Genomic DNA, 48,795 nt, shown 5'->3' with positions numbered 1-48,795 from the left:
TTATCCGCAGCTCAGGTTATCCTAGTCTCAGGTAGAGTAACTTGACTCTCCCGTTAAGGGGAGACAGTACACTCGTTTCTCAGTCATGTGATAAGGAAACGACGATGAAAAAAATACTGCTACTAAACGGCAACCCCAAAACTAAAAGCTTGTGCCACGCTATCACTACAAGCTATGAGCAAGCGGCAAGCACCCAACATCAAGTACGCAGAATGGATCTGAGTGAGATGCACTTTGAAATCAATTTGATGTATGGCTATGAAGCAAGCCAACGATTAGAGCCATGCCTCAAGCAATTCCAAGAGAACTTATTGTGGGCGCAGCACATTGTGATAGTAAGCCCAATTTGGTGGTTGGCGTTACCAGCCAAGCTCAAAGGGCTAATAGATAGAGCATTACTTCCAGGCTTTGCTTTTAAATACAGTGAGGCCGGCACTGAAATTGAAAAGCTTCTAGCGCATAAAACCGCAAGAGTCATTCTCACCTCAGACACGCCGCAAACTTATTTGCAAGAAGTTGCTGCTGGGCTTATGGCTCAGCTAGAACATGGGACATTGGGATTTTGTGGTATAGAGCCAACTCAACATACGCTATTTGGCCCTGCGCACTTAGCCACTCCTGAGGTAATTGATAACTGGCTGAGTGAAGTGACAAGTCTAGCCGTGTGGGGTGAGTGAATAAAAACACACAAATTCTATTGCTAAGCTTATTTTAAATCAAAATTTGCAATGCCGAATGTTGCTATCTTTTACAGCAAGATGGCAACTTGGGCGGAGTGTATGCGAATTTGGAGTTTATTACTTTTTGCGTTTCCATTATTGGGAGCTGCAAATGAGCCAATTCTGCCACTTGAGCCAGCAATAGGGCTAGATGCCGACAAAGTCAGCTTGGGCAGAACACTTTTTTTTGATAAGCGACTTTCTCGAGGAAATCAGGTTAGCTGTGCGTCATGCCATCAACTTCCCAGTCATGGCGCAGATGTAAAGCCCCTTTCCAGTGGTGTTAATGGTGCACTTGGTGAGCTAAAAACTCCGACCGTTTACAATGCAGTTTTTAATATCCGTCAAGCGTGGGATGGCCGTGCGCAATCGCTTTATGATCAAATCGACTCACCCATCTTAAACCCCAAAGAGCATGATATGACTTGGCCAGAAGTCATTGCTAAGTTAAATCAAGATAAAGCACTGGCTGCGCAATTTACTAAAGTGTACTCGCAGGGAGTAACGAAGCACACGGTAAAAGATGCAATAGCGGCTTTTGAAGGGTCGTTAATCACAGTTAATGCGCCGTTTGACTTATGGCTTAAGGATAGCAGGATAAAGCTGCCTGAGTCGGCTATTGCCGGTTATGAGCTATTTAAACGGTATGGTTGTATTAGTTGTCATCAAGGGCGCAATGTTGGTGGCAATATGTTTGCCAAAATGGGCGCCTTTGGTGATTATTTTGGCGATAGAAACACGCCAATTCAAAAAGCGGATTATGGCCGTTATAACGTTACTGGCAATGAGCAAGATCGCTTTGTGTTCAAAGTACCGAGCTTGCGACTTGCTAGCAAACAAGCGTACTTTTTTCACGATGGTAGTCATAGCAGCCTAGAGGCCGCTGTTTCGACCATGGCCAAATACCAACTTGGCCGCAATATCTCAGACTCCGATATTAACAAGCTAGTTGCCTTTATTGACAGCCTAGCAGGACATCACCACGAAATGGATTTGGAAAATCACGAATGAAGAATAAGGCCTTCATTGGTGTGCAAGCATTATTGCTGTGCGCGCCAATTGCGCTGTTTGCGTACTTTTACTCGCAACAAGAGCTCAGTAGTCAAACACACCAATCACGAGTTACCCTGCTCTTTGAAGCCAAAAGTATTGATGCCAAACTAGATGCCGCGGTGTTACAAATGCTTAGTGCACAGCTCAATCAATATGATGAGTTAGCGCAATTAGCGCATGCCATTGACGCTTTGAATACACCCGAGCGGGATGCATTATTTGCAGACGCCACACCCGACATTCGCCAGCAATTTGATGCCTATCGTCAGCTACTCAGCAATAAAGTATTGCAAGTCGAATCCATTAAAACTGCGGCTGCAAATATTAAAAATAGCCTGCTTTATCTCCCCGAGTTACTAATCGAGCTGGAGCAGAGTGAGCCCGAACTGGCAACCCACGCCAATAGAATGCTTGCGAATTTAATGTTGGGTCAGCTCTACGAATTTGTCGCAGAGCCTTTACTGACCACCAACTCTGAAAGTAGCTTAGAGCAGCTTATCTATCAGCATTTTAATGTTGCCCTTGCTAACAGTGCAGAATTAAAAAAGGCAAAACAACGCTTTTTGTCTTTGCCGAGTGACCAAGCTTTTTCAGCACTTTACGCGGCATATAGCCAGCACCACAGTGAAACCATAGAAAAAACCAAGCATCAAAGTGAATTACTCTTACTGCTGACCATTGTGCTATTTTTGCTCTTGATTGTGTTTGCAAACCGACTTTATGTGGCCAAAAATAAAATTCTAAGCACCAGCCAAACTTTGTCCGATGCCGTTGCGCGTTTAACCGAAGGCTTTGCTCTTTTTAGTCGCAGCGGCAATTTGCTGCTCTGTAACAGTGCTTGGCGTAATCATTTCGCAATTACTGATAGTGAGAAAATGCCACGCAAACTAGAAGAGTGGCAGCGGCAGTTTGGAGAAATTTTTAACTCCGACGCCAATTTGCATCAAACCGAATCTGGCGCTTGGTTACAGGTAAAACAAACGAACACACATAATAATGGCCAAGTGTTTGTGAGTGTTAATGTCTCTCTTTTTAAACAAGCGGAAGAAGAGCTTCGCAAGTGGGGCCATGCTATTGAGCAAAGCCCCTCTTCTATTGTGATCACTGACCCTCGTGCTCGCATTGAATACGTTAACCCTAAGTTTGAACAAGTTACTGGGTATTCACTTGAGGATGTGAAAGGACAAACACCCAAAGTACTAGGCTCCAAACAAGGATTTACCGACTACAAAGCGCTGTGGCAAACCATCAAACAAGGCAAAGTCTGGCGTGGTGAGTTTTACAATCGCCGTAAGTCTGGAGATTACTATTGGGAGTATGCGTCTATTTCCCCGATTAAAAACCAACAAGGGGAAATCATTAACTTTATTGCGATCAAAGAAGATATCACTGCACAAAAAAGCGCAAGTGCACAGCTTAAAACCGCAGCGGCGGTATTTAATGCAACGCAAGAAGGGATCATGACCACCAACGCAAAACTTGAGATCACCGCGGTCAATCCTGCTTTCACCAAAATTACTGGATACGAAGAACATGAAGTGCTTGGTCAACGACCTAATATTTTAAGTTCAGGTAAGCATGACAAACATTTTTATGAACAGATGTGGAGTACCCTCAACTCGCACGGACAGTGGGCGAGTGAGATCTGGAACAAGCGTAAAGACGGTACTTTATATCCAGAGTGGCTAGCAATCAGTGTCGTGCATGATGACAAAGGGCTTGTGCAGCAATACGTTGCCATATTGTCTGATATGACCGAGCGCAAAGCGCAAGAAGAGCAGATTGAATATCAAGCCTATTACGATGTGTTGACCGGACTGCCGAATAGAACGTTATTACTTGAGCGCATTGAGCAAGATATTAAACGCATGAGCCGTACTCATCATCAAAGTGCAGTGTTATTTATTGATTTAGATAGGTTTAAGCGTGTCAATGATACCATGGGTCACGAGGCCGGAGATGCCTTACTTATCTCCGTAGCTAAGCGCTTAAACGGCCTGCTGCGTAAACGCGATACCTTGAGCCGCTTTGGTGGAGATGAGTTTGTATTATTATTGAGCCAAATTGCGCATCCGGATCATGCTGCTCAAGTAGCCGATAAAATTGTCAAAGCACTGAGCGAACCATTTGTGATCAACGGCTTTGAGGTATTTACTGGGGCAAGCATTGGGATCGCGATTTTACCAAGTGATGCAAAAGATCAAAAAGAGCTATTACGACTTGCCGATTTAGCCATGTATAAAGCAAAAGAGGCGGGGCGCAATCAGTATCATTTCTTTGCTCAAGAAATGCAGCAGCAGGTGAATCGGCGAGTTGAACTGGAGCAGCTGCTCCGAGCTGCGCTTGAACATCAGCGCTTAACCGTACATTACCAACCGATTGTCGATACGGTGTCGGGTAAATTATATGGTGTCGAGGCGCTCATGCGCTGGCCTATTGATTTCGGCCAGTATATTTCTCCTGCTGAATTTATTCCGGTCGCTGAAGAAAGCGGCCTTATTGCTCCTCTTGGTGAGTGGTTACTTGCTAAGGCATGTAATGATATTCGCAGGTTAAATAAAGCGCTCGGCATGAATTGTTATTTGACGGTAAATGTCTCGAGTCAGCAGTATCGACTCGGCTTTAACGCCACTATCATTAAACAAATCATGCAGCAATCAGGCTTTTTTCCAGAGAACCTAACGCTTGAAATCACAGAAAGCATCTTACTTGAAGATGATAAAGCCGTAACCGCTTGGTTGCAAAGCCTGCGGGCAACGGGGGTCAACTTAGCAATCGACGATTTTGGCACTGGATACTCTTCGCTTAGCTATCTTAAACGCTTCCCCATCAATATATTAAAGATCGACCGAGGTTTTATTCAAGATATAGATCAAAACCAAGATGCTGCCGTTTTGGTCAACGCGATTTTGTCGATGGCGGAGAGTTTGTCGCTCAAAGTGATAGCCGAAGGCGTAGAACAACAAGGACAACTAGATTGCTTAAAAGGCTTGGGCTGTCAGTATGTGCAAGGGTACTTTTATGCCAAACCAATGGCGATTGAGGAATTAATCGATTGGGTTGAGCAATTTGCCATTGCATCGGAGCGAGCATCTCCTAAGTTGTGGTTGGATTGAGGTGTGTGGCAGTTAAATTGCAGTATGGGGTGTTGTGATCCAATGAGAGCTGATATCTGGGCCCGTGAATGGGTTTCCAATCAAATAGAAAACCGTCCTAAATGAGTTGGCAAAGCTGTTTCGCTTTGCCAACTACTCAACGCAAAATGGCAGTGAGTAAAATTAAGATCTGTAAAAGTAGGCAAAGTACATTAGTAACAATGATTGCCATTCGCTGAAATCTCAGCCCATACATCAGCCAGAAACTAAACACCATTACATACCCGATTAAAAACGTAAAGGACAAGTTGGTTGGGCCTTGGCGCTCAAGCTCGCTAAGTAGCTGGCCGAATAATGCGATAAAACCGATACCGCCGAAGAACACTCCGGCGAAATCCCAGTAGGTATCTTTCGTTTGATAAAAGCCTGCCAGCCATGTTTTCATTCGCTTACTTCCTCTGATAAGTAGATATCCTGATAGTGATTGATACGGGCAACAATATGGTCATGGTGAATAGTGCAAAAACGGTTAACCACGACTACGTCACAGCCTGCGCTAAGTGCGGATCTTACCCCTTGATCTGAGTCTTCAAATGCAAGGCATTTAGAGGTTGCAACTCATAGTCGTTTGGCCGCCAATAAAAATGGCTCAGGGTGAGGCTTACCTTGCCCAACATCATCTGCGGTAATTAATATTTCAGGAATAGGTAAACCTGCCGTGGTGAGTCGTGCAATTGCATTGTGACGATTTGCAGAAGTTGCAACGGCCCACTTGCGTTGCTGTGCTTTTATTTCGCTTAAAAACGATTTAGCTCCAGGAATGGCTGTGACGGTATGAGCAAGGTCGGCTTCTGCTTGTTCCAACAGCTCGACTTCATGCTGGCAATCTAAATGCGGAGTAAATTGCTCTATAAAGTCTTTGAAACGTGCACCTCTGCCCGTAGTTAATACCATTTCTAAATCGACATGATGTTTCTCACACCAAGGCGCGACGGCCTGTCGTACTGCAACTTCAGAATCTACAAGTGTGCCATCCATATCGAATATCAATCCCTGATAATGGTTCAGGTTGAGTGAATTAAGTGCCATTTTTACTCCTTATGATAATGTTTCATGCATAAACAGGCGTTTATTTATATTAAACCGGCTTTATCATGCATGTATGTGCAAATAATACGCTTGTATCTCGATCTTTTTCAAGTAAAATTACGCAAAAACATGCAGGAACATGCAATGCTATTGGCAGAACGTCATCAATTCATTCTCGATCAGCTTAATTTACAAGGGCGGATCACCTCAGTGTCCTTGGCGCAAACGCTTGATGTGAGCGAAGACACAATCCGTCGGGATTTAAACAAACTGGCTGAGCTTAAGCTCCTGCGGCGTGTTCATGGTGGCGCTTTAGCGCTGCAGGATAATACTCCTGACTATATCGAGCGTTTAGATAAACCCGATACCAGTAAAATTCGTTATATTGAACCTGCCTTAGCGATGCTCGTGCCTGGACAAACGATAGTGATTGATTCTGGCGAGACGTGCCGTTATTTGGCACAACACTTACCTAAAAATATGCCGTTGACTGTGGTTACGGGTTGTCCACTGATCGCCAAAGAGTTGGCTTATCATTCGCTGGTGGATGTGATTTTATTGGGCGGCCCGATGTTTAAACCAGCAATGCGGGTGGTAGGCATGACGGCGATCGAAATGGTGAAACGGATCCGTTTTGATATTGTTTTTATGGGGATTTGCTCGTTCCATATTCACCACGGTTTTAGTGCAAGCTATATTGAAGAAGCGGAGATCCTCTCTGCGACTATTCGTCAAAGCGATCACACTGTGATTATGGGACCGAGTAATAAACTAGATAAAGTCGCTACTTATCAGATTGTTACTGCTCACGAAATTGACACAATTATTACCGATGAAGAAATCAATCCAAGCTTAAAAAAGCAGATTGAGTCGCTAGAGATAGTGCTTACTTTGGTCTAGGTTAGTACGGAGCCACTTGATTGCTTGAGTAGCCTACTTACGGTTGAACTAAGCAACCGCTCATTTAAGGCTTTAATAAGGCAAAAATGTGATTGTTGTAGAAACGCTCATTTTTGAATATAGCGCGTTTTAACACCGCCTCTTGCTCAAAACCTGACTTCTCTAGTAGCCTCATTGATGCATGATTGTCGTCAAATACTGCGGCAAAGATCCGTTCAATATTGGTCTTGTTAAATACCTCTGAGGTAATGTGCAAAATGGCTTTATGAGTAATTCCTTTACGCCAATGACTTTTTGCGAGCCAATAGCCTATTTCACCAGAGCGCTGATATTCAAACTCGCCAGGATTAACACCTATACAGCCGATAAGCTGCTGACCATCGCATATCGCTCGAATATGGCCGTGTTTACTTCCCTCATTTATCCACCATATTGCATCTTGCTCGGTGTAAGGTTGCGGAATTTTTGTTGATAAATACCGAACAACATCAGGATCGTTCAAAATCGCGACTATATTGGCGACATCATTGGCTCGGAATGGTCTTAGCTTGAACATTGAACTCCCTTTAAATCGATTTTAGCTTATATTCATCAATAAGTTACCATTCCCTTTCGAGGTATACAATGTGTGCATTGTGTAGAGAAAAGCAAGCTGGGGCTGGTTGTCGCCATTTGATGTTATTTTGCGTATTTTAATTTCATTGTGTCTGGAGAAATCGCTGCTGTTGAAGGGCAAGAAAGCGGCGTGATGCGTGATGATGCGCACAGGCCGGATAATCAAATTTCATCTGGCCGTTTTGGTAATGTGTTCGAATTCTCTGATAATTTTATCACAAGAATACATATTTACGTTGATCCAGACTTCTCAAGCCAAGATAATGCTAGAATTTCAATATTATCGCGTTAATGTTGACCGTTTTGATAAAGAAAAGGATAGCTGAACTATGGTTTTCTCTGACAGTGAAAAAAACACCTTACTAGCCCTCAAAGGAGTCGGCCCAACAGTGATAAAGCGTTTTGAAGAAATCGGTATTTGCAGTTTGAGCCAGCTTGCGACTTATGAAGTTGAAGAAATTGCAGAGCGAGTCGCTTCAATGTTACGAACAACTTGTTGGAAAAACAGCCCACAGGCTAAAGCTGCGATCCAAGCTGCAATCACAAAAGCGCGTGAGACCAGCTAATGTGTAAAGCCCCTTTACAAAAAGGGTTTACACAATGAAGTTCACTAGCTTAAACCCAAGCCATTAAGCATATTTTCTGGGCTTACTTGACGGTTTATTAAGCAACAGTTTCTACAAAGTTGAGATCAAAACGTCCGTCTGGATCTTCTACTTTGATAAGCTCGTTAAGCGGTTTATTTTTTAGCGCCTTATTTTCAGCAAAGATGTCTAGTAATATTGGTTTTACTTCGTTTCCGCATAGTGCCTCGGCGAGCGCTTCATGAGATAGCTTGAACAACAGATCCATATTCTCATTTTCATCTTCAGTGAGCTCTAGATCCTCCCAACTCTCAAAAATATCTCTTAACTTAGCGACTTCTGGGCAGTCCTCTTCAAAGTCAGATAAAATAATAAATTCATCTGAGGCAACGTTTTTATGCTGTTCAAAATGACTTTCCGGCAGGCTGTAGATATTCCAATTTACATCGTAATGCCAAAACTCAACAGATAATAACATATGCGAGTAGGCGCTTTGATTTACATAAAACTGTAGTTCGTTGATGCGCTTTTTAATAAGTGTAATTAAAACATTTTCATAGGCTTCAATAAGCGTATTTTTATCAAACATAATGTATCCTGACTGCGGTCTTAAATGCTAAGACTACGATCTCCTAAATATGATGTGCTGGCTATATGCCACTCTACTACGTATACGCGAACCTATGCTACCGCACTAAAAGCGATTTATCCAAAACACGCTAATTTAACCATCTGTTTACTAAAAACGCCAGCTTAACGGCAGCAAATATAGTTTAAGTCTAACGCAAGCATGAAGATCAGAATAAATTTGCTATTTCGTTATGGAGCCACTGGACGATAGGTCCTTTACTTTGGTCTCTACGTTGTACTATACCCATTTCGACAATTAGAGGGTTAGGAATATGCTCGGTTGACAGCTCGACGAGTTCGCCCATATACCACGGCGTGTTGACAACATGCTCAGGTACCAACGCCCAACCAACCCCTCTAATCACTAAACCCATGATGTAATAGTAACTATCGATATGCCAGTGACTTGTAGATATGGCTTGTGACTGAGTATTTCCAATACGATCACGTATTACAAGCTGTCGATGCAGATTTAACTCCTCAATACTCGGGGCTGGGTGTTGTGCAAGCGGATGATGAGGGGAGCAGACCAAGACTTGTTTAAAACTGCTAATTGAGGTGAAATCCAGCGATTCTGGTAATGGTTTCTGGTGAAATAAAATGCCTATCTCAGCCCTTTCTGCACTCACCCATTGCGCAATATCGTCTTGGGAGCCGTTGATAATAGCTAATTTTAATAGCGGAAATTGCTGAGCTAGTCGTTCAAACAAAGACTCAAATGCGATGATGGGTACAGCTTCATCCATAGCAACGGTGAGAGACACCTCTTCACCATAATTAAGTGAATTGGCTCTTGATTGCAGTCGCTGACATTGCATAAGCACCGCTTCGGCTTCTTTAAACAGATCGAGACCAGCTTGATTTAACACTGGTAGTCTGGCTGAGCGGTCAAAGAGTGCAAAACCTAGATCAGCTTCCAGATTGGCAATTGAGGTGCTGACACGAGATTGCGCTTTTCCCAAATGCCTTGCCGCAGCTGAAAATGACCCCAGCCTTACTGCGGTGACAAAGGCTTCAAGTTGATCGAGTGTCCAATGCATAATGATTAACCTATCCGAATTTCGGATGGATACTAACTTTGACCAATCTCAGTTGCAAGGATAATAACCACTTTTCACGCTTAAGGATTTCATCATGTTGTTAGATTCAACGAGCAAAGCACAAACTGAGGACGCTAATGTTACCCGCACTTTTTGGCGCTACACCATCCCTGCCGTTGTCGCAATGATGGTCAATGGATTGTACCAAATCGTCGATGGTATTTTTATTGGTCACTACCTTGGTGCTCAGGGGTTGGCCGCTGTAAACCTTGCTTGGCCCATTATAGGGATCATTATCGGTTTTGGTGTTCTAGTGGGGATGGGATCTGGTAGTTTGCTATCGATTTATCGTGGTGCTGACGACAATACAAACACGCAGCAATTGATAAGCACCAGCTTTTGGCTTATCGCCATGTTGACTGTGTTTGTAATAACTATCCTTGTATTATTCGGACCGACACTACTGGAGATACAAGGTGCTTCAGGTGAACTTTTACACTCCAGTTTAGACTACTTACAGATATTGAACTGGGGGCCGGGGTCACAATCGCAGCAGGTGCATTACCATTGCTACTAAGAAACAATGGTAAACCGGAAATTGCAACGGCTGTGCTAATTGTAGGGGCGCTCTGCAACATAGTACTCGATTATTTTATGATTGTAGAATTACGTTGGCAACTACTCGGCGCTGCACTTGCTACGCTAATTTCACAAGGGATAGTTGCACTTGGCGCGCTTTACTTTTTACTCAACTCTTGTGGAGAAAATAAGCCGAGAGGAGCACTTAACCTCTCTCTAATCTTCGAAATATTTAAGCAAGGCGCTGCAGGGTTGGTAATGTTCTTGTATTTTGGCTTTATCATTGCGTTACATAACAAGCAGTTGCTGATATTTGCCAGTGAAGTTGAGGTGGCGGCTTTCGCTGTGGTTGGTTACCTTGGCGTTATTTACTATTTTATTGCAGAAGGTGTGGCCAGTGGTGTCCAGCCGCCCATCAGTTATTATTTTGGAGCTGGCCTTTACCAGCGCATTCGCATTATGTTTAAGCTAGCGCTCAAAGTGAGCTTGGGTTTTGGTGTGGTGATGGTAACGGTGTTTTATCTATTTCCAACGTATGTACTTGGGCTCTTTAGTGAGGATTTGGCTTTGCTCAACGCAGCCGAGCGCGGTTTGCAGCTACATCTATCCACGTTATTCTTGGATGGCTTTATATTTCTTACCTCAATGTACTTTGTTGCGGTTGGCAAAGGCGGTAAAGCCTTGGCTATTTCACTTGGAAACATGTTGGTGCAATTGCCGTTTTTATACGTATTACCTTTGTGGTTTGGTGTTGATGGGGTGTGGCTTGCGGTACCTATTTCAAACATCACGTTAACTGTTATTATCATCCCTCTGCTTTGGCGTGATTTATATCAGTTAAAGCGTGCAGATATGGAAGCTACGTCAGGTGATAAGCAGTGCGCTTAATACTGAGGCGCTTATTTTAAGCGCCTTCTTGGCGTTATCTTTGCCGTACGTAGTAATTTTTTACCACGCAATCTAAATATCTCACAGCATTCACATGTTTAAATTTAAGCGGCTCATTTAGTGTTCCGAATAAAGGTGTTCCACCACCTAAAATAGTTGGAATAGTTGTGATTATTAGCTCATCAATGAGATCTTGTTGTAGAAAGCTTTGTATGGTTTTTCCGCCATCAATGTAAAGGGTTTTAAAGCCCTGCTGAGCCAGTTGTTCGACGATATCTGTCAGTTCACCTCGTACAAGCGATACCTTATCCGCAAAGACTTTTGGTACCTCTTTAAGTGTATTACTCAATACAAAAACAGGTTTGTTGTATGGCCATTCGCAATCAAACCCTTGGATTGTCTCAAAGGTATTTCGCCCCATAATGATGGCATCTACACGGGCCATAAAATCGGCGAACCCCAAGTCTAAACCTTCAGGGTTAGGTAATTCGTGTAGCCAGTCTAAGCGGTTATTTTTATCCGTGATAAAGCCGTCGAGGCTTGCCCCAATATAGACGATGTTTGCCATTTTATACTCCGGTTGAACCCTATACCATTTCAAGATAAAATAAATTCTACATTGTAGAATTTATTTTATCTTAGCGAGAGTAAACAATGAGTGTCAAGGATAAAAAGCGTGGCCGACCGCTAGCGGAAGATGAAGCACTAAGTCAGGAGCGGATCATACAAGCAGCCAAATTGCAGATGAAGGAAAGTAGAAAAGTGCCTAGTATTCGAGCGTTGGCGAGCAGCCTACATGTCGATGCGATGGCAATTTATCATTACTTTAAAAACAAGCAGGCTTTGCTCGAAGCTTTGACCTGCTCTTTAGTCGATGAAATCTATGAACCTAGCTGCGCTGAAAAGTGGCAAACAGAACTACAAAAGCTCAGTGCAAGTTATTTACAGCTACTCGATGACTATCCAGGGTTGTTAACTGTGCTGCTGTCAATGGACTCAGTAGGTCCAGCTCAAGTATTTCAAACTCGATTTGAAGAAGTGACTCAAACGCTTGAATTACAGGGACAGGCACAACAAGATGCGATTTGCTTACTGGTTGATTATTTACATGGGGTAGCACTCGCTATGGAGTGTAACCCAGATAGAGAAGCGTTAAATGTCTCGATGACAAGCGGTGCAATTGCACTAATTTGTAAAGCGATTGAGGCTTAAGTGTCATTGCGTTGTGGCGTTGTAAAGGGGCATTACAACACATAGAGGCGAAGTACCTGTTAGGGGCGCTTGAGATAACGGTTAGGAGTGACGCCAATTATTTCTTTAAAATCTCTAATAAGGTGGGACTGATCGGTATAGTTCAACTGAGCAACAATATCAGCCATTGTAGTCGCATCAGATTCAAGCATTGCAAGCGCTTGGTGCAGGCGATACTTTCGAATTAGCCATTTAGGACTAAAACCTATGTAGTGTTGGCAAAGCCTTTGTATTTTTCGTATTGGCATGTCGCAGTGTTTAGCAAGTTGCTCAACCGTAAAAATATCGCTGTGATCTTGCAAGGTGTTGAGAATATATTCAGCCATAGCAGCACCTGTGCTTTGAGGGAGTGTAAACGACATTAAAAATTGTGATAGCACTTTTACCCGCTCTGCATCGTCACTTGCCGTCGTTAATGAAGCAACAAGTGAGCTCGACGGTACATCGCAAAGAGACTCCAAAGAAAAGGTTTTGTCTATACATGTCAAAGGGGTGATATCAAATTGCTCCACTAGGGCACCGACCCTAAATTTAACCCCCAAGATCTGTCCTTTTCCGCGCATCGTGTAATCGTATACTTTGCTTACAGGGCCAATAATTTTTATTTCATCGGTACTTTGCAGCAAATGAAAGTTAGGATCTGGTAGGTTTCGTTGTGTATGGGTTTTATTATCCGGCAAACACCAGTCGACAAACCAAAACTGATCTATAAGACCTACTAACTCTGTAGATGGGAAATACCGTCTGAGTTGGTAATTTGGAGCGCTTTGTTGTTGATGGAGTATACCGTTAATTTGGCTATGGTTAGATTTCATCGCTGCCTTGTTATGGATAAAGCTCTTCGCTTGTTGTCGCGTTTTTACAATACCAATTTTAAATGGCGTGCTAGATTTAAAACAAGCGGCATAAAACTGCAGAGCAAGGTCAAACTCTTCTACTATAAAATTAAGGGAAATGGGATGCAACTAACTGGTGTGTATGAAATTATCAATTGGCAAGAAACTACAGAAAAACAATTTGATGATGGCGCTAAACTTTCCAAAGCCATGGTGAGCCTCTGTTATAAAGGTGAAATAGAGGGTAACAGTGAAGTTTACTATCAGCTTCATTACACCGAAGCAGGAGATGTTGAATTTAATGGCTTTGAGGCTGTAACAGGTTGTTTTTCTGGACAACAAGGTAAAATTGTATTGATGCACAGCGGCCGTTTTAAGCACGGGAAAGCACAGAGCAATTTTACCGTGGTACAGAGCGACGTTGACAATATTGCTGTGGGTGACAAAGGATCATTTGAGTCAACTGAAGGCAAAAAAGCAAACTATCAAATAACACATAACTGATAGCTTTAATATTATCGCGTTAGGCCAAGTAGCGGTGTCTTCTCATGTCTAGCGTGTACAGCGCATCAACTAACTCTGCAAAGTGACTAATGACGACATCTGCTTGTTCTGCGTAATGAGGTTTGTCATTGGGGGCAAACAAGCATGACGGCATATTGGCGTTATGTGCCGCCTCTATATCGTAGAGGTAATCACCAACATAAACACATTGATAAGGTGGCACTTGCCACGTCTGAGCAACCTGCAGCAGCGCGGCAGGGTCTGGTTTGGCTGGCGCATCGTCCCTCGTTAAAATCAATGGGATTGGCAACCCCGCTGTTTTAAGCTTCAATCGCGCCGCTTTTGCAAAGTTTCGGGTCACGACGGCTAGCGGAATTCCCATTCTCGAAAGTTGTGCAATACACTCCTTAACTCCAGGAATAACATCACAGTGCTGTGCATCACACAACTCATGTTGGTGGACGATGTTCATAGCTTCTTCACGCATGTAAGGTGAAGGTAATGCACTGATAAAACTGAGTAAGTCTTGTCCCACTGGACAGCCTATTTGCGCCCGAATAAGTGAAAAATCGAGTTCAGATGTCACTAGGGTGCCATCTAGGTCAAAAATGATGCCTTTAACCGGTATCCTATCCATTTTTAATATCCTTTGGTTTCGCATATGTACTGCGTAGCCCTACTTAAAGGTAGGTACGTAATTGAAGTTTGTAAAGATCAAGGCGATGGAGTTTTGCTTTTGCGAGATAAGTGGCTCACCGATGAAAACAGTGGGCCACTTTTTAAGCCTGACGAGTACTTTATGCAAGTTTGCGTAGTAGCCCTTGCGTGTTTTGTTTCATGGTGTTCGCCACCATAAAGTAACCAATCACGGCAACGAACGCTGCGCCTGTGGCTGGCCCTAACAGCCAAATATAAGGGTGAAAGCGACCATCCACATCAAACGTTTGGACTTGGATCACAAAAAGTGCAATATCGCTGACCACAGCAGCTACCAGCCCTGCCAATCCGCCAAGTAATAAAAACTCATAAAGCGTGGCGAGCTTTATTAAACGACCTTTAGCACCGAGGGTACGTAAAATAACGATTTCCTGCATACGTTCGGCGAGGCTCGCCTGAACCTGAGAAATTAGTACCAAAGAGCCACTGATAAGTACAATACTCAGCACAAAACTAATCGCCAATGAGACTTGAGAAATCATCGACTGTGCCTGTTTAAGCTGGCTTTGAATGTCTATCATGCTGATTGTTGGATACGCTTTCAAGAATTGACTAATCACCTTAGTATCGGTTGTTTCAATCTTCGCGGCAGTAAAGTAAGTCACTGGGAATTGGCCGGCGATTTTATCGTTAAATATCATGACAAAATTAGGCTTCAGCGACCCCCAGTTGACACTACGTAAACTCGTCACTTTGGCTTCAATTGTTTGACTATTGATTAGGAAGCTAAGCGTGTCTCCCACTTTTATCCCTACTCGCTCAGCAAGCCCTTGAGCGACGGAAACTTGAAGTGCATCAGAACCATCAAACCACTTGCCATCGACTATTTCATTACCCGCTGGCAATTCATCTAACCAGGTAAGGTTGAGCTCACGCCCTACCCCATCACGAGCATCTTCGTCTTTTTCTTCACCTTCTTGCAGTGAGACTCGGCGTGCAAACTCTTCACCATTTAATGCATTGACACGACCCAAAAATACGGGATAAAAATGTTCATGTTTGATGCCACTTTCATCGAGTTTGCTTTGCATTGGCTGAATTTCTTGTTCCGTGATGTTGATAAAAAATGCATTGGGGGCGTCTTCTGGCACTTGCATTTGCCAATCTGAGATCATGTCATTTTTTAGCACTACTAAAAACAACATCAATTTAATAGCAAGAGCAAAGCTAATAAGCTGTACCGCATTTGCATTAGCACGCTTTTGCAGTGTAGCAATGGCAAGAGACCAACTTGAGCCTGGGCTCAACCCCAGTTTTCTACCCGCTGAAAATAATAGTCGTGAGATCACGTATAACACGACCATCAGTAGCAAGGTTGCGCCGAATAAAATCGCGGTGATCTTAATGTCGCGACTAAATAACCACATCAAGCCAAAGATAGTTAAAACTGAGAGCGCCATATGAATTCGACTAATCGCGATGGTATCTCCAAGGTTGCGTCTTAGGACGCGCAGCGGTGGGATATCAAACAAATCTAATAGTGGTTTTAATGAAAACATCATGGCGCACACCACACCCACGGCAATGCTCAGCAGCCAAGGCCTAAACCCTGCTTCAGGCAAAGCTGTATCCATAAAATTAATTAGGTAAGAGGCGCCAACATTTTGCAATCCATAACCAATGGCGAGGCCAACCACAACAGAGAAAAAGGTCACTAAAGAGAGATGTAAAAGATAAATTCGGCGAATAGTTTTGCGGCTACCGCCGAGTGTTTTCATCATGGCGACGGGGTCATATTGACGTTCACAATAACGCTTTGCAGATACCGCCATCGCCACAGCAGCAAGCATGATCCCAAAGAGCCCAGCAAGGAGTAAAAAGCTCTCGGAGCGAGCTAAGTTTTCACCTAAGGGTGATTGTCTGTCTTTTATTCCCTGCCAAGATTGATTGCTTTTGAGTTGCGGCTTGAGCCAAGTGTAATACTCTCCCAATTGTTGCTCTGAGCCCGAAAATAGTAGGCGATAAAATACCCGACTACCGGGTTGAATGGCTTTAGTCACCGGAATATCATCATAATTGATGAGGACGCGTTTGTTCCCCGCCAGCGAAAAGAAAGGCGCATCAGGCTCGTTAATGAGCACCTTACTCACGGTAAATTGCCCTGCCCCTATTTCTACTTTATCACCAACTTTTAAGCCTAGTGAGTAAAAGAGGCCTTCGCTAAGCCATACATTGCCCTTCTTTGGAGCTGCTTGAACTTGGTAATTCTCGCCCTCTAAGCCGTCTCTTAAAGTAAGCTTACCTCTAAGCGGGTATGTCTCTGTTACGGCTTTTAATGAGCCAAGTATTAACTCATCGTTGGCAAATAACATAGAGTCAAAGTAAACTTGCTTGGCGGTATTTAAGCCAAAATCTCGTGCTGTGGTTAGTACCCTGTCATCGAAATCATGGTTGCTTGAAAGCCGCCTATCAGCAGCAATAAAGTCAGCAGATTTTTGTTCTAAATTCAAACGGATCCGCTCGGTAATGGAAGACAAGCTAAACACTGTTAATACTGCAAGCGCAATTGCAGCTAGAATGATGGTGAGCTCGCCTCGTCTAAATTCCCTAGAGAATAAAGTAAGTGCTAACTTAAACCACATTGGCTGCCGCTCCTTGTTTTATTACTTCTAGCTTCCCAGCTTCGATATGAATAATGCGGTCACACTGTTGGGCGAGTTGCTCATCATGAGTAACGAGCACTAAAGTGGTGCCATTCTCTTTGTTTAGGTCAAACAGTAAACGTTCGATAAGATGGCCGTTTTTACTGTCTAAATTGGCCGATGGTTCGTCGGCGAATAAGATCTTGGGCTTGCCAACAAAGGCTCTGGCTATGGCCACTCGTTGCTGTTCGCCACCCGAAAGTTGTGAGGGATAGTGCGTAAGACGATGAGACAAGCCAACCTTTTCTAATAACTCTGTTGCTTGATTTTTTGCACCTTTGTCCCCAGCTAATTCAGCAGGAAGCATTACATTTTCAAGCGCAGTTAAGCTCTGCACTAGCATAAATGACTGAAATACGAAGCCGACTTTTTCTGCTCGCAGCTGAGCTCGAGCTTCTTCGTCCATTTTTTGTAATGATTCGCCATCTAAATGAACTTCTCCTTTGGATGCGATATCTAAGCCGGCAAGCAAACTAAGTAAGGTTGACTTACCAGAGCCTGAAGCGCCGACGATAGCCACGGACTCACCTGACTTGACAGTGAAATCGATATCACTAAGGATAGTGAGATTACCTTCGACGGTAGAGACCTGTTTAGTAAGGCCTTTTACTTGGATCATATTTAACTGAGAAAGCACTGACATGAAGTACTATTTCCTAAAGTTGTTGTTCATACTTGTTATTGTAATGGCGCCATTAAGCGCAAATGCCAAGCAAAAACTCATGATAGTTGGTGATAGCTTAAGCGCCGCTTATGGCCTGAAACAAGATGATGGTTGGGTTAAATTGTTACAAAATAAATACGAAACAGAACAAAACCCGATCGAAATTATCAATGTTAGCGTTAGCGGTCAAACCACAGGTAATGCTGTGGCAAAAATAAGTCAGCAATTGAAAACGATTTCGCCTACTCATGTATTAATCGAATTGGGTGGTAATGATGGCTTGCGCGGCTTTCCTATAAAAAGGTTGAAGGCAAATCTTACACAGCTGGTGCAATCTAGCCAACAAGCAGGTGCTAACGTTGCTGTAATGGAAATCCAAATTCCTCCTAACTTGGGTCCTCGTTATACCAGTATGTTCACCGAGAGTTACCAACAAGTGACAGAGCAAACCGGTAGCTACCTAATGCCCTACTTTATGTTAGAGGTGGCGGACAAACCGGAATTAATGCAAAACGATAACCTACACCCAAACAAAGAAGCGCAACCTCTAATTCGCGACTTTATGTATCAAGAAATCAATCAATGGCTGGCAAAATAAGCATATAAAGCACAAAAAACCCGCTAAGCGCGCGGGTTTGGGTGTGTTTTAGTTTGAAACTTGAACGTATAGCGATTACTTGAAGTTTGCGATGCTCGTTTTAGTCGCATCTACTGTTTTCCAAGCATATGATTGACCAACGACACCGTAAGGTACACCGCCAAGTGACCAATTTGGGTTTGCGAAGTAATCGTACTGTGTAGCATTACCAAATACATGTGGATAAGCCATGATACTGGCGAAGTTGTCTTGTACACCGTGGCCCATGCCATCAACGTATACACCACCGCTAGTATCACCCTGCTTGCGCGAGTGTGTAAGACCTTGGTTGTGGCCAAGTTCATGAACAAATGTTGTTGCACCACAATCAATACCTGTGATGCTGAACATACGGTTGCTCATGCTTGAATATAGGTTGCCGTTGCTACCTTGACCTACCCATGCCAGACCACATGTGATGTAGTTGCCATTGCGCTCACCTGTACCAAGTACCGCAACCATATCTGCACGCCAAGTATTACGAAGGTTAGCTACATAGCTGCTGTTGGTCACAGAATCTAACCAAGCACTCGTTGGTGTGATGTTGTGGTTACCTAAGTTTTGCGTACCTGCAAGACGTAGTTGCAGATCGATGCCATTTTGGCTGTAAACTTGGTTTGTAAATGCAATCAGCTGATTGATTTTAGTGTTAATATTTGATGTGGCAGCCGCAGACTGATCAGTATAAAGAATGCCGATATCAACGGTGACTGCTGATGCGCTTGCAGATAGAGCGAGTGCTGTTGCCAGCGATGCTGCCTTTACTGTTGTATTCATTGTTTTTCCTTTCTTTTAGTTAACGTTACTTTTGGGTTGAAAAATATCTTCCTTCACAGAAACTGAGTCATGTTCTGTTTCGTCATGACTATCATGCGGATGCAGTTCTTCTTCTTTGTGAGAGCGGTATAAATCTCGCTTGGCTGCGATCCAGCCAAATTGGTCTTTTGATTCGAATACATAGTTGCCGCTTGGCGCGGTGAGTTGACCATATACGGCGTTTGTGCCTACCGTCAAAACGGTTGTATGGAAACGACCATCAGCACCAGTGACCTTACCAAAGACGCTTTTATCGCCGTTTTCTGCCAAGGATATGCCGGTCACCTCTGCTACAAATGACTCTTGTGTTTGCGGAATTAGCAATTCAAAGTTATCACCGCCTTCTAATTTTCTGAGTGTAGGTAAGTCAAACTCAATATAAGCTTCATTGTTTAAGTCTTGTGGTAAAACCTTAGCGGCTGACAGCACGGCTTTTGCTTTATTCGATACCTTATTCACCGCATAAAAGTCGCTGCTTTTTTGTATTGGCGCTGCTGTAATAATAGTTTGCTTCGGATCTTGTTTGAGCGTTTCAAGCTTTGGGGAGGCCTTAGACTCACCTTCGTTTGAAACTTGAATTACATTTGCATGTGAGGGCTGAGCTTCAGGCATCATTTTCCAAAAGGCAATTCCAATAAAACCAACAAGTAATGCAACAATGAGCAATCGCATAATCCACCACGAACACGTTAATAAGTGGTGAAATACTATTCATTTTGAGGCTTTGCGATCAACTTTTAATTTACCAAAAGTTTTCATGTTGATTCATTAAAATTAAATATCTTCATGATATATATGTATAAATCTCATTAACAAATCTTTACAATGCGGTGTGGTTAAGTGTGTTATGCAGTGAAGTTGTCAAACTAATGTAACTAAAGTGTGTTTTTTGAAAGTGGTTGATTAGATTGACTTTATTTTTTCAAACAGTGATATTATTTATCTGTTAGTCACTATCTAGTTGATTAGTATATTTAAAGTTTTCTGCTCTAGGTGACGCTTTTATTCATAGTCCCGATACGTGTTCAGGGTATTTTGCCATTTGTTTTGAAAACTGTTGTTTGACTTGGTCAAGTAACTGATCAGGAGTGAGCTCTGTAGTATTGCTAATAGCCGGCATAACAACAAAAGTTTTACTACGGTAGTCTAAAGCCATAGGCACAATGGGGACTTTGGCGGATTGTGCGATGTAGATAAAACCTTTTTTCCATTCTGAGGTGTATTTACGAGTTCCTTCTGGGGCTAGGCCCAAAATTAATTTTTCGTTGGCATTGAAAAAATCGCGAACCTGCGTGACCATACCATGAGGTGTATCTCGCCTCACTGGAATTCCACCCCATTTACGTAATAGCCAGCCAAATGGCGGGATAAAAATGGTGTGCTTGCCTAAAAAACGAATCTCAACATCAAGCGCAAGCTTGACGGCAATGCCAATAAAAAAGTCCCAGTTTGACGTATGCGGTGCGACGGCGGCTACGAATTTGTTTTCACTTGGAAAGGTGCCTGCTATCTTCCATCCCATCGCTTTAAGCATTAAGTTTCCAAGCTTTCGACCGAAAGGGCTGTTTGAGCGCGGGATATTAGGTGGAATTATGATCAAGATAATGCCCTTCTTTGTTTTTAATTTGTTGGCAATGGATTTATTCTAACTGAAAATTTTGGTTAACAAAACGTAGGTAGCCATTACCCAAAATCGCACCAAGAGCTAGATAAGGAGGATCTTTTGAAGAGCGACTGAATTGCTGGCTTTTGAACCCCACTCAATCTGAAACTCTCTGGCTAGATAAGGGTAGAAGTTAAAGTGAGTATGAAACACAACGAGTTAGCTCGTTCCTTATCCAAGAGTCAGGTCAAGCAACCAAAACTGATAACTCTTGTTTCAACAGTTGTCACTCAGGATAAGTCCTAGTTGGGTGATATACACTGGTGGATAGGTTGCCAAGTATATTTGGGGTTAAACAGTATGTCTCTCGTGTGGCCGCTCAAGTTTGGGTTTTGCAGTTTTAATGCTTTCCTATCTTCAAATTTAGCTCGTGCAATGGCTTCACGAGTAATTGGATGATTGAAAAACAGTTTATCAAATGAGCCGTCTTCTATTGCTTTATTGAGGCCATAGGTGAGACGTTCCTTGAGTCGATTATTATTTTTATTGACGAAAAAATACATGGCGGCGGGATAACAAAACGCGAATTTGGACTCTACCACTGCACTCTCCATGCTTTGTAATTCAGTCCAAGGTTCGTGAAGCGCGCGAGGGAAGAGCTCAAAACGTTTTTCTTCTAACATATTTGGTAGTAAAGAAGCTACGCTAGTGACTACAACAAAGCCATTTTTTTCATAGATTGAAGTATCGGGCCAGTCGATACCACTGCCAAGTGTGAAACTCATTAATTGGGCGGGGGAAGTCAATAGGGAAAGTCTTTCCTCGGTATCTTTGTGGATAAGAAATAAACGCGCCCCCATTAACCCTTTTAATAACGGCACATATACCGTCGCTAAACTTTTTTCCCTTTTGATTGATGTCATGCTCCAGTGAACATCTAAAAGCTTCCCTTGTTCCAAAATTTCTAAGGTGCGTCCTTGGGGGGTATGATCGAAGGAGTTTTCACTGAGCTGGTAAGCGCCGTATTTATCGCGGCTTTTATTTAGAGCCAGCCTTAATAACGCGATATAGTAGTCTTGTTTGGGGTCGATAAACTCTTTGGAGATGTTATAGCGCACCAGATCGCTTGCACAGGTGCCATACGACATCAGTAATATGAATACAAAGAACAGTTTTAGTGAGGCTATCATTCCTTTTCCTCATCGCGCTTTAATCAAGTATTATTTAACTTTAGCGCAGAACGTGAGTTGATAAAGTAAAAAAGACACCGAAGTGCCTTTTTTACTTTATCGAGTTGGATAACCTAAAACATGACGCTTAGCCAATCATCATTACCATCAAAGTGCAGTGACCTAACTTTTCCTTTGCCTTCAAAATTGACCAAGTTGACCTGCTCTGACCACACATCTCTCAGCGCATTATGGCGCATTTTAAGCTCAGTTATTGGTGAAAACAACGGAGTTTCTTGATACACCCAAAAGAATTGGCCATCGATTTCCGCACCAACCAAGTTTAAGGGCAGCACTTTACCTGCGCCTGTTTTTAATTCAACGCGCTTACTGACATAATTTGCAAAGCTTGCTCTATCAGCAGGATTGTTAAAGATGTCGGCATTGTGACTCAATAGGCTTTCTACGGCGTGCTCAGTATCATGGAGATAGAATCTGTGCATAATTTCGATACTGCCGCTGCGTTCATTAAATAACACAGTAGTGATCGCTGCCTTTAATTGGTGCGCCTGACCAAATGGCGAAATCAGCACAAGTAGACAGGCAAAGAGCCAGGTTTTCATTAGTTATCCTTTTTCTCTTCAAATGGTTTTAGTTCGGCTTTCACGTCTTGCATGATATCGCGATGTACTTTGCCTTCACGCGCTTTCTTTTTATAAAGCTCCAAGCGTGATTCTATAATGCGTCTTGGGTAATGGTTATTCTCGATATCAACGTCAGCTGTTTCCCACCTCGGGTCAACGGTCACGGATGCAAGCGGTTTATCTTTATCGGTAACAATTAGCTTGCTGACATTGCGGGCATTGCGACGCCAAATCTCGGCAGGGATAATCCGCTCTTCTTTGCTCCCATCTTGATAAGTAAGCTCAAGCAAGATTGGCATTACAAGCCCACCGACATTACTAAACTGAAGCACGTAATAGTTTTTGTCTTCTTTTACAGCACGCTCAAGGGTGCGTTTTTCCCAAGGTTTAAGTTCAGATAAAAACTCACGATACTCATTTCGCTCTTCATTAGTAACCGTAAACTGGTCATTGTTATCGTAAAAGTCCGTTATGTCCTGATTTTTATCAACCCAAAGTGAACGCCCTTCCTCTTGATTACGCTTGACAAATAACGACATTGGCTTGTTCTTTTCAAACTCACGTAGGCGACCAAAGTCGATGTCTGGGTTTTTAGTGTCTAGACGTAATTGATAGATTTTATCTAGTGAGATATCGACATGATCTGTGCTGTAAAACCAACCCCGCCAGAACCAATCTAAATCGACCCCAGAAGCCTCTTCCATTGTCCTAAAGAAGTCGGCAGGCGTTGGACGTTTATATTTCCAGCGTAGGGCATACTCTTTAAATGCAAAATCGAATAACTCACGGCCTAAAATCACCTCGCGCAGAATGTTAAGAGCCGCAGCAGGCTTAGTGTATGCATTTGGACCAAGATGCAATACACTGTCTGATTGCGTCATGATTGGAGACTGATCTTCAGATTTCATGTAAGCAGCAATATCCCTTGGCTCAACGCCCCAAGGTATGGTGGGATCCCATTCGCGGCCGGCAACACCATCTAAGAAGCTATTGAGGCCCTCGTCCATCCATGTCCACTGCCTTTCGTCTGAGTTGACTATCATAGGGAAGTAGATGTGTCCAACTTCGTGAATGACAACGCCGATTAAAAAACGTTTCTCGGCTAGTGAATAGGTGCGAGAGCCATCGTCTTGTAATTTCGTACGAGGACCATTGAAAGTGATCATTGGATATTCCATCCCACCGACAGGGCCATTTACCGACTGCGCGGTTGGGTAGGGATAATCAAAGGAAAAACGTGAATAAACTTCCATAGTATGAATAACGGCTTCGGTGGAGTACTTTTTCCACAAGTCACCACCTTCTTTAGGGAAAAATGACATGGCCATCACCAGAGGCTGCTCGTCACCACCTTGCTGATAACCTTTAGCATCCCACATAAATTTACGGGATGATGCCCAGGCAAAATCACGCACATTTTTGGCCTTAAAGCGCCATGTTTTGGTGTCATCTGTACCGGCTTTTTCGTTTTCTAGCGCTTCTTCTTCAGTAACGATGAATACCGGGCGTTTTGCTGTTTTTGCTTGCGCTAGCCTGTCACGCTGGGTTTTGCTCAGAACTTGCTTTGGGTTATCTAACTCACCAGTTGCAGAAACGATATGGTCAGCCGGCACCGTAATTTCAACGTCATAGTCACCAAACTCGAGCGTGAATTCACCACTGCCAAGAAAGGCCTTATTGGTCCAAGCTTCATAATCTGTATATGCCGTGAGACGAGGGAACCATTGCGCGAGCAAAAAGATGTCATTACCGTCTTTTTCAAAGTGCTCATAACCCGAACGTGCGCCAACCGCATCTTCTTCAACAATATTAAAGGCGAAGTCCATACTAAATTGTAGATCTTTACCTGATTTGAGCGGTTCGTTTAGGTCAACACGCATCATAGTATCAACAATCGTGATCTTAAGCGGTTTACCGCGACCATCCTTAACATTATTAATGACAAAACCAAGTTCTGTGTCATCCATAAACTGCTGACGTCTGAGTTGATTTAGTGAAATTTTTGCATGTTTTGTAACCGGATTACTCTGTAATTCGTTCCCAAAAGTCGCAGTGCGCTCGGCGATCGAATCATTTTTGAAGATATTTTGGTCTAACTGTAGCCACAAATATTTGAGTGTGTGAGGAGAGTTATTTTTATAAAGTATGGTTTGTGTAGCGGTTAACCTTTTGGCTTTCTCGTCCAAGTTTACATCAATATCATAATCTACCTTTTGTTGCCAATAACGCTCTCCAGGCTCACCGGCTGCGCTGCGGTAGGTATTTGGGGTCGGTAAAGTCTCATCTAATTGGCGAAACTTATCTTCAAAGTGCCCTTTGCTTTGTGAAATAGCGCTGGCGTGTGCGACACCCGACAGCACTAGAGCAACCAATAAAGGCACGACTGGCGTTGATTTTTTCATTATTATTTCCCGTTTTTATCTTGCCAAGGTATTGACCGATAAACATTTTTATTTCAGTTTTTTGCTTGGAGTGAGTAGAGGTGATTTGCATAGTGACAAAAGAGGACAAATAAAACCAGCTACGAGTCAATAAACTGACAAATAAAAACGCATAAATCAAAGTTTTGAGATAAAGTAACAATATTGAGATACGACTGAAATCGATCCTATTTTGAGTGTTTTTTAATCCCCTGTTTTTGTTAAGGAAAATAAGAAGGTCCAAAAATTAATTTGTATGCCAAAAAGGTATTTTGCAGGGTTATTGTCTACATTTTATAAATAAATAAAGAAAACAAAATTAGTTGTTGATATTGACCCAAGTTTATCTTTAAAATCGCGCACTTTACAATCTCTGGGTAAAACTGGCGTTAGTTTTGCTCTGTACTAAATACCCGTTTAGCGAATCGAATGTGGTGGGCAGTATGGATTTCTACATACTAAAAAAACAAGAGAAGTTTGTTGCAATTCCTGCAGACGAACAAAACTGTAAAGATTATTTAGATGATGGCTATTTTTATGTTGATAAAGTAGCTGCCTGTAACGAGAAATCGGCGATTAAACGTGTGCAAGATAAACATAGTCGTGTTTTCAAGTTACCTGCTAAATTCTTTTTACTGGCATTACCTGTGATCATTTTTGCTTGGTGGCAGCTAACTCACTAAGCAGTGAAAGCGTCAATATTCACAAGACGAATATTGCTCGACGATGCTATATTAGCGTTTCTATTGGAAAAGGAACGCTAAATGAAGGTTTTACATACGTCAGACTGGCACTTAGGGCAATCGTTTTACGAACATGATCGCAGTGAAGAGCATCAGCTGTTTTTAGACTGGCTATGCGATGCGCTTGTTGAACAGCAAATCGATGTATTGTTGATCAGCGGTGATATTTTTCATACTGCAACGCCGCCCGCGAGCGCTGAAAAGCAGCTGTATACCTTTATCCAAAAAGCATCTCAACTATGCCCACAGCTGAATATTATTCTGATTGCTGGCAATCATGATTCCGCTAATCGCATTGAAACCGCAAAACCACTCTTAACCTTATTCAACACCCATGTTATTGGTCGCTTTAACAAGCAAGCGCCTGAACAGGTTGTTATCGATTTGCCCATCGCAGCACAGCATATGCATGTTGTGGCAATGCCATTTTTGCGCAGTGCTGATTTACCAAAACCATTAGATGACGAGTTTGACTATCAAACCGGGGTACAATTAGCTTATCAGCATGCGCTAGGCACGATAGAAAAAGTGAAAGGTCCAATTGTGCTAATGGGGCATTTGCACGCCAAGGGGGGAACGATTTCAGAAGATTCTGAGCGTAATCTCAACATTGGCGGTTTTGATGCGGTACCTGCAGGCGTGTTTGGCGAGCAGTTTGACTATGTTGCGCTGGGTCATTTACATAAAGCGCAAACCGTCGCTAAGCAAAGTGCTATCAGATACTGCGGTACGCCTCTGCCAATGTCGTTTTCTGAACGCAATTATAAGCATCAGGTATTGCTCGCTGAATTTAATGAACAAGGTCTGGTCGATGTAAACCCCCTTTACGTTCCCCGGTTTAAAGATGTGTTATATATCCCTGAAGATGGTGCAAAGCGCTTGACTGAATTATGTGAAGCTATCGCGGCGCAGGATTTTAGCACGTTCGATAGCGCTCCCTATGTTCGCTTAAAGTTATCCGCAGCGGAAACCAACAGCCGCTTTCGAGCCGAGATTGATGAAGCGCTAAAAGGTAAGGATATCAAATTTTGTGGTATTGAGCGGGTGTCTAAAGGCGCAGCAGCCAGTGAGTGGTTGTTTGAAGATTTGGGCAAAGTTGAATCATTATCGCCCAACACCTTGTTGGATATTGCCTATCGCGAAATTGAACCGAAGCAGGAAAAGGCACCCGCGACATTGCATGAAAAGTTAGCAGAAGTGATCGCGAGCATGGAGGAGTAGGGCGATGAAACTTGAAAAAATATTAATCACCAACCTTGCCTCTATAGAAAGCGCAGAAGTCGACTTTACTGCGGCACCACTCAAAGACACTGGTCTTTATGCCATTACTGGTGACACAGGGGCGGGAAAAAGCACTTTACTGGATGCGGTCTGCCTTGCATTTTATGGCAAAACCGCACGGTTAAAATCGGACGACAAAGAGAAAGTTGCATTCAATGGCGATAACATTAAGTTAAATGACCCGCGAAACCTATTGCGTCGGGGCTGTGTTGCGGCATCTGCCAGCGTGGTTTTTATTGCTCAAGACAGCAAACGTTATCAAGCTATTTGGTCGGTAGAGCGCGCTAGAAAAAGCCCTAAAGGTAATTTAAAAACCGCCACTATTGAGTTGTTTAGCCTACCTGATATGACCCTAGTCTGTGAGAAGAAAAAAGAAACAGAGCAAAAAATCGAACAGCTAGTCGGGCTTAACTTTGAACAGTTTACTCGAGCTGTGCTGCTCGCTCAACATGAATTCTCCGCGTTTTTGAAGGCGGGGGGAGATGAACGGGCACAGTTATTAGAATGTCTTACAGGTACCGAAAAGTTCAGTAATATCGGTAAAGCGGTTTTTGAAGCGCACAAGCAAAAGAAAATCGAGCTGCAAACTCAGCAAGATAGGCTAGGTCAAATTGTGCTCTTTTCACCAGAGCAGCAAGCCGAACTTGAAGCACAGAAGTCGGAGCTGATTGATACAAGAAATCGACAACAAGAGACAAGCATAAAACTGCAAGCTCAGCTGCAATGGCTCGCGGATGTCGAGCTAAGAAAGCAAAAAATAGCTGAGGTGGAACACAAGCTGCAAATGCTTGAGCAGCAAATAGAAGAGGGAAAGCCACAGCAGGAATATGCGCAGCAAGTCTTAAAAGCCAATGAGATGCGTGATAACCGCGAGCAGCATGAGCTGGTGGATAAGCGCGTTGCGCAGCTATCTCAAGAACGACTAGCACTGCAGCAACAAGATTTTGAATCCACTATTACAACGCTCAAAGCAAAACAGCAGCAACTGGAACAGCAGCTTATTACGCAGCAAGCCAATTTTGTAAAGTTAGAGCCAAGCTTTAACACCATTCGTATATTGGATGAAAAGCTAAGCCTACACAAAGCGCAAGAACGAGAAACTAAGCCTTATCTCGATAAGCATGCTAATCTTATTGCGCAACATGAAGCTGCGATACAGAAGTATCAAGTGCAACAAGGCGAGATCGCTACTGAATTACAGCAGCTAGAGCATGAGCAAGCGAACTTGCACTCAGTTAGCAATATTGCCGGGCAATGGAGCGTGGTTCAGCCTCAATTTGATGATCTGCAAAAGTACCAACAACAACGCAATGATCATGAAGCCCTGTTGCAAAAATTACCGAACGAACAGCAAGTGCTAGGTACACAATTGAGCAAACATGAGGCTGAGGTACAGCAACTACAAAAGATTTACGATACCGAAGCCTGCGCGCTCTCAGCGTTAAAAGAAGCACTCGTACCTTTGACTCAACAAGACCTAAATTTGACATTGCAGAACTGGTCTCTATGCGTGCAAGCCTATCGTAGTATCGAAGAAGGGGAGGCCTTGCTGCATCAGTTACGGTCGCAACAGACGCAACATCATATTGGCTTGGAAAGGCTTGAGATGTTGATCCGAGATACCAAGCAGCAAGACGAGTTGTCTAAGCAGCGCCTTGCCCTAACTCGTGATAATTTGGAGCAAGTGCAGTTACGCGCAAGTGAGCGGATCAGCGATTTACGCGCTCAACTGCGAGCTGGGCAAGAATGCATGGTATGTGGCTCAAAAGAACACCCTTATGGTGTGGAGCACATAGATGCCCACTGGGAACAGTTACTATCGGATTTTCGGTCTCAGTATCAAGCTGCTGAGCAAGCTCGTGAACAAGTGTTACAGCGTTATAATCAACAAGTCGGTGAAAAAGAGCGTGAGAATGCGCTATGGCAGTCAGTCACTCAGGAAATCGCTCACCGCAATAAGCAAATAAACGAGAATCGCGCTCGACTAGATGCGTTGAATGATGAGTATAAAGTTGGCAATGCCGAACAAGCTGAATCGCAACTTTTGAGTATTCAGTCGCAGCTAAATGAGCTATCACAGTTACGCAATAATATCGACCGCCAGTGGCAGTCGGTTCAGCAGGCGCAACAACATCTCGAGCAGGCTAGACATAAGGAACAGGCACTTCAGCAGCAGCACCATGATTTAGGTAATCATATTGCCTTTTTGCAAACCGAATATGATCAGCTATCACAAACAGTGGATGCTTTACGCCATCGGCTTGAAGCGTTAATTTCCGATAAGTCGTGGTGGCAAGAATTTGATTCATCCCCTCAAGCTGCCATTAGCCAACTTAAAACAGGAGTGCAAACTTGGCTAAAAACCACAGAGCGTACAGATACGTTAACAGCGAATAAAGTTCAGCTTGAGCATCAATTACATCTTGCCAGTCAACAAAAACAAGATGAGACGCAACGGCTTGAAGAATTAGAACATACACTTTTACAACATCAGCAGAATATTGAACGCCTCAATCGCGAACGTGCCGAATACTTACCACTGCAGCACACCAGCTTGGATGATTGGATTGCAGAGCTTAAGCAGCAAGAACAGCAAAGCCGAGAGCAGATCACACAAACCCAGCTAGCGCTGAGCCAAACCGAAGCACAGCGTGAAAAGACCCAACACAGTCTGACGCAACTAGAAAAGCAAATTACTGAGCAAACATCGCGATTGCAGCAACTTGATGCGCGCTTTGGACAATGGTTACTCGACCAGCAAGGGTTGCTAGACAAAGTAAAAGTATTAGCGCTCCTTGAGGTTTCGTTGGATGAAGCGCGAGCGAATCTAGAAAAGTGTGCGCAAGTTCAGCAAACCTTTCAACACACTAAGCTGCAGCTTAGTCATCAGCGTGAAGAACTCAGCCAACTTGAAAGTAAGTACCCTGATGGGGTTGATAGTGAGCACGTTAAGCAAAGTCATGCCGAGACGACGCAAGCACTTGAACAAACTCAAAGTCAGTTGCTACAAGTGCAAAGCGCATTAGAGGTTGATGCTCAGAATAAACAACAATTCTCTTTACAAGCGGCAAATCTCGCTCAGTTACAACAAGACTACGAGCAGTGGCATTTGCTAGATAAGTTATTAGGCGACGCAACAGGCAAAAAGTTGCGTAATTGGGCGCAAACGCAAACGTTAAAGATCTTATTGCAGTATGCTAACCAACAATTGCATACGCTTTCAAAACGCTATTTGCTTACCAATATTGAGCAGTCTTTAGAGATTGCGGTTATAGATAAAGATATGGCTGACGAACAACGTAGCGTCAACACCTTATCAGGAGGGGAGTCCTTCTTGGTATCTTTATCTTTAGCACTTGGACTTGCTGCGCTTTCGTCAAATAAAGTGCAAATACATTCATTATTCATTGATGAAGGGTTTGGTACGTTAGACCCCGAGACGCTAGGTGTAGCGATTGATGCACTGGACGCGTTGCAATCACAGGGCCGCAAGGTTGGTGTGATCTCGCATGTTGCTCAGATGAGCGAGCGGATCGCCACTCGTATCCATGTGAATAAACAGCCGGGCGGCTACTCATCTTTAAATTTAGTACCACAAACATAAGGAAATTTGGATGCCGACTTTCACGGGCGAAGAAGCCCAAAACTACGACTCTAGGATCACAAAGCTTGTGCCAGGTTATGCGTTAATTCACCAGCTTACTGGAGCACAACTTTTAGCGCTTTACCCGAATAGTGCAACCATTTTGGTTGTGGGTGCAGGGACAGGCAAAGAAATTGTTGAACTTGCTCAGCTAAACCCAAGTTGGCGATTTATAGCGCAAGATGTATCTACTGATATGTTAGCAATTGCAGATCAACATTTTACTAAGTTAGGCCTACAGGAACGCGTGCAGATCCATCATGGTGCGATTTCACCACAGGCCTATCAAGCAGATGCCGTACTGTGCTTGCTGGTGATGCACTTTGTAAAAGATAACGGCGATAAAGCAAGCTTGTTTAAACAAATGAGTGAGCAGCTAAAGTCGGATGGTCATCTTTTTATTGCCGACTTAGAAAAACCTGCGACAAGCTTTGAGCGTGAAGCGCAATTAGTCGTTTGCAAACAACTCGGGCTGACTGATGTTGGTGAGCAGCGCATGAGGGTGAATTTAGAGCATGAGTTTTATCCCGTGGATAAAATGCGTCTTGCAGAGCTGCTAGATACCGCAGGTTTTGGCATTGCTAAACCTTTCTTCAAAGCTCTTGGGTTTGCAGGCTTTGTGGTAGAAAAACAGTAGTTTTTTTATCTAAATAACCTGAGCTTCGGATAAATAAGCCAGACCATATTCGGTTTTGGCTTTTCCTTTCTTACTTTTTTAACATAACTTGTCTTAAGCTAGTAAAATAGTGATCTATACCAAACCAATTGCTGCTCTGCCACTGGCGTCACCGCGCTTTATCTAAACCTCAAGTCATTTACTTCTAAAAAGTTAGTAAAACTCTGATCTCAATGGCTATGATACGGAAGGTGGATCAGTATTTTACTTAGTAAAAGTTTGATCTATTCACAAACTAGCATGTAGATTAGTTCCCACCTAATATCTAACTTTTTCTTATTATCTCTACTAACCTATTGATTTTTATATTACTAAGCTGGCGATAGTCCAAAAATGGCGAAATAATAAGACGCAAGTTATAGTCAACGGCGAACTCATCGTCTAGCCAAATTAAATTGTTAGTAAAAATCTGATCTCTGAGTAATGATTTCGCGTAGGTTCGCCCTGCAATAATATGCCAATCGTATGTTTTTGCTGAAAAATCAGGCACTGAAAAGAGCAGAGCTTCCTGACTTGAAGCTTGAAGTAACGCACTATCTCGATATGACTGCCAAGTTGAATAGTTAGTAATATCGTGATCTGGCAGCTTTGCTGCAAATAAAAACTTGGCAAAAACATTGAAGATTTTCCGCCAACCGTTGCCGCAGTGCGAATTAATATGTTCGATCTCCCTATTAGCTAACGCACTGACTTTTATCAAATTATTGTAAGGTTCTATGCTTGGTGGATGCTCAATATAAAACGCAACTTTCCCCGTTGCTACACCCAAACCATGAGTTAGTATTTTTTTGCTCTGTGCTGTATTCATGACGCTTTGCTGCGATCTATTCATTTGCACGTAAGTTTAAAATAAATAAGGTGAAATTGGCATGGTAAGGGTTTGAATTAAATTTTGTTCTTAGTAGGTAAAAATTTAATCTATCGCTAATCTTAGTGCTTGAACACTACGTATGACATTTAGATGGAATATGGAGAACTTATATGAAAGTACGACAGTTATTTTTCACGGTGATTTTAACGCTTGCAGTTTCGGCATGCACAGGGTTGCCTGATGGCATCAAACCAGTTAAAGACTTTAATGTTGAGCGCTATACAGGTACCTGGTATGAAATCGCGCGATTAGACCATTCATTTGAAAGGGGAATGCAGAACGTCACGGCAACTTATAGCCAAAATTCCGACGGGTCTATTAAAGTCGTAAATAAGGGATATGTAACAGAGGAAGGGGAGTGGAAAGAAGCAATTGGAAAAGCCAAGTTTGTTGCAAATGATGAAATAGCGCACCTGAAAGTGTCATTTTTTGGTCCGTTTTATGGCAGTTATGTGGTATTCGAGTTAGATGAAGATTACCAGTATGCATTCGTTACCAGCTACAATCGTGATTACCTTTGGTTGCTTTCTAGAACACCTCAAGTATCGGACACTATAATGACTAAATTTAAAGATATGTCTGAAAAATATGGCTTTAACACGGATGAACTTATCTATATGAAGCACGAGGCCATTCAGAACAAATAATGTAAACCCCCTTTACACTAAAATTCCCTTTATGGGTACTTCAACTTACTAACAGAAAGGAGCCTGTATGTGAGTTGAGTCCAAGTGTCTTATTCCTGTAGGAAATGGTTAATAAATCATTCAGTCAACTGTAACAGGAACACTTCACACTGTTGCACGCTTTACAAAAAATAATACTTAGGAACTGGAGTAACTCATGAAGCGTGTAGCATATTCTCTTATTGCAGCAGCAGTTGCAATGGCACTTACAGCCTGTGATGGTGACGATGGAGCACAAGGTCCCGCGGGTCCTCAAGGTGAGCAGGGCACTGCTGGCCAAGATGGTGCAGACGGCACGAATGGCTCAAATGGCTCAAATGGTCAAAATGGTACTGACGGACAGGACGGTCAAAATGGACAAGACGGCCAAAATGGTCGTGATGGTAGCTACAGCGTACCTGGCCTTGTTCGCATAGCAACCGTCCCTGCTGGTGCTGAAGTAACAGGTCTGTTTCTTTCCGAAGGAGGCGACTTGTTCTTCAACGTTCAGCACCCAAATGATACCAACACAGCCACTGATAAGTTCAATAGTAAGCCTTTTAATACGGGTACTGTCGGTGTACTAACCGGTGTGAATTTTAATAATCTACCTGCAAATATCCCAAGCGCGCCGGTTCCTGCTTCAACCATGGAACAACAAACCGTCATTTCTGCGATTGGCCAATATCAAATTCTAGGCCAAACAGGAGATACATTCGCAGACCTTGGCGCTAAAGGTCTAGCAGGTGGTTTGGGTGTGCACTACAGCATCTCAACTGGCGAAGAGATCATTAAAAATGATAATCCTGATTTTAATGGTTATATTCCTGTGGACGCAGACACAGGTTACCTTTTCACAAACTGGGAAGCGTACCCTGGTGGCGTTAGTCGCTTGAAAATGAGTAAAGCGACAACAGGGAAGTGGTCAATCGAAGAAGCTATGATGGTAGATTTCGACGGTGTTAAAGGCACAGCAGCTAACTGTTTTGGCTCAGTATCTCCTTGGGGTACGCCGCTGACTTCGGAAGAATGGATTGTTTGGTCGGCTGTGGATACGACTCAAGATCCTCAGTGGAATAACCCAGCGGAAACAGGCAACGACACAATGGAAGCATTAACTGCACCTGACTTCCCTAATCCTTATCGCTACGGCTATATTGCTGAGATTCAAAATCCTACAACAGAAACGCCTGATGTTGTGAAACACTTCACAATTGGTCGTTATGAGCATGAGAACTCAGTCGTGATGCCAGACCGTCGTACTGTCTATTCATCACAAGATGACACAGGTGGTGTACTATTTAAATTTGTTGCAGATCAACCAGAAGACTTAAGTGCGGGTACCCTTTACGCCGCAAAATTAACTCAGGACGCAGGCCTTACTGATCCGGCTGTTACTGGCTTTGACATTAGCTGGGTTGAGCTTGGTAATGGCAGTAATGCACAGATAGAAACTTGGATTGCTGAATATGATGGCATCAATGAGAGTGACTATGTTGAAGGTCAAACAAGCTACCTGTCTGTGGCTGACGTAAAAGCATGGGCTGAAGGTGCAGCGACCTACCCTACCGTTGAAAATGGTGGTGGTAAAGTAACGGCTGGCAAGCCTATGGATAACCGAGCAATCTTCCTTGAATCTCGTCAAGCTGCACGCCAAAAAGGGGCGACAGCTGAATGGCGTAAACTTGAAGGGATCAGCATCAACCACAACCGTGTACTTGAGGCGGTAACTGGTCAAGATGTTGTTGCCGGTGAAGTTGTAGATAAAGCCTATATGTACATTGGCATTGCAGATATTGATAAAACCATGATTGATGAAGAAGGTGATATTCAGCTTTCTGCGCGTGTTAAAGATTGTGGTGGTGTATATCGTGCCCATATAGATAACAACTATAACTTAACTCGTATTGAGCCCGTTGTAATGGGTGGTACGTACCGCTCATCATTGACTGGCGCTGAGCGTTGTGACGTCAATCAGCTTTCACAGCCTGATAACGTTATCGTTATGGAAGATGGCCGGATTATCATCGGCGAAGATGGCTTCCAAGAAAATAACACACTATGGCTTTATGACCCTAAAGCAAAATAATTAAACAAGTAGCAGCGCACCTTATAGTGCGCTGCTTTTTTTTAGCAAAATTTTGGAGTCATAAAAATGAAATACGTTAGCCTAACCCTAGTGGCGTTAACGAGCGCAGTGTTACTTGGTTGTAATGATGAACAGCCCCAAGAGCTAACCAACATCGCACTTTTGTCGGCGCAGACTGCAGCACCTTACCAACAAGGTGATGATATTCCTGCGACTGCATTTATGCAGCACAATGAAGTCTATAACCCTGAATCGGTGATCCCGCCTCAGTGTTACACCAAAACGGATGGTGTAAATAACCCTTGCTACGCTTGCCATCAATCATACGATGAAAAAAACCGACCAAACATGATGCGCGATGCCAATTTACAAGGTGCCTATGAGTTTTCCGACCTTGGATTTAAAAACCACTGGAAAAATTTGTTTAAAGATCGTTCAGAACTTATCAAAGGTATCTCAGATCAAGATATTACTAACTGGGTCAACCAAGATAATTACACTCCTTTCATCGAAAAACTGAAAAATAACCCTGACTGGAAAGGTGAGATCACCCCGCTTAACAACTTGGCATATCCTGAAAAAGCATTCGATGAGCTGGGTATAGCAAAAGACGGCAGTGGCTGGGTGGCATTCAATTATAAGCCTTTTCCTAGTACTTTCTGGCCAACTAATGGCTCTACAGGAGATGTCATGATCCGCCTTGCTGACGCCTTTAGAGAAAAAGGTGAAACGTATAATCAAGACGTCTATCTTGCTAACTTAAGTCTGGTTGAAATGGCTGTAAAGGGGCTTGACGAAATATCAACACCAGTGATTTCTGAATCGCGAGTTGGCGTAGATTTAAATGGTGATGGCAAGCTCACGCAGATCACTAGCATGCTGCGCGGTGAACGTTACCTTGGTGATGCCAATACTATCGAGCTTGCTCATCAGTTATATCCACAAGACACTGAGTTTTTACATACCGTTCGGTATATTGGGGTGGATGATAATGGTCAAGTATTTAATGCGCCAAGAATGAAAGAAGTGCGCTACATGAAGAAGCACAACTTTAAATCCAAGCAATCACTCGGGGCAGCTTACTACAGAGAAGCGAAAGAAAAGGCATTCGAAAATTACCCTCAAACGCTTTATTTGGGCGACCAAGGGATCAATAACAACTTCGGTTGGACGATTAACGGTTATATTGAAGACAAAAATGGTGCACTTCGTCCGCAACATGAACAAGAGCTTGCTTTTTGTAATGGCTGTCACAAAACCATTGGCTCAACCTATGACCAAACCTTCTCGTTTGCACGAAAAGTTGAAGGCAAACTGGGTTGGGGTTATATCAATTTAAAAGAGATGCAAGACGTGCCTAACAAAGGCGAAGAGCAGGGCGAATTCTTGACTTATATGATGCGTGTTGGCGGGGGGGATGAGTTTAGGCAAAACCAAGAGATGCTAATGCGCTGGTTTAACGAAGATGGCACGGTAAACAGCAAAAAAGTGCAGTCTGCGAAAAACCTTTATGAACTGATCACGCCATCAAAACCACGCGCGCTGGCATTGAACAAGGCCTACTTGACCATTGTCAAAGAGCAAAGCTACCTGTTCGGTCGTGACGCCACCATAGTAAAGGCACGCAATGTGCTTGAACAAGTCGATGACTCTCAACAGCCTCTAGAGCCAAAGCACCGATATGTATGGGATATGCAATTGGATTGGAATAAAGCCGAGTAAAATGGTAGGAGCTCAATGAGCTCCTACCATAGAGTTAACCTTTTTTAAAGGTTAACAGACGCTTTGGGGATCTCAGGACGAAGGTCCCTAGGAGTAAAATAAGTAAAAGCATATTCATGTTGCCAGAGCTTTTCTCTGGTGATGTTTTTGGCTGATTTTTCACACTGATTTCAACCATCTTAGTTTCTGAGTTCGCGAAACCATCAGATACAAAGTACTCAAAGTGGAAATTTTGTGGTGTACTTTCATTCGCTGTAAATTTTACAACCCCTGTTTGGCTATCAAGAATGAAATTTGCAAGCTTATTTGGGTTACTCACAGTGTAAATAAGTAGGTCTGAGTCAGCATCGTTACCATCAAGTTTAATTGTTGTCAGCTCATTTCGTACAGCATCAAACGCCAAGTTCTCGGCGGTTGGTGTGCTGTTGGTGAGTTTAATCGATACAATACCAGTTTCAGAATCCACATAACCATCATTTACTTTGTATTGTATATGGACGTCACCGCAACAAGATGTGGGTGTAAATAGTAAAATCCCGGCTTCTCTATCAAGCCATGTGAGCCCTTCGATATTTTCTTTATTTAGCAAGGAATAGCTTAAAGATGTTGAATCGTTGTCTTCTGCAGTTAATGTAATCTTTAAGGGCTTATTCCAGTGAGTAGTCACTTCAATATTGTTTATTTGTGGTTGGGCATTGTAGACTTCAATGTTGATGTCTCCTTTTGCGACTTCCCACTCTCCTTGCGTTGCACTATATTCTAAGTATTCATGGCCAAGAGACTGTGGCTGATATAAAAAGCGCTGACTAGGTGCAGGATCTATTGAGCTTAGCTCCCCATGACGGGTGAAATTTGTGAAAGCGTAGGAGGTATTTCCATGTTTTTCTGGTAGCGTAATAGATAATTGCTCACTAATATGAACTCTATAGTCGAGTGGTGGTATTACTTCCTGATTTGGCTGGCCTTTTGCGATTTCAAACACTTGGGGAGCGGATCCAGATGTCACCAAAAACTTACTATCGTTCACTACCGAAGTATTAACATAGCCGTTATTGGCAACCCCATTGATTTCCCAATCTATTTGCTGAGAAAATGTATCAAGCTGGCCGAACTTTGTACTGCAAGAATAGATCAGTGAATGTGGGCCACTTTGGTGTAACCCGACCGGCACATCACCTTCACACACTTTTGTGATTGGAAGTGGAGTTTCGCTTGTATTGATCACAAGAATGGCACCATCCTTCGTTAAGGCATAAATGCCTATTTCTTCATGGTATGCTGCAGATGCTATGTCGACATATGACCCGTCACCAATTTGCTGAAATTCTGAATTAAACTGGTAGTACCATGTAGAGTCCTGCACTTGAACATATAACCCATGCAATAGATGGCTCTCTATCGTTCTTGCGTAGACAAGCTTTTTAAGTGGTTCGACATGAAACTCTAGAGGGAGAGTAGCACTATCTAGACTTTTTTCATTGGCTTCTTCTTGAGTGGTAACAATGAAGCGATGAGGATATTTGTCAAGTAGCAGATACGTATAGAAGAGTTTATCTAGCTTTCCATCGTTGTTGAAGTCATCAGCAAATTCAAACTTTTTGCTTGTGAGGTACTCAGCAAATTCAGAATCATACGTATACGTTGAGAGTGTATCGCTGTTTTGTAAGCTGATTTTGGTTCTCATGTTCTTGGTGTGAATTCCCCCGCTCATTGCACTTTCAAAAAGCGCTTTGGAGTGGCAAGATAATTGCACTTGATCGTTGTTGACATCCTCAACCATATTCTGCTGAGAATGCATACAGCGAACATCATATTCTGGTAGCATGGCTTGCTGTGAAGCGACATGAGTATCAAAAATAATGTTTTGACTGTTAAATTCAGTAGTATAAATCAAATCTACTTTACCATCGAAAGTGATGTCTCCATAGTAGATTATAAAACGATGGAAATATGCAAGGTCATGATCGAAGCGATAGCATTTCGCTGCGGGAGCATATCTTTTTAAGTCTTTAACACAGTATCGGTATCGCTCAAACTGCCGTTCGAAGCCTCTTGTGTGCGATGACCAAGTTATCAACTTATCAGTTTCTGTTTGATTTATTGGATGGACTATTCGGTGCTCATCTGGCAGTCCGAAAATAGCTTCAACTCGTTGAGAAATACTATCAAAGATCTCAACTTGAGAATCAGCGTCATTTTGCATTAAGATTTCGTGAATACCGTCCTTATTTTCATCTAAAGTCTTTAAGAAGTTTTTGCCAGATAATACATTTGCATTGGTATTACCCACCACCGTTAACTGTTCCGCGATGAGCTCATAGATAGCTCCTGTGGACAGCAATATCTGTTTACGGTTCTCAGCAGTAAAGCTACCTGCGAGCATGCTACCACCAACATCAGATAGTTTTCGAACTTCGGTATTACTGTCGATGGATACTGCGTATATTGAACTTGCTGTTGTAATCAACACCTCGCTTTGTTTCCAAGGCGATTTTTGCAAAGAAACAATGGGAGATGTTGATATTTCAGTCGAATTAACAAGAGTTTTACTATTAGTATCAATAACTAATAATCGATTTTCTGCTGCCAAGACTAAAAACTGAGACGCAGTGTTATTTACAGTAACAAGTACATGTTTACTTGTAGCTGCACCAAGTAATATTCTTTGATTAACGATAAAACGATCATCTTTTTTGGCTAAGAAAGTCACATAATTAGAATTGTCGATTGTGTCGACTAATACTATTTCATGCTCTCCATTTGGTTTTTTCTCTGCGTGTAAAACTTTTTCAAATTGTCCAATTTCAGAGAGGTTGAAATAAGACTGTGGTAATTCTTTTTGAGCTTGAGCAAATGAAGCGGTAAGAAGAAGTGCTAGAGCAAAGCTATTACTTACTTTTAAATGTACACTCTGCATACATAATCCTTTTGTTTTATAAGAACTTTATATTTAAGGGGGTATCATGAGTTACTTACATTGTTTATTATCAGTAACTTAGTTTGGCTGTTTTTTATGAAAAACTTTTTGTCGAAAGAATATAGCATGAGTTATTGTTGGATAGCAGTAAGTAGTTAATTCTGGTTCATCTAATTATATCTCTGTGTAAGTCATGAAGAGTTGGGAGTGGTTGTTGATTGAAAAAGTTAGCTGTAATAGGCATTTTTATTAGCCTTTGCATTCTATTTTCTCTGAGCTTGTACGAAAATACTCATAAAATGTCCGTAAGTAACGATATTAATGCCGTTGAAAAACCTTCCATAATAGAAGCTTATGCGAGCAAGAAACTGTAAGTAATGAAGTCATAACCCAATCTTATCATTTAGATCGTGAGCACTTATTTCAAAATGCAAACAAAATAAGAATATGCAGAAGAGTGCCTAAAACGCAGAGTGAACTCGACACTTGGGCTGAACAAGCGCATGCTAATGATGGGTACTATGAAATCATAGATAGTATGCATAGAAAATTTAAAATGTGCTTAGGCATCGCAGATCGCGATGGCCCTTATGTTGACATGTTGATAGAAGCTGCTGAAAAGGGCTCAGATAAAGCCGTGTCTTTGCTTTGGCTACTGGACGACGTTGAGCTGGTTGATGAGCTGAAGTTAAAAGATGTCCCAAGAGATGAACAAGTTTCGCGTCGACAAGCATTTATCACGACTAAGTATCGCTTAGCGCACAAGGTCGCACTTCAAGGTGGTGAGAATTTGATGCTAAAGCTTAACTCTGGCTTTCAACACTTATATCCCCAAACTGGTGGGCAGGATTATGTTAAGTCTCTCGCTTTTGCTTACTATTTTGTAGAAGTGTGGTGAGTAACAGTGACGTATTTGGCAGAGTTGAGTGGACAATCAGAGATCTCGAGGGAAAAATGTCACCAGAAGAAATTATTCAAGCCAACGAACTGATCCGTGACTTTGTAGTGCAGCATAGGCGCTATCGACCTGAAGGTAAGATAAAACTTAAGCGCGGAGCAGAGCTGAGTTACTCTTCTCGCTTTCTGGATCAGAATTTTACTAACCAATAGTATTCTTTTGGCGCTTAGATCAGGATTTTACTAAGCTAGTCCGAAAACAAGACTACCAGATCATATTTTTACCAACTGATTAAGCTAATTGGGTTCATTAGATCACGATTTTACTAACCTAGCTTAGTTTGAGTTAGTAAATTTGCGGTGTATATCACCATTATTGCTGATATTTTATGCTAAATGATGTGGTTTCAAAGAGTTAACAAAGAAATGTTAGTAAAATTGTGATCTAAAAAAGGCGCCGTTAGTGGCGCCTTAGTTAAAATATGATCCAATACAGCGTACTGAGCAGCATAGCGATAATGACTAGGTAAAATAGTGATCTGAAATAACTAGGCTTAGTCGCAAAGATAGCGATAAGTAGTAATACTGCCATGGTCATATAACCAATAAACTCTAAGCTACCGTAGGTCCCTTGAGTTTTAAGAGCCAGTGCTAAGCTGCCGCCGAGGCAGAGCCAGCCGGCAATGGTTAATTGACTTGTTACGTTACCTTTTGGACGTGTGCCAAATACTTCTTTATAGTGATTGGGCTTTGCGACTGCAAAACCCATAAATGCTAGCAGGCAAAGTAAAAACGTTAGCCATTCCATTAGGCGTTTACCTCGCGTTTTGCTTGGCGACGTGGTGTCGCCGGCACTGCTTTGGTACTGCCGAGCTTTTTGGCTTGAACCAAGAAGCCGAATGCGATACCAATAGCCATTGCATCAAAACCAAATAATACCCACTGACCATTAATAAAATAGCCCACAAGGCTGCCATCAGTGGTTAACATGTTTACGACAGGCAGTAAGCCCCACACGATAGCATTGACTTTTGCAGATAGCAGCCACGCTAGCCTATCCGACTTAAATAGAGCTGCCAGAGTGAATACTCCCCACGTAACAAAGAATGCCAGAACTTCTTTGTCTGCACGCCCCGCTAATTCCATTGGAAGCAACCGATTTGCATAAAAGAACATCGCCGTTGCGGCAGGCAGACCCATAATGGTGCCTAAATTGAGCGACTCTACAAGCCTTAGGCCTATGCCTGGTTTATCATCATCTTTGAGCTTTTGGCGCAGTCTTTTTGCCCACATGACAGCTCCTGTTGCAATCATGGCACAACCTGCTAATCCCGCGACAAAGTACAACCAACGTAACAATGGCTCGGCTAAACGCCCAGTGTGTAGTGCTATCATTCCGCCGTAAAGATTTTCAGCGCCAGACAGTGTCACATTGTGTGTTTTTAACAACTCACCGGATACCGCGCTATACATCCAACTGGGCGGATCATCCTGCACAGCGCGTTGAGCATTGGCATAAAGCTTAATCGTTGCGCTTGTATCCCCTGGCGATGAGATCACAATACGGCGAAGCGGTGCGTCGCCAGAGTTAGTAAAATAATGATCTAATGCTGTATCTAATGCGATAGCCTTCAATGGCTGTCCTGTCTCAGGGATCGCAGCAAGAAATGGATAGCGTTCGGCTCTGAGTGTTTTTGTATCTTCAAAGCGCTGCTCGGCAGGTTGTGGCAACAACATAAAGATAAGCGTCACTAAGCCAGTATACGTGATCATAATATGAAACGGTAACGCCACCACGGAAGAGAGATTATGGGCGTCTAGCCAACTTCTTAGCCCTTTCCCGTTTCTAAATTGGAACAGATCTTTGAAAATGCGTTTATGGATCACCACGCCAGAGATAAGCGCAATCAGCATAAACAGAGTTGCAAAACAGACAATCCAACGCGCAGTGATCGCGTCCATGTAATGCAAGTCAAAATGTAGGCGGTAGAAAAAGTTACCACCTTTAGTCTCTCTAAACTCAGGAAGTGCCTCTAGCGTTACTGGGTCAAGATACTCAGAGTGACGTTTTCCACGTCTTTCCCCTTCGGCTGGCTTTTCGGAGTACATCAATAGCAGGCTTGGGCGGCGCTCCGTTGGCATTTCAATACGCCAAGACTCGGCGTTTGGTGCTATATCTTGAAACCGTTCAATACTCTTTTTGACGGTTTCATTTTGTTGAGCGCTATCGTAATGAGGTAGATGATGTGTTGCTGGTTGCGTCCACAGACTGATCTCATGTCTGAAAAAGCTCGCAGTACCGGCAAAAAAGATTAAAAACAGCAACCAACAAACGAGTAAACCAACCCAAGTGTGTAGCCAAGTCATACTGCGGAAAAATGACTCTCTCACAGGGAGCCTCCAAAATGCGTCAGTGCGCCATAGAGAATACAAAGTAGTCCGATCATGCCAAGAAAGACTTTTCTAAAAGAGCGGCATCCAAACACCCAAATAAAAACGATGGCGTAAAAGACGATGCCGGTTGTTAATGCATATAAAAGCGCATCTATGCGCGGAGTAGGTAAAGTTAAAGCCAACAAAGATGAAGCCAAAACGGTCACGTAATAGCCGCCGAAAATAGCGATGAAAAAGCGTGCTAGCACTTCAGCTCTGTACAAAATAGCCTTATTGTTTGTGTTATCCCGACTAGGCATAGCACCTCTTAAAAAGACAGAAAACGTAATAGGATATTATCCAATAATTTGCATCTAAATGATAGTGATTCGTACTTGTTTTAAGCTGAGAGGAGGCGTTTTAACGACTAAGTGCTTCGGTTCAATGGGGTTTTGAATGTGGCTATGCCATAATCACCCACGGTGCGATTGGGTAAAACAGGTAAGGGAAGATGGATATTTTTGGACGTGTTAGGCTGTGCAAGCTTTGCGATAAAATGCTTCCCATGGGGGCAAAACCTATCATCCAAGGCAGTTATAAAGCTAAAGTCTTAATTATAGGCCAAGCGCCGGGGTTAAAAGCACATCAAACCTGTCAGCCGTTTAATGACCCTAGTGGAGATAGATTGCGAGACTGGCTTGGTGTAAGTCGAGCGCAGTTTTATAACCCAGATCTATTTGCCATTATGCCAATGGCATTTTGTTACCCAGGTAAAGGGAAGTCTGGAGACTTACCACCGCCGAAAATTTGCGCGCCAACTTGGCATCACCAGGTGCTAGCTACGCTCAATCAGGTGTCGTTGACACTACTTATTGGGCAATATGCGCAAAAGTGCTACTTAACGCAATATTCATCGGTAACTGAGGTGGTTAAAAACGCTGACTTTTCCAGCCAAAGTCATCTACCATTACCGCACCCTAGTCCTCGAAATCAAATCTGGTTAAAAAAGCACGATTGGTTTGAAAAAGATAGAGTACCGCAGTTAAAGACAAGAGTTTCAGCTGCGTTATCATCTTGATAATGCGTTAATTAAATTTTCACTTAATGCTTTAGGCTTAGGTTTAAAATCAAAGGTAATCTGATAGGTTTAAAACTAAGGAATAAAGGTCATATCAGCCAATATTTATCACCATTTAGTTGCGTAATTACGAGTATTACCCCATACTCCACCCTGTTTACATAACAAACACTTTTTAACATTTTCAAAGGACTTGATAATGATATACAAAACTACCGGTTGGGCTGCTGTACTCCTTTCTCTTGTCGCATTCTATCCAAGTGTGCAACCTGGTGCGTTTTCCGTTATAGGCTTCTACTTATGCCTGTTCTCCCTCATTATCGCAGCATTTGCGAGCCATATGGATAAACCAATTTATTTTCGCAGCGTGATCACACTGTCTCTTGTTAACATCTTATTAGTGAATGATGGTACTCGTGCAAGCCTTTGGTTTAGCCAGAGCGACTGGGTTTATATCGGCTCTATGTACGGGATCTTTTTAGTCGTGGTGAGCATTTGTGGCTTTCTAGTGAGTCGAGACTTATTGATATCAACCTTAGAAGGTAAGGTTGAGTAAAAAATAAGTGCACAAGCAAAGCCCGTGCACTAGAACAGCGGTAAAGTACGCTTAATTTTTTGCCAGCGACTGGGTCACCGTTGTGGTCGAGCGACTAAGCAACTGGCTGAGTGCATTACTCTGGGTTGCCAAATATCCTTGTTGCGCTTGTGCCTCAGCGTCAACCAATAACGCAGCAAACGCCGCTGGTACGGCGAGAGCAACCAAGTAGGCCAAATATTCTTCGTCAGATACAAACTTTGCTTTTACTTCAACTTGGGTATGGTTTGACACCGCTTGTGCCAAACCTTCAATTGTAAATGCGTTATCGCCAGCCAGCTCACAGACTGAATTATCATGGCCTGAGCTACTTAATACGGTTGCAAGACAATTACATCAAGAATGTTTTAAGCTCTATGCAAGTCCTTAACTGATAACATTGCATGGTTTACCAAGCAAAGACACACAGTTAAATCAAGGGGATGACACAGTTTTATCGTGGCGGTGAAGCCGTAAACTTTACACCGACTCAAGTACATTGGTGCAATTCCCCCATGCTGTTAGAACAAATGACAGTCTCAGGTTAGGAGTTGCGCAGTTATTGCCTTCTACTGTGAAGCTAGAAGTTGAGCGTGGCGAGTTACAAATGATCTGTCCAGAGTTAAGTAGCGAGCAACTGGTGTTTTCTCTCATTTATCCATCGCGTAAACAAATTCCACCTAGGGCTCGAGCAGTTTTTGACTATCTATTGGAAGCGAATCTGTTTGGATAGCTTTAATTCTCTTGAATAGAATGATGTGTGATGTTTTTACTAATTTAATTATTTTAAAGCGAACGTATACTTTCTTCCAACGGCTCATCCCGAGAGCTAATCGAACACCGTCTATATATCGAGGAAAGTATCATGAACCTAATTAACATCATTAAACCGAACAGTACAATGACATCAGTGTTATCTTTATTTGGCCGAGTAGGGCTATCAGCCATTTTTATACTGGCGGCGATTAATAAAATCCAATACTTCGAAGGTAACGCTGCATACATGGCTTCAAGCGGATTACCAAGCGAGCTGCTGCCATTGGTTATAGCCTTTGAATTGATAGGAGGGCTGTTCATTCTAGCGGGTGCATTTACACAGCTGACAGCAATTGCATTTGCAGGGTTTAGTATTGCCAGTGCCTTGCTGTTTCACTTTGAACTGGCCGACCAAATACAATTCTTAATGTTTTTTAAAAATATTGCTATGGCTGGTGGCTTTCTCGCACTCGCCGCGTCAGGTGCTGGTAAATTCAGCATTGATAGTAAGCTAGTAGAGAGTAAATAATTACAAAATAAAAGCGCACAGGGTTGGGGCCGTGCGCTTTTGGTTGTCCTGTTAAGCCTTTTTAAATTTAATTTGCGCGACAAAAAATAATGCGAGCGTTTGTGTAAATAGGACGGTCACGTGGAGGTAAACAGGAAAACCCAAAGTTGCATCGATGGTCGAAAGCGCCAACTGGGAAATATGGAAAGTGGGCAACAGCCAAGCAAACCATTGCATTGCTTCAGGAAATAGCGCGATAGGCAGCCACAGACCTGAAAGCAGCGAAAGTGGTAGGTAAACTAAATTAACCACCGCAGGTGCCGCTTTTGCTGACACTGACAGCCCAACTAACAGCCCTAACATACACAAAGGCAAGGTGCCGAGCAGGGCAATTGCAACCACGAGTAACCATTGAGCTAAACTTAAAGACAAGCTGGAAAATAATGCCAGTAAGCTCATTAGGCAGGCTACGAGCAATGAAAACGCCGTCGCACTCACACATTTTGCGAGCAGATACTGATAGGGAGAAACGGGAGAGAGCTGCTTGAGTATCAGCCAACCATTTTGCTTTTCAAGGGCGACGTTAACGCCAAAGGAAAATAGCGCAGATCCTATCATGCCAAATATCAGATAATTGATATACATATAGTTATGGGAGTCATGATGACTGAACACCACGCCGAAGAAAAGATAAAACAAACAAGGAAATAGGGTGGCCGGGATCACAAAACCCTTACTTCTAAATGTGCTCAAAAGCTCAGTTTTGCTTTCAAGTATAAAGGATGCTGTGTTTATCATGGTTAAGCGCTCCTAGCATTCATTAGGGATAAATAAGCTTCTTCGAGGCTCATTGGGGCTACATATAAATTGCGGATAGAAAATTTCTCTAATAACTGCTGCAAAATATGGTTTGGCTCGTCCGTCAAGATAGTGAACTGATCGCCTTTAACATTCAGATCTATCATGGGAAGTGCGTTAACCAGTGCCGCAGCAGACTGGTCGCTGGTGAACTTGATTTGTGAGCGACGATAGGTGGTAGCAAGCTCAGGTATGTCATTAAGCTTGGTACATTTTCCTTCTTTTAAAACTAACAATTCATCCGCTAATGCTTCTGCCTCGTGAAGATAGTGTGTGGTAAGGAGTACCGTTTTATTTTGTTGTTTTAACGTGCGTACGGCCTGCCACAGTTGCTGTCTTGACTCTACATCCATACCCACACTAGGTTCATCCAAAAAAACAATGTCTGGATTGCCTGCTAGTGCAATCGCCATAAACAGTCGTTGCTTTTGGCCTCCAGATAATGTATCGAAAGTTTGTTCTAAAAATGGTGCTAATTGGCAGAGTGAAATTAACTTCTCCAATGGAATAGGGGCTTGATGGTAACTTGCAAATAACGCCAGAAACTCCTTCACCTTGGTTTGCAGAGGTAGTCCGCCTAACTGCATCATGGCACCCACGCGCCGACGACAAAAATCAGACTCAGGCTGATGACCAAGAACGGAAACTCGTCCTGATTTGGGTCTTAGTCTGCCAAGCATTATATTGATCAGGGTGGTTTTTCCAGCGCCATTTGGACCAAGAATGGAATAAACCTTACCCTGTTCAAGCGTAAGGTTTAGGTCTGCTAATATTGGCTTAGTATTGTTGTATGCAAAACTGATATTTGATAACTCAATGGCGTTGCTCACCGTCTTCGCTCCTACTGAACTGTACGATCTGCAGTATGCGCTGCTATAAGATGAAGCGTGAGTGAGGGTTGTCAGAAAATAAAATGACAAATGTCAGAACTTAAAAGATAACTCACAGGCATTGCAGCACCTGTGAGTATTCAAGTATTACAGCCCTGTCATTTTTGATAAATGTGTAGAGAGGGCAAGTTGGATCTTAGTGTCAGGGGCCTTTACAGTAAACAAAGCCTCTTCAAAATCGCCTTTTGAAAAGCTATCGTGAATGTTATTCGACAGCGCATAAGGCTCACTTGGCATGCCGGTAAATGGAAAAATCATCCGATCCATGCCGCCATCACCATCTTCGTCATGGATCACGTGGATCGCATACTGGCCTGCAGGCACGCCTTCAAAAGTGACCGTCGTGGTAGGAGTCTGCGGTGTGACAATCAGCTTGCGAAAAAAGTGAGCGTCTGGATCATTCACATTCTTATCGCTGTGGTAGTCAGCGCTGTTGTCAAATAACAGTACTAGCATTTGACCATCGGTATTAGTCACATCTGTGATTTCAACCGTAAGATTCGTTGGGGGACCTGCAACCGTATTTACGCTTACCGGACTTGTTGAACTACACGCCGCAAGAAGTGCCAGCGCAAACAATAAACTTAGGGACCTCATCCTTTGCTCCTATTAAGGGTTAAATTGTAGCTCCACAAGCTTGTCAGATAATTGTGTAAATACTGTTAAAAATTGTTAGATGCGAGCAATGTTAAAGGCTGTTCTGACCAGTACGACCACGCGTTGTAATAGATTGGAACAATCATTCGACGCAATAGAACGAAATAGCCAAATTTGACTAATTTTATTCTCGCGCAGGTTTGGTAGGCTAACTATTAAATAATTGCGCTGAACTGATTATTCCAAGTTCAGGTTAACCCGAGAGCTATTATGAAAATTATCCGAACTAACAAAGCACAGGCAACACAAGATGGTGCTGGCGTAAATATTAACCGTATCGCTGGATTTGACGGCAAGAGTTAGGGCCTGTTTATCTTTCAAGTTTGTTTTTGCAGCAGTTTGATTGGTATTTATACAAGGCAGAGCCGGCGTAGCATAGTTATTCTATGTGAGTCAGGCGATAACACAGTAGAAATGCCAATCAAGCGCTGCCCTTTGGGTTCACCTGAGTGCGCTTTGTTCATTGTTGCTCAACTTTTGCCTAGATTACTATGCGGCAAGG

General features: G+C 42.9%; 48 protein-coding genes. 23 read left to right on the top strand and 25 right to left on the bottom strand.

Annotated features, from left to right (window positions below):
* The first annotated feature begins 104 nt into the window (after window positions 1-104).
* The 3 genes from CWC03_RS08810 to CWC03_RS08800 all read left to right on the top strand — a co-directional run bounded on the left by CWC03_RS08810 (window position 105) and on the right by CWC03_RS08800 (window position 4,888).
* Window positions 105-677: an NAD(P)H-dependent oxidoreductase gene (locus tag CWC03_RS08810; RefSeq protein ID WP_138581499.1), complete on the top strand. Its 573-nt coding sequence runs from the start codon at window positions 105-107 to the stop codon at window positions 675-677.
* A gap of 102 nt (window positions 678-779) precedes the next feature.
* Window positions 780-1,730: a cytochrome-c peroxidase gene (locus CWC03_RS08805; protein WP_138581497.1), complete on the top strand. Its 951-nt coding sequence runs from the start codon at window positions 780-782 to the stop codon at window positions 1,728-1,730.
* Entirely contained in the window at window positions 1,727-4,888 is a 3,162-nt protein-coding gene (locus CWC03_RS08800) for an EAL domain-containing protein (protein ID WP_138581495.1), read from the top strand. Before CWC03_RS08805 ends, CWC03_RS08800 begins: the two co-directional genes overlap by 4 nt.
* 136 nt (window positions 4,889-5,024) lie before the next feature.
* Here CWC03_RS08800 and CWC03_RS08795 read toward each other — a convergent pair whose 3' ends face one another.
* Both CWC03_RS08795 and CWC03_RS08790 read right to left on the bottom strand, forming a co-directional pair.
* Window positions 5,025-5,312: a hypothetical protein gene (locus tag CWC03_RS08795; RefSeq protein WP_138581493.1), complete on the bottom strand. Its 288-nt coding sequence runs from the start codon at window positions 5,310-5,312 to the stop codon at window positions 5,025-5,027.
* Window positions 5,313-5,485: 173 nt separating this feature from the next.
* Window positions 5,486-5,956, bottom strand: coding sequence for an HAD hydrolase-like protein (locus tag CWC03_RS08790; protein WP_249313987.1), 471 nt, complete (start codon window positions 5,954-5,956; stop codon window positions 5,486-5,488).
* A gap of 144 nt (window positions 5,957-6,100) precedes the next feature.
* Here CWC03_RS08790 and CWC03_RS08785 point away from each other — a divergent pair, with 144 nt between their 5' ends.
* Window positions 6,101-6,856, top strand: coding sequence for a DeoR/GlpR family DNA-binding transcription regulator (locus tag CWC03_RS08785; RefSeq protein WP_138581491.1), 756 nt, complete (start codon window positions 6,101-6,103; stop codon window positions 6,854-6,856).
* 64 nt (window positions 6,857-6,920) lie between these two features.
* Here CWC03_RS08785 and CWC03_RS08780 read toward each other — a convergent pair whose 3' ends face one another.
* Entirely contained in the window at window positions 6,921-7,412 is a 492-nt protein-coding gene (locus CWC03_RS08780) for a GNAT family N-acetyltransferase (RefSeq protein WP_138581489.1), read from the bottom strand.
* A gap of 147 nt (window positions 7,413-7,559) precedes the next feature.
* On the opposite strand from CWC03_RS08780, the gene CWC03_RS08775 reads away from it, so the two are divergent.
* Both CWC03_RS08775 and CWC03_RS08770 read left to right on the top strand, forming a co-directional pair.
* A complete protein-coding gene (locus tag CWC03_RS08775; protein ID WP_249313986.1) occupies window positions 7,560-7,763 on the top strand; it encodes a nuclear transport factor 2-like protein in 204 nt (67 codons plus the stop codon).
* A 37-nt stretch (window positions 7,764-7,800) separates the two neighbouring features.
* Window positions 7,801-8,037 carry a helix-hairpin-helix domain-containing protein gene (locus CWC03_RS08770; protein ID WP_138581487.1) on the top strand — a complete coding sequence of 79 codons (237 nt, stop codon included), beginning with the start codon at window positions 7,801-7,803 and terminating at the stop codon, window positions 8,035-8,037.
* Between the two features lie 97 nt (window positions 8,038-8,134).
* On the opposite strand, the gene CWC03_RS08765 is transcribed toward CWC03_RS08770, so the two are convergent.
* Complete coding sequence (locus CWC03_RS08765) at window positions 8,135-8,644, bottom strand: hypothetical protein (RefSeq protein WP_138581485.1); 510 nt, start codon at window positions 8,642-8,644, stop codon at window positions 8,135-8,137.
* Window positions 8,645-8,852: 208 nt separating this feature from the next.
* On the bottom strand, window positions 8,853-9,725 hold the full coding sequence (locus CWC03_RS08760) for a LysR family transcriptional regulator (RefSeq protein ID WP_138581483.1): 873 nt from the start codon (window positions 9,723-9,725) through the stop codon (window positions 8,853-8,855).
* Between the two features lie 94 nt (window positions 9,726-9,819).
* On the opposite strand from CWC03_RS08760, the gene CWC03_RS23765 reads away from it, so the two are divergent.
* On the top strand, window positions 9,820-10,302 hold the full coding sequence (locus CWC03_RS23765) for an MATE family efflux transporter (RefSeq protein WP_249313985.1): 483 nt from the start codon (window positions 9,820-9,822) through the stop codon (window positions 10,300-10,302).
* Window positions 10,293-11,192, top strand: a complete 900-nt coding sequence (locus CWC03_RS08755; protein ID WP_249313984.1) for an MATE family efflux transporter — start codon at window positions 10,293-10,295, stop codon at window positions 11,190-11,192. Before CWC03_RS23765 ends, CWC03_RS08755 begins: the two co-directional genes overlap by 10 nt.
* Before the next feature lie 34 nt (window positions 11,193-11,226).
* Here the strand turns inward: CWC03_RS08755 and CWC03_RS08750 are convergent, their stop codons facing one another.
* On the bottom strand, window positions 11,227-11,760 hold the full coding sequence (locus CWC03_RS08750; RefSeq protein ID WP_138581482.1) for a dihydrofolate reductase family protein: 534 nt from the start codon (window positions 11,758-11,760) through the stop codon (window positions 11,227-11,229).
* Window positions 11,761-11,846: 86 nt separating this feature from the next.
* Between CWC03_RS08750 and CWC03_RS08745 the strand changes: the two genes are divergently transcribed.
* Window positions 11,847-12,404, top strand: coding sequence for a TetR/AcrR family transcriptional regulator (locus CWC03_RS08745; protein WP_138581480.1), 558 nt, complete (start codon window positions 11,847-11,849; stop codon window positions 12,402-12,404).
* 59 nt (window positions 12,405-12,463) lie between these two features.
* On the opposite strand, the gene CWC03_RS08740 is transcribed toward CWC03_RS08745, so the two are convergent.
* The gene (locus tag CWC03_RS08740) at window positions 12,464-13,258 is read right to left on the bottom strand and encodes a helix-turn-helix domain-containing protein (protein ID WP_249313983.1); all 795 of its coding nucleotides are present in this window, start codon (window positions 13,256-13,258) and stop codon (window positions 12,464-12,466) included.
* On the opposite strand from CWC03_RS08740, the gene CWC03_RS08735 reads away from it, so the two are divergent.
* A complete protein-coding gene (locus tag CWC03_RS08735) occupies window positions 13,244-13,783 on the top strand; it encodes a DUF3224 domain-containing protein (RefSeq protein ID WP_249313988.1) in 540 nt (179 codons plus the stop codon). The genes CWC03_RS08740 and CWC03_RS08735 overlap by 15 nt on opposite strands.
* 19 nt (window positions 13,784-13,802) lie before the next feature.
* Here the strand turns inward: CWC03_RS08735 and CWC03_RS08730 are convergent, their stop codons facing one another.
* From CWC03_RS08730 to CWC03_RS08715, 3 genes are all read right to left on the bottom strand, one after another.
* Window positions 13,803-14,420: an HAD family hydrolase gene (locus tag CWC03_RS08730; protein WP_138521265.1), complete on the bottom strand. Its 618-nt coding sequence runs from the start codon at window positions 14,418-14,420 to the stop codon at window positions 13,803-13,805.
* A 160-nt stretch (window positions 14,421-14,580) separates the two neighbouring features.
* Window positions 14,581-17,082: an ABC transporter permease gene (locus tag CWC03_RS08720; protein ID WP_138581473.1), complete on the bottom strand. Its 2,502-nt coding sequence runs from the start codon at window positions 17,080-17,082 to the stop codon at window positions 14,581-14,583.
* Window positions 17,072-17,785, bottom strand: a complete 714-nt coding sequence (locus CWC03_RS08715) for an ABC transporter ATP-binding protein (protein ID WP_138581471.1) — start codon at window positions 17,783-17,785, stop codon at window positions 17,072-17,074. Before CWC03_RS08715 ends, CWC03_RS08720 begins: the two co-directional genes overlap by 11 nt.
* Here CWC03_RS08715 and CWC03_RS08710 point away from each other — a divergent pair.
* A complete protein-coding gene (locus CWC03_RS08710) occupies window positions 17,784-18,404 on the top strand; it encodes an arylesterase (RefSeq protein WP_138581470.1) in 621 nt (206 codons plus the stop codon). The two genes, CWC03_RS08715 and CWC03_RS08710, sit on opposite strands and share 2 nt — an antisense overlap.
* Before the next feature lie 75 nt (window positions 18,405-18,479).
* On the opposite strand, the gene CWC03_RS08705 is transcribed toward CWC03_RS08710, so the two are convergent.
* From CWC03_RS08705 to CWC03_RS08680, 6 genes are all read right to left on the bottom strand, one after another.
* Window positions 18,480-19,220, bottom strand: coding sequence for a reprolysin-like metallopeptidase (locus CWC03_RS08705; protein ID WP_138581468.1), 741 nt, complete (start codon window positions 19,218-19,220; stop codon window positions 18,480-18,482).
* A 15-nt stretch (window positions 19,221-19,235) separates the two neighbouring features.
* On the bottom strand, window positions 19,236-19,931 hold the full coding sequence (locus CWC03_RS08700) for a protease inhibitor BamI-like protein (protein ID WP_138581466.1): 696 nt from the start codon (window positions 19,929-19,931) through the stop codon (window positions 19,236-19,238).
* Between the two features lie 334 nt (window positions 19,932-20,265).
* Window positions 20,266-20,793: a 1-acyl-sn-glycerol-3-phosphate acyltransferase gene (locus CWC03_RS08695; RefSeq protein WP_249313982.1), complete on the bottom strand. Its 528-nt coding sequence runs from the start codon at window positions 20,791-20,793 to the stop codon at window positions 20,266-20,268.
* A gap of 371 nt (window positions 20,794-21,164) precedes the next feature.
* Window positions 21,165-22,052, bottom strand: coding sequence for a transporter substrate-binding domain-containing protein (locus tag CWC03_RS08690; protein WP_138581462.1), 888 nt, complete (start codon window positions 22,050-22,052; stop codon window positions 21,165-21,167).
* A gap of 113 nt (window positions 22,053-22,165) precedes the next feature.
* Window positions 22,166-22,654: a DUF6702 family protein gene (locus CWC03_RS08685; RefSeq protein WP_138581460.1), complete on the bottom strand. Its 489-nt coding sequence runs from the start codon at window positions 22,652-22,654 to the stop codon at window positions 22,166-22,168.
* On the bottom strand, window positions 22,654-25,077 hold the full coding sequence (locus tag CWC03_RS08680) for a M1 family metallopeptidase (RefSeq protein WP_138581458.1): 2,424 nt from the start codon (window positions 25,075-25,077) through the stop codon (window positions 22,654-22,656). Before CWC03_RS08680 ends, CWC03_RS08685 begins: the two co-directional genes overlap by 1 nt.
* Before the next feature lie 461 nt (window positions 25,078-25,538).
* Here CWC03_RS08680 and CWC03_RS08675 point away from each other — a divergent pair, with 461 nt between their 5' ends.
* The 4 genes from CWC03_RS08675 (at window position 25,539) to CWC03_RS08660 (ending at window position 31,399) form a co-directional block, all read left to right on the top strand.
* Complete coding sequence (locus tag CWC03_RS08675; RefSeq protein ID WP_088532724.1) at window positions 25,539-25,778, top strand: hypothetical protein; 240 nt, start codon at window positions 25,539-25,541, stop codon at window positions 25,776-25,778.
* Between the two features lie 81 nt (window positions 25,779-25,859).
* Window positions 25,860-27,059: an exonuclease SbcCD subunit D gene (locus CWC03_RS08670; RefSeq protein ID WP_138581456.1), complete on the top strand. Its 1,200-nt coding sequence runs from the start codon at window positions 25,860-25,862 to the stop codon at window positions 27,057-27,059.
* Between the two features lie 4 nt (window positions 27,060-27,063).
* Window positions 27,064-30,723, top strand: coding sequence for an AAA family ATPase (locus CWC03_RS08665; RefSeq protein ID WP_138581454.1), 3,660 nt, complete (start codon window positions 27,064-27,066; stop codon window positions 30,721-30,723).
* 10 nt (window positions 30,724-30,733) lie between these two features.
* Entirely contained in the window at window positions 30,734-31,399 is a 666-nt protein-coding gene (locus tag CWC03_RS08660; protein ID WP_138521286.1) for a class I SAM-dependent methyltransferase, read from the top strand.
* A gap of 304 nt (window positions 31,400-31,703) precedes the next feature.
* Here CWC03_RS08660 and CWC03_RS08655 read toward each other — a convergent pair whose 3' ends face one another.
* Entirely contained in the window at window positions 31,704-32,246 is a 543-nt protein-coding gene (locus tag CWC03_RS08655) for a DUF6942 family protein (protein WP_138581452.1), read from the bottom strand.
* Between the two features lie 173 nt (window positions 32,247-32,419).
* Here CWC03_RS08655 and CWC03_RS08650 point away from each other — a divergent pair, with 173 nt between their 5' ends.
* The 3 genes from CWC03_RS08650 (at window position 32,420) to CWC03_RS08640 (ending at window position 36,785) form a co-directional block, all read left to right on the top strand.
* Window positions 32,420-32,956, top strand: a complete 537-nt coding sequence (locus tag CWC03_RS08650; RefSeq protein WP_138581450.1) for a lipocalin family protein — start codon at window positions 32,420-32,422, stop codon at window positions 32,954-32,956.
* A 196-nt stretch (window positions 32,957-33,152) separates the two neighbouring features.
* Window positions 33,153-35,063, top strand: coding sequence for an alkaline phosphatase PhoX (locus CWC03_RS08645; RefSeq protein ID WP_138581448.1), 1,911 nt, complete (start codon window positions 33,153-33,155; stop codon window positions 35,061-35,063).
* 66 nt (window positions 35,064-35,129) lie between these two features.
* Window positions 35,130-36,785 carry an Aq_1262 family (lipo)protein gene (locus CWC03_RS08640; RefSeq protein WP_138581446.1) on the top strand — a complete coding sequence of 552 codons (1,656 nt, stop codon included), beginning with the start codon at window positions 35,130-35,132 and terminating at the stop codon, window positions 36,783-36,785.
* A gap of 34 nt (window positions 36,786-36,819) precedes the next feature.
* On the opposite strand, the gene CWC03_RS08635 is transcribed toward CWC03_RS08640, so the two are convergent.
* A complete protein-coding gene (locus tag CWC03_RS08635; RefSeq protein ID WP_138581444.1) occupies window positions 36,820-39,702 on the bottom strand; it encodes an Ig-like domain-containing protein in 2,883 nt (960 codons plus the stop codon).
* Between the two features lie 457 nt (window positions 39,703-40,159).
* Here CWC03_RS08635 and CWC03_RS08630 point away from each other — a divergent pair, with 457 nt between their 5' ends.
* Entirely contained in the window at window positions 40,160-40,600 is a 441-nt protein-coding gene (locus CWC03_RS08630; protein ID WP_138581443.1) for a hypothetical protein, read from the top strand.
* Window positions 40,597-40,812 (top strand): hypothetical protein, encoded by a 216-nt coding sequence (locus tag CWC03_RS08625; protein ID WP_138581441.1) that lies wholly within the window; start codon window positions 40,597-40,599, stop codon window positions 40,810-40,812. Before CWC03_RS08630 ends, CWC03_RS08625 begins: the two co-directional genes overlap by 4 nt.
* Window positions 40,813-41,074: 262 nt before the next feature.
* On the opposite strand, the gene CWC03_RS08620 is transcribed toward CWC03_RS08625, so the two are convergent.
* Genes CWC03_RS08620 through CWC03_RS08610 form a run of 3 tightly spaced genes read right to left on the bottom strand, consistent with a single transcriptional unit; the run spans window position 41,075 to window position 43,292 of the window.
* Entirely contained in the window at window positions 41,075-41,407 is a 333-nt protein-coding gene (locus CWC03_RS08620; protein WP_138581439.1) for a DUF3325 domain-containing protein, read from the bottom strand.
* Window positions 41,407-42,990, bottom strand: coding sequence for a PepSY-associated TM helix domain-containing protein (locus tag CWC03_RS08615; RefSeq protein ID WP_138581437.1), 1,584 nt, complete (start codon window positions 42,988-42,990; stop codon window positions 41,407-41,409). Before CWC03_RS08615 ends, CWC03_RS08620 begins: the two co-directional genes overlap by 1 nt.
* Window positions 42,987-43,292 carry a hypothetical protein gene (locus CWC03_RS08610; protein WP_138581435.1) on the bottom strand — a complete coding sequence of 102 codons (306 nt, stop codon included), beginning with the start codon at window positions 43,290-43,292 and terminating at the stop codon, window positions 42,987-42,989. Before CWC03_RS08610 ends, CWC03_RS08615 begins: the two co-directional genes overlap by 4 nt.
* Before the next feature lie 191 nt (window positions 43,293-43,483).
* Between CWC03_RS08610 and CWC03_RS08605 the strand changes: the two genes are divergently transcribed.
* Both CWC03_RS08605 and CWC03_RS08600 read left to right on the top strand, forming a co-directional pair.
* On the top strand, window positions 43,484-44,050 hold the full coding sequence (locus CWC03_RS08605) for a uracil-DNA glycosylase family protein (protein ID WP_138581433.1): 567 nt from the start codon (window positions 43,484-43,486) through the stop codon (window positions 44,048-44,050).
* A gap of 199 nt (window positions 44,051-44,249) precedes the next feature.
* Window positions 44,250-44,606, top strand: a complete 357-nt coding sequence (locus tag CWC03_RS08600) for a hypothetical protein (RefSeq protein WP_138581431.1) — start codon at window positions 44,250-44,252, stop codon at window positions 44,604-44,606.
* A 51-nt stretch (window positions 44,607-44,657) separates the two neighbouring features.
* Here the strand turns inward: CWC03_RS08600 and CWC03_RS08595 are convergent, their stop codons facing one another.
* Window positions 44,658-44,879 carry a hypothetical protein gene (locus tag CWC03_RS08595; RefSeq protein ID WP_249313981.1) on the bottom strand — a complete coding sequence of 74 codons (222 nt, stop codon included), beginning with the start codon at window positions 44,877-44,879 and terminating at the stop codon, window positions 44,658-44,660.
* Window positions 44,880-45,489: 610 nt separating this feature from the next.
* On the opposite strand from CWC03_RS08595, the gene CWC03_RS08585 reads away from it, so the two are divergent.
* The gene (locus CWC03_RS08585; RefSeq protein ID WP_138581429.1) at window positions 45,490-45,909 is read left to right on the top strand and encodes a DoxX family protein; all 420 of its coding nucleotides are present in this window, start codon (window positions 45,490-45,492) and stop codon (window positions 45,907-45,909) included.
* Between the two features lie 51 nt (window positions 45,910-45,960).
* Here the strand turns inward: CWC03_RS08585 and CWC03_RS08580 are convergent, their stop codons facing one another.
* From CWC03_RS08580 to CWC03_RS08570, 3 genes are all read right to left on the bottom strand, one after another.
* Entirely contained in the window at window positions 45,961-46,686 is a 726-nt protein-coding gene (locus tag CWC03_RS08580) for an ABC transporter permease (protein ID WP_138581428.1), read from the bottom strand.
* Between the two features lie 2 nt (window positions 46,687-46,688).
* Window positions 46,689-47,576 carry an ABC transporter ATP-binding protein gene (locus tag CWC03_RS08575; RefSeq protein WP_138581426.1) on the bottom strand — a complete coding sequence of 296 codons (888 nt, stop codon included), beginning with the start codon at window positions 47,574-47,576 and terminating at the stop codon, window positions 46,689-46,691.
* Between the two features lie 147 nt (window positions 47,577-47,723).
* Window positions 47,724-48,233, bottom strand: a complete 510-nt coding sequence (locus CWC03_RS08570) for a DUF2141 domain-containing protein (RefSeq protein WP_010376030.1) — start codon at window positions 48,231-48,233, stop codon at window positions 47,724-47,726.
* Window positions 48,234-48,795 lie beyond the last annotated feature (562 nt).

Origin of the sequence: Pseudoalteromonas sp. S2755, assembly GCF_005886535.1 — a bacterium.
In the GTDB taxonomy this organism is placed as follows: Bacteria; Pseudomonadota; Gammaproteobacteria; order Enterobacterales; family Alteromonadaceae; genus Pseudoalteromonas.
The sequence above is the reverse complement of the archived record's forward strand: the minus strand, read 5'-3'. Positions and strand labels throughout refer to the sequence as shown.

Excerpts from the sequence above, each read along its gene's own strand:
- CWC03_RS08810 (WP_138581499.1), top strand. The coding sequence starts at position 105 with ATGAAAAAAATACTGCTACTAAACGGCAACCCCAAAACTAAAAGCTTG.
- CWC03_RS08805 (WP_138581497.1), top strand. The coding sequence starts at position 780 with ATGCGAATTTGGAGTTTATTACTTTTTGCGTTTCCATTATTGGGAGCT.
- CWC03_RS08800 (WP_138581495.1), top strand. The coding sequence starts at position 1,727 with ATGAAGAATAAGGCCTTCATTGGTGTGCAAGCATTATTGCTGTGCGCG.
- CWC03_RS08795 (WP_138581493.1), bottom strand. The coding sequence starts at position 5,312 with ATGAAAACATGGCTGGCAGGCTTTTATCAAACGAAAGATACCTACTGG.
- CWC03_RS08790 (WP_249313987.1), bottom strand. The coding sequence starts at position 5,956 with ATGGCACTTAATTCACTCAACCTGAACCATTATCAGGGATTGATATTC.
- CWC03_RS08785 (WP_138581491.1), top strand. The coding sequence starts at position 6,101 with ATGCTATTGGCAGAACGTCATCAATTCATTCTCGATCAGCTTAATTTA.
- CWC03_RS08780 (WP_138581489.1), bottom strand. The coding sequence starts at position 7,412 with ATGTTCAAGCTAAGACCATTCCGAGCCAATGATGTCGCCAATATAGTC.
- CWC03_RS08770 (WP_138581487.1), top strand. The coding sequence starts at position 7,801 with ATGGTTTTCTCTGACAGTGAAAAAAACACCTTACTAGCCCTCAAAGGA.
- CWC03_RS08765 (WP_138581485.1), bottom strand. The coding sequence starts at position 8,644 with ATGTTTGATAAAAATACGCTTATTGAAGCCTATGAAAATGTTTTAATT.
- CWC03_RS08760 (WP_138581483.1), bottom strand. The coding sequence starts at position 9,725 with ATGCATTGGACACTCGATCAACTTGAAGCCTTTGTCACCGCAGTAAGG.
- CWC03_RS23765 (WP_249313985.1), top strand. The coding sequence starts at position 9,820 with ATGTTGTTAGATTCAACGAGCAAAGCACAAACTGAGGACGCTAATGTT.
- CWC03_RS08750 (WP_138581482.1), bottom strand. The coding sequence starts at position 11,760 with ATGGCAAACATCGTCTATATTGGGGCAAGCCTCGACGGCTTTATCACG.
- CWC03_RS08745 (WP_138581480.1), top strand. The coding sequence starts at position 11,847 with ATGAGTGTCAAGGATAAAAAGCGTGGCCGACCGCTAGCGGAAGATGAA.
- CWC03_RS08735 (WP_249313988.1), top strand. The coding sequence starts at position 13,244 with ATGGTTAGATTTCATCGCTGCCTTGTTATGGATAAAGCTCTTCGCTTG.
- CWC03_RS08740 (WP_249313983.1), bottom strand. The coding sequence starts at position 13,258 with ATGAAATCTAACCATAGCCAAATTAACGGTATACTCCATCAACAACAA.
- CWC03_RS08730 (WP_138521265.1), bottom strand. The coding sequence starts at position 14,420 with ATGGATAGGATACCGGTTAAAGGCATCATTTTTGACCTAGATGGCACC.
- CWC03_RS08720 (WP_138581473.1), bottom strand. The coding sequence starts at position 17,082 with ATGTGGTTTAAGTTAGCACTTACTTTATTCTCTAGGGAATTTAGACGA.
- CWC03_RS08710 (WP_138581470.1), top strand. The coding sequence starts at position 17,784 with ATGAAGTACTATTTCCTAAAGTTGTTGTTCATACTTGTTATTGTAATG.
- CWC03_RS08715 (WP_138581471.1), bottom strand. The coding sequence starts at position 17,785 with ATGTCAGTGCTTTCTCAGTTAAATATGATCCAAGTAAAAGGCCTTACT.
- CWC03_RS08705 (WP_138581468.1), bottom strand. The coding sequence starts at position 19,220 with ATGAATACAACAGTAAAGGCAGCATCGCTGGCAACAGCACTCGCTCTA.
- CWC03_RS08700 (WP_138581466.1), bottom strand. The coding sequence starts at position 19,931 with ATGCGATTGCTCATTGTTGCATTACTTGTTGGTTTTATTGGAATTGCC.
- CWC03_RS08695 (WP_249313982.1), bottom strand. The coding sequence starts at position 20,793 with ATGCTTAAAGCGATGGGATGGAAGATAGCAGGCACCTTTCCAAGTGAA.
- CWC03_RS08690 (WP_138581462.1), bottom strand. The coding sequence starts at position 22,052 with ATGATAGCCTCACTAAAACTGTTCTTTGTATTCATATTACTGATGTCG.
- CWC03_RS08685 (WP_138581460.1), bottom strand. The coding sequence starts at position 22,654 with ATGAAAACCTGGCTCTTTGCCTGTCTACTTGTGCTGATTTCGCCATTT.
- CWC03_RS08680 (WP_138581458.1), bottom strand. The coding sequence starts at position 25,077 with ATGAAAAAATCAACGCCAGTCGTGCCTTTATTGGTTGCTCTAGTGCTG.
- CWC03_RS08675 (WP_088532724.1), top strand. The coding sequence starts at position 25,539 with ATGGATTTCTACATACTAAAAAAACAAGAGAAGTTTGTTGCAATTCCT.
- CWC03_RS08670 (WP_138581456.1), top strand. The coding sequence starts at position 25,860 with ATGAAGGTTTTACATACGTCAGACTGGCACTTAGGGCAATCGTTTTAC.
- CWC03_RS08665 (WP_138581454.1), top strand. The coding sequence starts at position 27,064 with ATGAAACTTGAAAAAATATTAATCACCAACCTTGCCTCTATAGAAAGC.
- CWC03_RS08660 (WP_138521286.1), top strand. The coding sequence starts at position 30,734 with ATGCCGACTTTCACGGGCGAAGAAGCCCAAAACTACGACTCTAGGATC.
- CWC03_RS08655 (WP_138581452.1), bottom strand. The coding sequence starts at position 32,246 with ATGAATACAGCACAGAGCAAAAAAATACTAACTCATGGTTTGGGTGTA.
- CWC03_RS08650 (WP_138581450.1), top strand. The coding sequence starts at position 32,420 with ATGAAAGTACGACAGTTATTTTTCACGGTGATTTTAACGCTTGCAGTT.
- CWC03_RS08645 (WP_138581448.1), top strand. The coding sequence starts at position 33,153 with ATGAAGCGTGTAGCATATTCTCTTATTGCAGCAGCAGTTGCAATGGCA.
- CWC03_RS08640 (WP_138581446.1), top strand. The coding sequence starts at position 35,130 with ATGAAATACGTTAGCCTAACCCTAGTGGCGTTAACGAGCGCAGTGTTA.
- CWC03_RS08635 (WP_138581444.1), bottom strand. The coding sequence starts at position 39,702 with ATGCAGAGTGTACATTTAAAAGTAAGTAATAGCTTTGCTCTAGCACTT.
- CWC03_RS08620 (WP_138581439.1), bottom strand. The coding sequence starts at position 41,407 with ATGGAATGGCTAACGTTTTTACTTTGCCTGCTAGCATTTATGGGTTTT.
- CWC03_RS08610 (WP_138581435.1), bottom strand. The coding sequence starts at position 43,292 with ATGCCTAGTCGGGATAACACAAACAATAAGGCTATTTTGTACAGAGCT.
- CWC03_RS08605 (WP_138581433.1), top strand. The coding sequence starts at position 43,484 with ATGGATATTTTTGGACGTGTTAGGCTGTGCAAGCTTTGCGATAAAATG.
- CWC03_RS08600 (WP_138581431.1), top strand. The coding sequence starts at position 44,250 with ATGATATACAAAACTACCGGTTGGGCTGCTGTACTCCTTTCTCTTGTC.
- CWC03_RS08585 (WP_138581429.1), top strand. The coding sequence starts at position 45,490 with ATGAACCTAATTAACATCATTAAACCGAACAGTACAATGACATCAGTG.
- CWC03_RS08580 (WP_138581428.1), bottom strand. The coding sequence starts at position 46,686 with ATGATAAACACAGCATCCTTTATACTTGAAAGCAAAACTGAGCTTTTG.
- CWC03_RS08570 (WP_010376030.1), bottom strand. The coding sequence starts at position 48,233 with ATGAGGTCCCTAAGTTTATTGTTTGCGCTGGCACTTCTTGCGGCGTGT.